The organism is Ferdinandcohnia sp. GQ5, assembly GCF_059759275.1.
This window is the reverse complement of record NZ_JCAXEW010000005.1, coordinates 57,672-115,342: the sequence shown is the minus strand read 5'-3', so window position 1 is coordinate 115,342 and position 57,671 is coordinate 57,672. Positions and strand designations below refer to the sequence as shown.

Annotated in this window: 51 protein-coding genes, 1 pseudogene and 1 riboswitch (1 of these 53 only partly in view); of the genes and pseudogenes, 21 read left to right on the top strand and 31 right to left on the bottom strand. The window is 33.6% G+C overall.

Translation table 11 applies throughout. From position 1 onward, the window contains the following. The first annotated feature begins 883 nt into the window (after positions 1-883). Entirely contained in the window at positions 884-2,161 is a 1,278-nt protein-coding gene (locus AC6CHV_RS08025; protein ID WP_498078625.1) for an ATP-binding protein, read from the top strand. 298 nt (positions 2,162-2,459) lie between these two features. Here AC6CHV_RS08025 and AC6CHV_RS08020 read toward each other — a convergent pair whose 3' ends face one another. The 8 genes from AC6CHV_RS08020 to AC6CHV_RS07985 form a co-directional block, all read right to left on the bottom strand. Then, positions 2,460-2,666 carry a hypothetical protein gene (locus tag AC6CHV_RS08020; protein ID WP_498078624.1) on the bottom strand — a complete coding sequence of 69 codons (207 nt, stop codon included), beginning with the start codon at positions 2,664-2,666 and terminating at the stop codon, positions 2,460-2,462. Then, entirely contained in the window at positions 2,663-3,625 is a 963-nt protein-coding gene (locus AC6CHV_RS08015; RefSeq protein ID WP_498078623.1) for a DUF3231 family protein, read from the bottom strand. The genes AC6CHV_RS08020 and AC6CHV_RS08015 overlap by 4 nt, the downstream gene beginning before the upstream one ends. 1,125 nt (positions 3,626-4,750) lie before the next feature. Beyond that, entirely contained in the window at positions 4,751-6,661 is a 1,911-nt protein-coding gene (locus AC6CHV_RS08010) for a PTS mannitol transporter subunit IICBA (protein ID WP_498078622.1), read from the bottom strand. A 1,263-nt stretch (positions 6,662-7,924) separates the two neighbouring features. Continuing rightward, a complete protein-coding gene (locus AC6CHV_RS08005) occupies positions 7,925-8,263 on the bottom strand; it encodes an NAD(P)H-binding protein (RefSeq protein WP_498078621.1) in 339 nt (112 codons plus the stop codon). Positions 8,264-8,792: 529 nt separating this feature from the next. Then, on the bottom strand, positions 8,793-9,053 hold the full coding sequence (locus AC6CHV_RS08000) for a hypothetical protein (RefSeq protein ID WP_498078620.1): 261 nt from the start codon (positions 9,051-9,053) through the stop codon (positions 8,793-8,795). A gap of 69 nt (positions 9,054-9,122) precedes the next feature. After that, positions 9,123-9,401 (bottom strand): hypothetical protein, encoded by a 279-nt coding sequence (locus AC6CHV_RS07995; protein ID WP_498078619.1) that lies wholly within the window; start codon positions 9,399-9,401, stop codon positions 9,123-9,125. 374 nt (positions 9,402-9,775) lie between these two features. Then, positions 9,776-10,366, bottom strand: a complete 591-nt coding sequence (locus AC6CHV_RS07990; protein WP_498078618.1) for a molybdopterin-dependent oxidoreductase — start codon at positions 10,364-10,366, stop codon at positions 9,776-9,778. 474 nt (positions 10,367-10,840) lie between these two features. Continuing rightward, complete coding sequence (locus AC6CHV_RS07985; protein WP_498078617.1) at positions 10,841-11,692, bottom strand: MmyB family transcriptional regulator; 852 nt, start codon at positions 11,690-11,692, stop codon at positions 10,841-10,843. A 119-nt stretch (positions 11,693-11,811) separates the two neighbouring features. Here AC6CHV_RS07985 and fabF point away from each other — a divergent pair, with 119 nt between their 5' ends. From fabF to ptsP, 3 genes and pseudogenes are all read left to right on the top strand, one after another. Beyond that, on the top strand, positions 11,812-13,047 hold the full coding sequence (gene fabF, locus AC6CHV_RS07980; RefSeq protein ID WP_498078616.1) for a beta-ketoacyl-ACP synthase II: 1,236 nt from the start codon (positions 11,812-11,814) through the stop codon (positions 13,045-13,047). Between the two features lie 598 nt (positions 13,048-13,645). Next, positions 13,646-13,912: pseudogene (locus tag AC6CHV_RS07975) on the top strand (phosphocarrier protein HPr). Further along, on the top strand, positions 13,913-15,631 hold the full coding sequence (gene ptsP, locus AC6CHV_RS07970; RefSeq protein ID WP_498078615.1) for a phosphoenolpyruvate--protein phosphotransferase: 1,719 nt from the start codon (positions 13,913-13,915) through the stop codon (positions 15,629-15,631). 285 nt (positions 15,632-15,916) lie between these two features. On the opposite strand, the gene AC6CHV_RS07965 is transcribed toward ptsP, so the two are convergent. The 9 genes from AC6CHV_RS07965 to AC6CHV_RS07925 all read right to left on the bottom strand — a co-directional run bounded on the left by AC6CHV_RS07965 (position 15,917) and on the right by AC6CHV_RS07925 (position 21,374). Beyond that, the gene (locus tag AC6CHV_RS07965; protein ID WP_498078614.1) at positions 15,917-16,108 is read right to left on the bottom strand and encodes a hypothetical protein; all 192 of its coding nucleotides are present in this window, start codon (positions 16,106-16,108) and stop codon (positions 15,917-15,919) included. 584 nt (positions 16,109-16,692) lie between these two features. Continuing rightward, positions 16,693-16,866: a hypothetical protein gene (locus AC6CHV_RS07960; RefSeq protein ID WP_498078613.1), complete on the bottom strand. Its 174-nt coding sequence runs from the start codon at positions 16,864-16,866 to the stop codon at positions 16,693-16,695. Continuing rightward, complete coding sequence (locus AC6CHV_RS07955; RefSeq protein WP_498078612.1) at positions 16,863-18,038, bottom strand: hypothetical protein; 1,176 nt, start codon at positions 18,036-18,038, stop codon at positions 16,863-16,865. Before AC6CHV_RS07955 ends, AC6CHV_RS07960 begins: the two co-directional genes overlap by 4 nt. A gap of 66 nt (positions 18,039-18,104) precedes the next feature. Next, positions 18,105-18,722 carry a hypothetical protein gene (locus tag AC6CHV_RS07950; RefSeq protein WP_498078611.1) on the bottom strand — a complete coding sequence of 206 codons (618 nt, stop codon included), beginning with the start codon at positions 18,720-18,722 and terminating at the stop codon, positions 18,105-18,107. Between the two features lie 529 nt (positions 18,723-19,251). Further along, positions 19,252-19,533, bottom strand: a complete 282-nt coding sequence (locus AC6CHV_RS07945) for a hypothetical protein (protein ID WP_498078610.1) — start codon at positions 19,531-19,533, stop codon at positions 19,252-19,254. Positions 19,534-19,605: 72 nt separating this feature from the next. After that, a complete protein-coding gene (locus tag AC6CHV_RS07940) occupies positions 19,606-19,890 on the bottom strand; it encodes a hypothetical protein (RefSeq protein WP_498078609.1) in 285 nt (94 codons plus the stop codon). A gap of 335 nt (positions 19,891-20,225) precedes the next feature. After that, positions 20,226-20,792, bottom strand: coding sequence for a hypothetical protein (locus AC6CHV_RS07935; protein WP_498078608.1), 567 nt, complete (start codon positions 20,790-20,792; stop codon positions 20,226-20,228). After that, positions 20,789-21,175 (bottom strand): hypothetical protein, encoded by a 387-nt coding sequence (locus AC6CHV_RS07930; RefSeq protein WP_498078607.1) that lies wholly within the window; start codon positions 21,173-21,175, stop codon positions 20,789-20,791. The genes AC6CHV_RS07935 and AC6CHV_RS07930 overlap by 4 nt, the downstream gene beginning before the upstream one ends. 13 nt (positions 21,176-21,188) lie before the next feature. After that, on the bottom strand, positions 21,189-21,374 hold the full coding sequence (locus AC6CHV_RS07925; protein WP_498078606.1) for a hypothetical protein: 186 nt from the start codon (positions 21,372-21,374) through the stop codon (positions 21,189-21,191). A gap of 302 nt (positions 21,375-21,676) precedes the next feature. Here AC6CHV_RS07925 and AC6CHV_RS07920 point away from each other — a divergent pair, with 302 nt between their 5' ends. Next, a complete protein-coding gene (locus AC6CHV_RS07920; protein WP_498078605.1) occupies positions 21,677-22,117 on the top strand; it encodes a helix-turn-helix domain-containing protein in 441 nt (146 codons plus the stop codon). Positions 22,118-22,302: 185 nt separating this feature from the next. Here the strand turns inward: AC6CHV_RS07920 and AC6CHV_RS07915 are convergent, their stop codons facing one another. From AC6CHV_RS07915 to AC6CHV_RS07870, 10 genes are all read right to left on the bottom strand, one after another. Further along, the gene (locus AC6CHV_RS07915; protein WP_498078604.1) at positions 22,303-23,154 is read right to left on the bottom strand and encodes a polysaccharide deacetylase family protein; all 852 of its coding nucleotides are present in this window, start codon (positions 23,152-23,154) and stop codon (positions 22,303-22,305) included. Next, positions 23,147-23,929 carry a glucose 1-dehydrogenase gene (locus AC6CHV_RS07910; RefSeq protein ID WP_498078603.1) on the bottom strand — a complete coding sequence of 261 codons (783 nt, stop codon included), beginning with the start codon at positions 23,927-23,929 and terminating at the stop codon, positions 23,147-23,149. The genes AC6CHV_RS07915 and AC6CHV_RS07910 overlap by 8 nt, the downstream gene beginning before the upstream one ends. A gap of 64 nt (positions 23,930-23,993) precedes the next feature. Continuing rightward, entirely contained in the window at positions 23,994-25,163 is a 1,170-nt protein-coding gene (locus AC6CHV_RS07905; RefSeq protein ID WP_498078602.1) for an amidohydrolase, read from the bottom strand. 38 nt (positions 25,164-25,201) lie between these two features. Continuing rightward, complete coding sequence (locus tag AC6CHV_RS07900) at positions 25,202-26,194, bottom strand: dipeptide ABC transporter ATP-binding protein (protein ID WP_498078601.1); 993 nt, start codon at positions 26,192-26,194, stop codon at positions 25,202-25,204. After that, on the bottom strand, positions 26,178-27,188 hold the full coding sequence (locus AC6CHV_RS07895) for an oligopeptide/dipeptide ABC transporter ATP-binding protein (protein ID WP_498078600.1): 1,011 nt from the start codon (positions 27,186-27,188) through the stop codon (positions 26,178-26,180). Before AC6CHV_RS07895 ends, AC6CHV_RS07900 begins: the two co-directional genes overlap by 17 nt. 29 nt (positions 27,189-27,217) lie before the next feature. Then, positions 27,218-28,114, bottom strand: coding sequence for an ABC transporter permease subunit (locus tag AC6CHV_RS07890; RefSeq protein WP_498078599.1), 897 nt, complete (start codon positions 28,112-28,114; stop codon positions 27,218-27,220). Positions 28,115-28,136: 22 nt separating this feature from the next. Then, positions 28,137-29,087, bottom strand: a complete 951-nt coding sequence (locus AC6CHV_RS07885) for an ABC transporter permease subunit (protein ID WP_498078598.1) — start codon at positions 29,085-29,087, stop codon at positions 28,137-28,139. Positions 29,088-29,189: 102 nt separating this feature from the next. Then, positions 29,190-30,767 (bottom strand): ABC transporter substrate-binding protein, encoded by a 1,578-nt coding sequence (locus AC6CHV_RS07880; RefSeq protein ID WP_498078597.1) that lies wholly within the window; start codon positions 30,765-30,767, stop codon positions 29,190-29,192. 45 nt (positions 30,768-30,812) lie between these two features. Then, entirely contained in the window at positions 30,813-31,196 is a 384-nt protein-coding gene (locus tag AC6CHV_RS07875; protein ID WP_498078738.1) for a Rid family detoxifying hydrolase, read from the bottom strand. A gap of 101 nt (positions 31,197-31,297) precedes the next feature. Continuing rightward, positions 31,298-32,140, bottom strand: a complete 843-nt coding sequence (locus tag AC6CHV_RS07870; protein ID WP_498078596.1) for an SIS domain-containing protein — start codon at positions 32,138-32,140, stop codon at positions 31,298-31,300. A 2,308-nt stretch (positions 32,141-34,448) separates the two neighbouring features. On the opposite strand from AC6CHV_RS07870, the gene AC6CHV_RS07865 reads away from it, so the two are divergent. The 12 genes from AC6CHV_RS07865 (at position 34,449) to AC6CHV_RS07810 (ending at position 49,603) form a co-directional block, all read left to right on the top strand. Next, positions 34,449-34,868, top strand: coding sequence for a hypothetical protein (locus AC6CHV_RS07865; protein ID WP_498078595.1), 420 nt, complete (start codon positions 34,449-34,451; stop codon positions 34,866-34,868). 13 nt (positions 34,869-34,881) lie between these two features. Next, positions 34,882-36,333, top strand: a complete 1,452-nt coding sequence (locus AC6CHV_RS07860; protein WP_498078594.1) for an SGNH/GDSL hydrolase family protein — start codon at positions 34,882-34,884, stop codon at positions 36,331-36,333. A 1,136-nt stretch (positions 36,334-37,469) separates the two neighbouring features. Beyond that, positions 37,470-38,657 (top strand): hypothetical protein, encoded by a 1,188-nt coding sequence (locus tag AC6CHV_RS07855; RefSeq protein ID WP_498078593.1) that lies wholly within the window; start codon positions 37,470-37,472, stop codon positions 38,655-38,657. 343 nt (positions 38,658-39,000) lie between these two features. Continuing rightward, positions 39,001-39,882: a site-specific integrase gene (locus AC6CHV_RS07850; protein ID WP_498078592.1), complete on the top strand. Its 882-nt coding sequence runs from the start codon at positions 39,001-39,003 to the stop codon at positions 39,880-39,882. Between the two features lie 1,066 nt (positions 39,883-40,948). Further along, positions 40,949-41,737: a UTRA domain-containing protein gene (locus tag AC6CHV_RS07845; protein WP_498078591.1), complete on the top strand. Its 789-nt coding sequence runs from the start codon at positions 40,949-40,951 to the stop codon at positions 41,735-41,737. Positions 41,738-41,741: 4 nt separating this feature from the next. After that, on the top strand, positions 41,742-42,173 hold the full coding sequence (locus AC6CHV_RS07840) for a PTS sugar transporter subunit IIA (protein WP_498078590.1): 432 nt from the start codon (positions 41,742-41,744) through the stop codon (positions 42,171-42,173). Between the two features lie 13 nt (positions 42,174-42,186). Continuing rightward, the gene (locus tag AC6CHV_RS07835; protein ID WP_498078589.1) at positions 42,187-42,471 is read left to right on the top strand and encodes a PTS sugar transporter subunit IIB; all 285 of its coding nucleotides are present in this window, start codon (positions 42,187-42,189) and stop codon (positions 42,469-42,471) included. A gap of 3 nt (positions 42,472-42,474) precedes the next feature. Continuing rightward, positions 42,475-43,743, top strand: a complete 1,269-nt coding sequence (ulaA, locus tag AC6CHV_RS07830; RefSeq protein ID WP_498078588.1) for a PTS ascorbate transporter subunit IIC — start codon at positions 42,475-42,477, stop codon at positions 43,741-43,743. Between the two features lie 68 nt (positions 43,744-43,811). After that, positions 43,812-44,729, top strand: coding sequence for a phosphotriesterase family protein (locus AC6CHV_RS07825; RefSeq protein WP_498078737.1), 918 nt, complete (start codon positions 43,812-43,814; stop codon positions 44,727-44,729). Between the two features lie 12 nt (positions 44,730-44,741). Further along, entirely contained in the window at positions 44,742-45,362 is a 621-nt protein-coding gene (locus AC6CHV_RS07820) for a bifunctional 4-hydroxy-2-oxoglutarate aldolase/2-dehydro-3-deoxy-phosphogluconate aldolase (protein ID WP_498078587.1), read from the top strand. A gap of 5 nt (positions 45,363-45,367) precedes the next feature. Beyond that, on the top strand, positions 45,368-46,111 hold the full coding sequence (locus AC6CHV_RS07815; RefSeq protein WP_498078586.1) for a creatininase family protein: 744 nt from the start codon (positions 45,368-45,370) through the stop codon (positions 46,109-46,111). 423 nt (positions 46,112-46,534) lie between these two features. Continuing rightward, on the top strand, positions 46,535-49,603 hold the full coding sequence (locus AC6CHV_RS07810; RefSeq protein ID WP_498078585.1) for a metallophosphoesterase: 3,069 nt from the start codon (positions 46,535-46,537) through the stop codon (positions 49,601-49,603). Positions 49,604-50,245: 642 nt separating this feature from the next. Here AC6CHV_RS07810 and AC6CHV_RS07805 read toward each other — a convergent pair. Further along, positions 50,246-50,677: a winged helix-turn-helix transcriptional regulator gene (locus AC6CHV_RS07805; RefSeq protein ID WP_498078584.1), complete on the bottom strand. Its 432-nt coding sequence runs from the start codon at positions 50,675-50,677 to the stop codon at positions 50,246-50,248. Positions 50,678-50,965: 288 nt separating this feature from the next. Between AC6CHV_RS07805 and AC6CHV_RS07800 the strand changes: the two genes are divergently transcribed. Both AC6CHV_RS07800 and speB read left to right on the top strand, forming a co-directional pair. Further along, on the top strand, positions 50,966-52,072 hold the full coding sequence (locus tag AC6CHV_RS07800; protein WP_498078583.1) for a YkvI family membrane protein: 1,107 nt from the start codon (positions 50,966-50,968) through the stop codon (positions 52,070-52,072). Positions 52,073-52,080: 8 nt separating this feature from the next. After that, positions 52,081-53,055 (top strand): agmatinase, encoded by a 975-nt coding sequence (speB, locus tag AC6CHV_RS07795; RefSeq protein ID WP_498078582.1) that lies wholly within the window; start codon positions 52,081-52,083, stop codon positions 53,053-53,055. Between the two features lie 519 nt (positions 53,056-53,574). On the opposite strand, the gene AC6CHV_RS07790 is transcribed toward speB, so the two are convergent. The 3 genes from AC6CHV_RS07790 to AC6CHV_RS07780 all read right to left on the bottom strand — a co-directional run bounded on the left by AC6CHV_RS07790 (position 53,575) and on the right by AC6CHV_RS07780 (position 55,985). Continuing rightward, on the bottom strand, positions 53,575-54,057 hold the full coding sequence (locus AC6CHV_RS07790; RefSeq protein ID WP_498078581.1) for a YkyB family protein: 483 nt from the start codon (positions 54,055-54,057) through the stop codon (positions 53,575-53,577). A 657-nt stretch (positions 54,058-54,714) separates the two neighbouring features. Continuing rightward, a complete protein-coding gene (locus AC6CHV_RS07785) occupies positions 54,715-55,260 on the bottom strand; it encodes a PilZ domain-containing protein (RefSeq protein ID WP_498078580.1) in 546 nt (181 codons plus the stop codon). Between the two features lie 14 nt (positions 55,261-55,274). Continuing rightward, positions 55,275-55,985 carry an EAL domain-containing protein gene (locus tag AC6CHV_RS07780; protein WP_498078579.1) on the bottom strand — a complete coding sequence of 237 codons (711 nt, stop codon included), beginning with the start codon at positions 55,983-55,985 and terminating at the stop codon, positions 55,275-55,277. 91 nt (positions 55,986-56,076) lie between these two features. Beyond that, positions 56,077-56,161: riboswitch (cyclic di-GMP riboswitch) on the bottom strand. Between the two features lie 249 nt (positions 56,162-56,410). Between AC6CHV_RS07780 and AC6CHV_RS07775 the strand changes: the two genes are divergently transcribed. Next, positions 56,411-57,325, top strand: a complete 915-nt coding sequence (locus tag AC6CHV_RS07775) for an ArsR family transcriptional regulator (RefSeq protein ID WP_498078578.1) — start codon at positions 56,411-56,413, stop codon at positions 57,323-57,325. 201 nt (positions 57,326-57,526) lie between these two features. Beyond that, positions 57,527-57,671, top strand: the beginning of a protein-coding gene (locus AC6CHV_RS07770; RefSeq protein WP_498078577.1) for an extracellular solute-binding protein. 1,124 nt of this gene lie beyond the right edge of the window; only the first 145 of its 1,269 coding nucleotides appear in the window; the start codon lies at positions 57,527-57,529; the stop codon falls past the right edge of the window.

The following is a 57,671-nucleotide window of genomic DNA, read 5'->3' as shown; positions in this document are numbered from 1 at the left end:
ATGGTATGGTGTGTTTTTTATGTATACGTTAACTTTTTACATCTTTTAGCCTATTTCTTAGAATAATACTCATAGATTGCTAACTATTATATATTATCAGATATTTTGACAAAATTCTAGAAACTTTGACATGGCCTTTTAAGAGAAAAAATCCCCTAAAATTGACACACTCACCTTTTGTGTAGTGTACTCATTTAGGGGATTTTCCTCTAGAATATTTAATTATCTATAAGAATAGCACTACTTTTATTGTAAATGAAAAAGATAGGAATTATTGAAATTCTTCTCGCCACGCCATAATTCACGGCCACCTATAAGAAACTTTATTCGCATGAGTCTTTTGATCTATTAATTACAAGACACCTGGGTCTTCACTATATTGCAAAGCACGTTCTAAAGTATCTCCATTATCTAATGTTAAAATGTCTTCTACTGTTAACTTTAATTCAGAACGCAAGTTGTGATTCAGCCTTTATACCTTCATATAGATTCACGTTTCCATTACTATATCAGCATAATTTGATTGAAGATATAGATTCTGGTATACCCAAAATTTATCTCAGCATACATGGGCTATACATCTGTTTCTGATTGACTCACTGATAAAAAAACTTTTTCAAAGGTTAAAATTGATGTCATATTATTATTCGGTTTACACCGAATTTTTTTTTTCACTTTTTTAAATATACTTGAGAATGAGTACTTGATAGTCTATTTGGAATATTTTATACTTGTGAATTGGGTTCGGATACAAATAAGCAAAAAAATAAGCAGTTTGAACTATGTATTTTGTTCCGACAATTTTTTATTCTTTTTCAAACTGATAATATACTAAACTTATGAACACAGTACTTTATACTTACTACTTTTGGAAGGTGCATCTATGCTAAGTTTGACAGATGTAATAAAACAGTTAGCCTTTAACGCTTTCTTTTTACTTTGCTTATCGCTTATCTTCCATCTATGGAATGAAAGAAAAAAGCGGAGTTCACTACCTATCAAATTCTTTATCCTGTTATGTTCAGTGATCTCAATCTTCTTTAGTATGATTTTTGAAGTAAATATCAGTGACTCATTGTCACTTAACATAAGTCATGTTCCTCTACTAGTCGTGGCTTTATATTGTCAACCAATTATGACGATAATACTTTCAATCTTTTTGTTTTGTATACAAGCTGTATTAAATAAAGAAATACTGGTTACGATTTCGATTCTTATAGTTGTTCTTCCTCCTTTGCTGTTTTTTGTAAAAAAGAAATTTTCAAATTGGTCAACAGCTAGCAAAGTAGGTTGGTCATTCGTTTTTGCATCAGTATTTTCTTTTCTTATTATTTTAATGAAAATGACCTATTCACATCTTAGTCTAATTCCTTCCTATGTTTGGTTTGTTTTTATTGTTTTTCCTTCCCTTGTTACTGCCATCATAGTCTATATCTCGGAAGTAATGTTAAATAACGTTTTACTAAAACAAGAAGCTGTTAAGAATGAAAAAATGGCCGTTATTGGCCATCTAAGTGCTTCAGTAGGGCATGAGCTTAGAAACCCCTTAACGGTGGTAAGAGGAGTTCTTCAACTATTAAATACTGATGAAGAAGAGAAAGAGGATTTTTATGACAAACGAAAAAACTTGTTTGACCTCGCCCTTTCAGAGCTCACTGCTGCAGATAAAATAATTGGGGAATATCTCACCCTTGCTTCGCCAGCTCCTGAAAAAATCGAGAAAATTAATGTAACAACTGAGATTGGGGCTACATTACAAATGCTTAAACCCTTATTAAATATGAACACTATAGAAATTGAAACTCAATATAAAGATAGATCTGCCAATATATTAGGGGAAAGCCCAAAATTTCGGAAAACTCTTTTGAATATATTAAAAAATGCCGTGGAAGCCATTCCTACTGAAGGAAAAATATGTATAAGTGAGTATACCAATAAAAATAAAGTTTATATTCAGATCTCTGATAATGGGGTGGGCATGAGTACTGAACAGCTTAACCGTTTAGGGGAGCCGTATTTTTCAATCAAAGGAAAAAACGGAACAGGTCTTGGTATGATGGTGGTGTACTCTATCGTAAAAAGTTTAAGGGGGTCCATTAAGGTTCAGAGTCAGAAAGGAAAAGGAACCCGTGTTTTACTATCTTTTCCGATTGAAAAGTAAAAATGGGCTTCTATTGCAATCATAACCATTCGAGAAAAGAAGTGAACCAAGACGGTAGACATATAAAAACTTAAGCAACTTGATGAGCCTGGGCGATATTCTACTGAACCCAGGTCTTTTAATTTTGATTTAATGCAATAAAAACTTTTGAATCTATGTACTCCTTCCAACTCACGCAACCAAAGGGCACAAAGTGTCTGCAATATATGTGATAAGCAAATTGGTGTTGTAGGGAATACATCTTTTAAAATCAATTTGTCAATTTTTTCGTTTTTCTTGGATAGTTTTGAACTACTTTCTAAAATAATGTTTCGAACATCATCAATTCATCAACGATATTCTCGTAGTACATAAAAATTAATTCTTTGCCCTTTTCTTTATAAGGATCCAAAACCCTAAATTCTACATCTTCACCATGGTTAAGCCTATGTTGAAAAAATTTATAGTTTTCTCCAAAGAGTTGGTGATTTTTTCCGTTTATTGCACCTTCTTCGATGTGATTCATTTCATATTAGTCCATTTTGCAACTGGGGGCTCATATAGCCAATCTTTTTTTACAAGTAGCTTAAAAACATCTTGAGAGAAGTCCTCAACATCTTTAATCAATTTTTTCAGACTTTTTATATGATCATTTTTATAACTCGAGGTCACAGCACTTTGTAAATTATTTATACCTACAGGATTTAAAAACATTATTAAATTTACAACTATTCGATCAGATAATGGTGCTGTATTTGAGGGAAAAACCAAAGACTCTAACCCCGTTGAAATTGATACGCCATTTTGTTTAAAAAGATCAGATATAACTGAAACCTGATTAAATGCAAGCTTTTTCCCTTTTATTATTAATTCCTTGGTGTTTATATCACTAACAGTTTCTACAAAACCAGTACATAACGCTAAACCAACATTATTACATTGCAAGGAACTAGATAAATGAGATAACTCAACTATGTTTAAAGGTCTTTTCTGTGTTGAAGCTACTTTTAATAAGTTGTCTTTTCTTACTTCTGGCTCTGTAAAAGCAAATGATTTATTCTGTAGAAGCTGCTTATTTTGTAATAATTCGAATAATAGTAAGTCAATTTTCGATAGCTTGTTTATTATGTCCATATAAAAAACTTTTACTTTATAATTTGTAAGTTCTGAGTACTGTATCACTAACTCTCGCAACCCATTTCCGGTAATGTGCTTTAATATTTCAATGATTAATTGATCTGAAAAAAGTCTAGAATTAATATGTAGTATATCTTCTTCAGTAAAGAAATGAATGCTGTTATATTGGTTTTCAGTAAGGAATCTCTCTGCCTCCTTTTCTTGATACGTAGACAATGATAATATTTCTTTTAAAATATTTTTCAATTCGTCGTCTTCAGCTGTTGCTTGAAAATATTTCAAAATAACATTTACCATATTTGAACTTGATTGTAGATACCATAGAAAACCTAGTTCGTTTACGTTCATTTTTCATTTCCCCTTAACGTTTAGTCTCATTAATAGGTTGTAATTAAATTTTGAATTTATTCTTTATTTTTTAATATTCTTTTCTGTATTTATGGCTGTGCTGTAAGTCAACCAGACCATTTCACACGGAACATATTAATAATTTATGAGAATAACAACTGTTTTAATGTGAGATAATATAATCACTATATAAGGTTTATGCAATATGCTTAAAAGAGGTGAATAAAATTCACAAGCTGATCCTGATAAACTAGCACTACTTACGGCACTTCAAGAGGGTCTTTTGTTAACTCAAGTACAACGAAATCCCAGACCAATTATCATTTGATTAGTACAATGATGAAACACATATACTCTTTCAAAAAAATATAAAAGCATTCGCATTAGGATTGATCTATACTTTATTAAATGCTTAATAGATTTCCATAATGATTTAATTAATCTTGCGAATAGCTTAAGGAAAGAATTATATAAGAGTGGGTATTTTGTTGGCATCCAGCGTGTTGGGAATCAATCTCTTTTCCTAGGGATACACTCCATAAGTGTTTCAGTAGAGACAGGAATTCGATGGAGTGTAATGTTCTCGAATACTTTCTTAATTTACTCCTCTTCAACACATGCCGAAGAGTAGACTGACACTTTGCTGCAAAATTGTGCTTGAATATAAAAAAGTCACCATCTTTGGAGTGAGGGTGACTTTTTTAAAAGACAACTTTATAGAATATGGAACTTGTCTAAATGGTGGATTTATAATCATTTCCGCTATTGCGCTTAATGGTCTTCATTAAACCTCTCCCGATATTTCCAGCTGAAAAAATGGACTACTTTTTTCACCAATACTCATTCCTTTCCAAATTTAAGCTGTAAGAAGTTTAAAGATGCTTTTTTTAGCTTTTTCCTATGCTTTTAAATTTTTTTAAATGGTTCTAGTACTGACTTCAAAAAATCAGCAAGGAAGAGTCGTATTATTTTCACTTTTTTAACCATTAGCTTAAACCATTGCCTTCTCTCTTGCTGTCATCATCATGTCCATCAACTCTTTTCAATCAAATTTATTCTATAAATGATTGAGATTCTTCTTAAAATGGAAGAAGAAAGATGCATGTTGCATCTTTCTTGCTTAACTTAATTTTCAAAGGAAGCTCCTATAAGATTTAGGATTTCATCCACTGTTTTTGCAGTGGCCATTTTTTCAACGTTTTCCATTTCAGAACAGGTAATAGCAATTGCAGACAGGATTTCTAAATGTCCGCCATCCTTCCCAGCAATACCGAAGATTAAACGAACTTTTTGTCCATCGTAATCAATGCCCTCTGGAATTTGAATGATGGTGACGCCTGATTTTCGAACACTTTTCTTTGCTTCATCTGTACCATGAGGTATTGCTACCCCGTTCCCCATATAGGTAGTTGTTATTTTGTCTCTTTCAATCATCGCCTCAATATAAGATTCATCTACATAACCACCATCTACTAAAACCCTTCCTGCAAATCGAATGGCTTCTTCTTTGGAAGAAAATTGTTGATTTAAGAAAATGTTTTCTTTCCTTAAAACATCTTGATTGGTTGATAGTGACTGATCTACCTTCTCTTTACTAGGTTTCTCAACAACAACATCCTCTGTTTTTAGACGTTCGATCAATTCATCATATTTTGGACTTGATAAAAAGTTATCAACTGAAATATGATATGCATTCGGTACTTTTTGTTTTGCACGTGGTGTTAGTTCCTCTTGTGTAATAACAAGTTTTGCATCACTAGGAAGGTTGCTTATAGCTGTGTTCGTAACCTTCATATTTAATCCAGCTTCTTTGACTTTTTTTCTTAAAAGTGAAGCACCCATTGCACTTGAGCCCATTCCAGCATCACATGCAAAGATGATATGGTTGTAATCCTTAGGGTTTAGTTCCTTGCTTGATTTATTAGAAGTTAGAGCACTTGCAACACTACTTTTCCTACCTTTCATGGTTTGCATTTTTTCAGATGCTTCTTCAATACTTCCATCTTTTGCTTTGCTTGTTTTTAAGATAAGTGAAGAAATAACCAGCGAAACTAACGCTGCCACTAATACGCCAGCGATATTTGCAAAGTAGTTTCCAGAAGGTGTTACAGCAAGAATTGCTAGGAAACTTCCTGGAGAAGCTGGAGCTACTAGACCTCCACCAAGAACGGATAAAGTAAATACTCCACTTATTCCACCTAGAATAACAGCAATGAATAACAGTGGATTCATTAACACATACGGGAAGTATATTTCATGGATTCCACCAAAGAAATGAATAATACTAGCACCAGGAGCTGTCTGTCTTCCTGTACCCTTCCCAAAGAAACAGTAGGCTAACAGAACCCCAATACCTGGTCCAGGGTTTGCTTCAAGCAGGAATAAGATGGATGCTCCAGTTTGTTTTACCTGTTCAATACCAATTGGTGATAATACACCATGGTTAATAGCATTATTTAAAAAAAGTACTTTTGCTGGTTCAATTAAAATACTTGTTAACGGTAGTACACCTACATCTAGCATCCATTCCACTCCAAGCACTAACCATCCAGTAAGCGTACTTACTCCTGGCCCAATTAACGAGTATGAAAGAATAGCAAGTATGCCACCTAGAATCCCGGAAGAAAAGTTATTTGTTAACATTTCAAAACCGGTTTTGATTTTTCCTACTAATAAAAAGTCAAACTTCTTGATGACCCATCCACCAATCGGACCCATGATCATAGCTCCTAGGAACATTGGTATTTCTGCTCCAACGATAACCCCCATTGTCGCAATAGCACCAACGACACCTCCACGAGTGTCATAAATAAGTTTACCTCCAGTGTACCCTATTAATAAAGGCAATAAATACTTTACCATTGGGTCCACTAATGATGCCAATTCCTTATTTGGAATCCACCCTGCATCAATAAATAGAGCAGTAATTAATCCCCACGCTATAAACGCTCCAATATTTGGCAATACCATCGAACTTAGAAAGTTCCCAAACTTCTGAACCCCTACTTTAATTCCACCTTGACCTTGTTTAACCATTTTGACCCACTTCCTTTTTACTTTCTAAAGGTAATTTAATCTTAAAAAATATACCGCTTTCAAACCATAAAAAGTACAACTGATTTTGTCTCACATTCCCTCGCTAAAACTTTTTAGTAGTTTATTCGCATATTTTATCCTTGATGTTATTAAATATGAGGCATGATCAACACCAGACATAACTTCATTCAACATTGTGAACAAATTCTAGGACTGGTTTAAGATATCGTCTAGGTCTTTGGCTCGCAATTTTTCTTTTCCAATCCTTAACATAAGGACCACTTCTTGCTCATCACTGATTATTAATATCTTCTTCACAGCATTTGAATCAAAATCCTAATAGCAGGGACAGGTTTCCCATCTTTTTTCTTCGCAACAAGCATAAATATCTTTTCAAAGGAAGATACATTCATGTATCTTCCTTTGAAACACTTCACACCTAGTTTAAATAATGGAATATATATTTAATCTCATGATCATCCCCTTGTTTGTTTAGGAATCCTACATCATGAGGCCTTGGTTAATTTTTGGAGCGTGCTTATAAGCACTATTTTTATTACGTACATTGGAATAATTCTTTTTGATGTGTTATAAAAATTAACATTTATTGCTAAAATTAATCAAACTACTCACCCCCTTTTAAAATTTTTATATACAAAAAAAAGCAACCTTTGGATAATGTTAAAGAAAGCATACATAAAATATGACTTACTATCGATCACAAAGATTGCTTGTTGTTTGCAGAGTGAGCGGCAAACCGAATATAAGGTTGGAAAATCAGGAAAAAAGTTGCCTTTTTATCCAAATAAATAAAAAAACTTGTCTCAAGAAGAACAAGCTTTCTTTATTAATAAAACCCTTTCATTTTGAGGAAGTTGGTATTGTCGTGATAAAGGATTCCTTTACCTCTTTATTATTAATACTTTTATATATTTTTGGAGTGTTTATTCCAATCCTTTAAATTAATCTTAACAATACTTTTCTGGATTGTCTAATCCAATTTTTGGACCACCTAAAAACTCCTCAAAGTAAAAGATTTTATATTACTAGTTTATAATTCATTATTGTAAAAACTATTATCCATCTTCACCATCTTTTCTTAATGGGCATTACCCCAGAAGTTCTTCATGTAATTAATGCCCAATAAAAGGTACAATCTTTTATTGAAAAATGTGGACAAACTATTAGCTGGTTTATTTTATATACAACATTCCACAAACATAAATTCAGCTTTTGACACAAGCAATAATGTAAGAGATGTTATTAGTAGGTGATACTTACCCGTGATTTTATATAATCACTTGCTTTTAACTGTTTAAATGTAAATTCTGCTGTATCCAATACATTTATTTTTATTCCATCCACTAGCAAAAAATCACGTTTCACTCGATATACACCTAATCTTTCTCTATAAGATAAATACGTTGGACATACAATGATCCATACGAGTGTTGATTGTTTAAACATTTCATACACCTTATTGTGCTCTTTCGCTGCAAGGGTTGACCTCTGCTTTGATTCACTTAATTGATAACGCAGAAAATTGGGCTTGTCTCTACTTTGCAGAATACTTGCAGTTCCTATTGTTATTATTCGTTTCATACCTTCGTTTTCCATCGCTTCGTAATAAGTGGCATACTATGTGATAGAGTGATTGTGCCAGCAGTATTTAGTGCACTAATAACTATAATCAATTCCATGCATTGCACGTACTATTTAAAACATTCCTTTGAATAATGGTTAAATTTTCACTATTTATTTGAATCTTTTCTGGAGTGCGGATTAATACAGTAACATGATGTCTTTTCATGAGGGCATATGTTACTATTTGACTTCAAACTCGTCCAGGCACCTAAAATCAGAATATTCAAAAGTAAAATCCTGTTATTTCGTCTATCTTATTGTTAGATTTGGAATTGTTTGTACAGTTTTGCTTTTTTTTCAAATAGTTTCTTTATTGCTTGAAATGAAGGGCTCAGACTCATTGTCAGACTTCTTTGAAGAATAGGAAGCAGAAAAGTACCTGTCCAGAAATTTATCTAAAATAATGTGCAAGGCATTAGGAAAAAAAGGTAGAGAATATCATACTTCCCTACTTTAAAAGAGTAATTGTATAAAAAATTTATAATTCCTATCCATCATAAACTTCTCTTTTTTTCTCATCTTCCTCGAATATGTCGTCGGTAACTTTTTCAATTTGAATATTTGTAGTGCGGATAAAATTTATGGTTTCGTGCTCTACATCCAACTGCTGGACAATACCTACCATGGTTGGATATTTTTGAATATGCTCTTCAAAGCATGTTTGAAAGTCTTCGCCCGCAACATGGATCTCCCTCGTAGGAGCACCCATTTGATTTTCGTCTATATATGTAATAATAAATTCTTTCATAATAACCTCCAAGAAAACAAATTTTTTAATTAGGTAAAGCTCGGAAAATACAGATGCACGTAGGAGATCTTATTGTTCATTTATATCCAATCCAGATAACTTTAAAGAAAGTTCATCTAACACTAAAAATACACAACCAAAAACAGTTCTGTAATCGATATAGTCTCCCATAACTTCAACATTAATCTCAATAATATTCCTTTTATTATGTATATATTTTTCTTCAATTTGATTAAAATTAATACTTATAACTGATACACTAATTTCCTCTAAGGATTTTTTTAGCTCTCTTTCAAATATTGAATTAATAAAGTTTTCCCTGAAGAAAATACGAATAGTAAAGTTCATTTTAGATCCTCTTTCTACAAATGGTTTGTCAAATTTGCCTTACTTAACCTTTTTAATACTTCTGTATCTTTTATCTCATTTAACTTATTCAACTGAACTTTATTGTAGCGAATAAAAAAAGCGATCCTTTAAGTATCGCTTTTTACATTATTGCCACGTTTGTGAACTAAATGTGGGGTTTTTTTCATCTTCTGTATTAGCCTTTTCTAACAATGAAAAGAGAACCTCAATAAAAGATAGATACTCGGTCTTTTCTTTGTGTTCTCGTTTTTATCGTTCATTCCATTAATTTGAATTGTTAAAAAAAATGGCCATAATTTTTTATTCGAAGCAAAAATTTCAGGTGCTTTCTACCATCTCTTAGTTGGCCAGTATTAACGGTACCGTTCCTCTTTAAATGGATTGGCTGTCATGGAATAGCCACGCTCTTCCCAAAAGCCAGCCTCGTCTTCTATCATAAACTCAATCCCAGAAACCCACTTTGTGCCTTTCCATAGATAAAATACTTCTGGTGGAATAAACCTTAGTGGATATCCGTGTTTTGGATCTATATCATGCCAATCATGATTTTTATCCTTCCAACGGTATACAAACAAAGAATCGTCCTCTAATAAAAGTTCTAGCGGCAGGTTTGCAGAATAACCAAATCTGTCCCCATTGTAGTAACCGTAAATTTTAACGTACTCTACGCCTTCATTAATTTCAACAAACTTCAATAACTCTCTAAGTGCAATTCCTTCAAAAGTTGTATCAAATTTAGACCATGCGGTAACACAATGCATATTAACGCTTGATATGGTCTTTGGAAGTTCCATGATTTCCTTATAGGATAAGGACTTTTCATTCTTCACCTCACCAAAAAGTTTGAAATACCATGTGGTTTCATTGAACTCAGGAACATCCCCTGTGTGCAAAATTGGCCATTTTTCTGTTTCGAATTGGCCAGGTGGAAGCATATTTTCCATTTTACATCATCCCTTTTTCATCTTTACTGTAAATTAAACCAAAATTCTTTGTATAGTATGCTTTTAGAATAATGAAATCATACAGCAATGAAATCCATTATAGGTTTACCTAAAACTGGAACCAATATATTCCCATAAAATCATAATCCACTATCCTACATCATTATTTAGTTTAATTATTTCCATAAAAAAACGTTTATCCTCTTGGATCAACGCTCCTTGACAGTATAAGTTCCAATATTCATAATCCTATGTTTAGGATCAAGTAAAAAGGTCGCCTCCTACTATAAAAGGCGCCATATTGGAAAAACGTAATAGAAACCCGATTGCAAATTAGCTAATTTTTTAATTTACGCCATCTGCAAAATGAAAAAGTGGTCAAAAGGAATGTAAACTTAGCTCTTTTTTCCTATAAGGAATAGTTACTTCGTTAAATAATTTAGTTCATTATTCTAGTGTAAGGAAATTACTTAATTAGTTCTTCATTGAAACCCTATTCATTAATCGCTTTAGCTTATTTTCTGTATCTGTTTCCTCTACTGGTGTATAGACACTGCACCGTAAATCCATATCACCTTGAACCTGAAGAGAGGTTAAATTAAACAACATTTTACCTGCTTTTGCATGTCTGAATTCTATGATTAGTTCTGGAGCTTTACTTACTTGACTCTGTTGCCAGAAATTCTGAAATTCAGGATGGGCATCACTCATTTCCTCTATAAATTGGTTGTACCACTCATCTCCTAAATAGTGCCCATAATAGGTACGAAAAATCGCTAGAAATCCTTTCGCAAAATGTTCCCAATTAACGGCCAATGCTTTAAACTCTTTCCTCGCGAACACTAAACGAATTAAATTTCTTTCATCTTCTGGGATTTGTTTAAAATCTAAAAAAACAAGAGCCGCAGCAAGGTTCCAGCCTACAATATGACAATGCCGATCGGTAATAATCGTCGGACAATAGGTTAACTCAGCAAGGATTCTTTTTAAAGAAGGACTCAGTGCTGTTTGCAGATTCCCTGGATTGGTCATCTCTGATTTAGTCCCTAATGCGAGGTTATATAAATAATCGCGTTCATCATTATTTAATTGCAAAGCTGTAGCAATACAATCAAGGACGCTTGAAGATACTTTTATATCTCTCCCTTGTTCTAGCCATGTATACCAAGTCGTACTTACACCTGCTATTTGTGCAACCTCTTCCCGCCGTAATCCTGGTGTCCTTCGCCGGGTACCTGCAGACAAACCAATTGATTCTGGTTTAATTTGAGAACGCTTTGTTTTTAAAAATGTGGACAAAGATTCAAGTCTGGTTTTTTCATTCATTGTGCAAGCTCCTCATCATGACAATAATCTAGTAGTAATTATACTAGGATAAACTATCACTTGTAATAGGATAAATATATTGTAAAGTAATAATAAAATCTAAATGTGGAGGGATGAATATGGAAAGAGTTGTGATTACGGGAATGGGGATCATTTCTCCCATAGGGAACGACATCGAAACCTTTTGGAACAGTTTGATAAATGGTGTATCTGGAATCTCAGCTATCAGCACCTTTGATGTGACTGAACATAAAACGAAAATTGCAGGGATTGTAAAAGAATTTGATGCAGACAAGGCTGTAGGAAGGAAGCAAGCAAGGAGTTTGGATCGTTTTGCGCAATTTGCTTTGGATGCGGCAGAGCAAGCTTGGGTAGATTCTGGACTTGGCCAGAATTGTGTTGATAAAGAACGGCTAGGTGTCTATGTTGGTTCAGGTATAGGGGGGATTGAAACCTTAATACAAAATGTTGATGTCCTTAGAAAGAAGGGTCCAAGAAGAGTTAGCCCAATTTTAGTACCTGCCATAATGGCTAATGCTGCCGCAGCGCAAATTAGTATCAAGTGGAACGCAATGGGACCATCACTATCGCCTGTTTCTGCATGTGCCATTGGAAATACAGTGATTGGCGAAGCTTTTAGACTCATTCATAATGGAGAAGTCGACGTTATGTTTGCAGGTGGATCAGAGGCAGCGATAACAGACTTATCAATCGCAAGCTTTAGTAACGCAACGGCTTTATCAACTAGAAACGATGAGCCTACAAAAGCAAGTCGTCCGTTTGATGAAAAAAGAGATGGATTTGTGATGTCAGAGGGAGCTGGAATTCTAATCTTAGAATCTTTAACTCATGCTTTACGTAGAGAGGCAAAGATTTATGCAGAAGTTATTGGTTATGGGGCAAGTTCAGATGCACATCATATCGTTGCTACACATCCGGAAGGTAAAGGGGCCTATCTAGCAATGAGATCAGCTTTAAAAAATGCCAACATATCGCCTGAAGAAATTAATGTTATTAGTGCCCATGCAACAAGTACAAAAGTGGGAGACATCTCCGAAAGTATGGCAATTAAGCAATTGTTTGGCCAACAAGCCTATCAGATTCCAGTAACAGCTAACAAATCAATGCTTGGGCATATGCTTGGAGCAGCAGGCGGGGCAGAAGCAATTGCATTAGCGATGAGCCTAAAGGAGGACATCATTCCTCCAACCATTAACTTAGAAAATCCTGACCCATTATGTGATCTTGATTATGTACCCTCTACTGCTCGCCAAGTGAAATTAAATACGGGTTTATCTAACTCATTTGGTTTCGGAGGTCATAATGCAGCTATTGTTTTAAAGAAATACGAGTAAAATTAAACTTCCTCTTGTGAATCTAACCGTTTCTAGGTAACGGTTAGATTTTTTACGTTAAAAGGCCGATTGTTAAAAAGAAAGGGATGACAAACCATTCTCGGATCGTTAAATACTATAACCATCAAATTTTGATTTCCCCCAAAGATTGCTCTCTTCTCCATTACTACTAGAACGTAGTTAAATTAAAGCTGAAATAAATACTTTCATTATCCACTGCCAACTAATTATATCGGATGAAATATGGCCACTCTATCTTTTGTGTTATTTGTTTGTAAAAAATCACACATTCAAATAATAAAGATTGTAAGCGAAAGTCATTCTCTACAGGTTAGGCTGTAAATTCACGAGCTTATGAAGCAATTTTAAAAAAATATTTCTACATAAAGGGCATGAGTCAAGAGAGAGTAAAAGCTATGAAATAGGATTCCATCCTGGTTTTTATTGTTTTACTGGCTTATTCATGTCTTTATTTCTTGTGACTTTATATTAGAGCGTGCTGCTCTTCCCTTACATATCTACCGAAAATGAATAAATACTCAAGTAAACCATCTTACCTAGTACAGTTAATTCAAATAAATAATAAGGGGAAATGAACATGGCAGAAAAAACTTTTAAAATTTCAAGTGAGTCAGGTATTCATGAAAGACAAGCGATATTATTTGTACAGGCTGCTAGTAAACATAATTCAGATATGCAAATTGAACACAACGGGAAATCAGTAAACTTATAATCAATCATGGGTGTCATGTCTCTTGGCTTTGGACAAGGTGCTAGTATAAAAATAATTGTTCAAGGTTATGATGAGGCAGAAGCTATCGCAAACATTACAGAAATTATGACAAAAGAAGGACTTGGTGAATAAATGTCAAATATCATTAAAGGAATAGCTGCTTCTGCGGGAATTGCAATCGCAAAAAGTTTTCGTTTGGAGCATCCTGATTTAACTGTTGAAAAACAAACAATCAGTGATAAAGATGCTGAAATCAAACGCTTTGAGGAAGCGGTTCATCAATCAAAAGAAGAATTAGAAGTGATCAAGAATCGTGCAAATGAAGAACTGGGAGAAGACAAGGCAGCAATCTTTTCTGCCCATCTTCTAGTTTTAAGTGACCCAGAGCTTCTTAATCCAATAAAAGATAAAATTAAAGCTGAAAATGTAAATGCTGAATTTGCGTTGCAGGAGGTTGCAACCATGTTCATTAAAGTGTTTGAAGGAATGGAAAACGAATATATAGCAGAGCGCGCATCCGATATTCGAGATGTAACAAAACGTGTTTTAACACATTTATTAGGGGTTACCGTTTCAAATCCAAGCATGATTTCAGAAGAAGTGATTATTATTGCCGAGGATTTAACTCCTTCAGACACAGCTCAATTGAATAGAAAGTATGTAAAGGGCTTTACCACAGATATTGGCGGCCGTACTTCACACTCCGCTATTATGGCTAGATCCTTGGAAATTCCAGCTGTTGTTGGTACAAAAGCAGTTACTTCTGAAATTGAAAATGGTGTGATGGTCATTGTTGATGGACTTGATGGTGGTGTAATTATAAATCCTTCAGAAGAAGTTTTAGCTAAGTACCGTCAAAAGAAAGAGCAATATGAAGTGCAAAAAACTGAATGGGCTAAATTGAAAAATGAAGAAACCGTTACAAGTGATGATCAGCATGTAGAGCTTGCTGCTAATATCGGAACACCAGAGGATGTAAAAGGTGTACTAGATAATGGCGGAGAGGCGATTGGGCTCTATCGCACAGAATTCCTATATATGGGGCGTGACCAGCTTCCTTCAGAGGAAGAACAATTTAAATCCTATAAAACGGTTCTTGAAAAAATGGAAAGCAAGCCTGTTGTCGTTCGTACATTAGATATTGGTGGGGATAAAGAGCTTCCATATTTAAATCTTCCGAAAGAACTTAATCCGTTTTTAGGCTTTAGAGCGATTCGTCTTTGCTTAGAGGAACAGGATATTTTCCGTACTCAATTACGTGCTTTACTTCGTGCAAGCACATATGGAAATCTAAAGATAATGTTTCCAATGATTGCAACGCTTGATGAGTTTAGACAAGCAAAAGCCATATTATTTGATGAAAAAGAAAAACTTGTTGCAAACGGCACTACTGTATCGGATTCAATTGAAATAGGAATCATGGTTGAAATTCCGTCCACTGCCGTACTAGCTGACCAATTTGCTAAAGAAGTGGACTTCTTTAGCATAGGAACAAATGATTTGATTCAATATACCATGGCTGCTGACCGTTTAAATGAACGTGTGTCGTATCTTTATCAACCATATTCTCCTTCTATACTACGCCTCGTATCAATGGTTATTGAAGCAGCTCATAAAGAAGGTAAATGGGCAAGTATGTGTGGAGAAATGGCCGGCGACACGATTGCAATACCAATTCTTCTTGGTCTAGGATTAGATGAATTTAGTATGAGCGCAACTTCCATTTTACCTGCACGTACTCAAATAAAAAATCTTTCTAAGGCAGAAATCGCAAACTATAAAGAAAAGATTCTTTCAATGAGCACAACAGAAGAAGTCGTTGAGTTTGTAAAAGCAAACTTTTTGACATAAAAAAACGAGTCTAACTTTTTAGGGTTAGACTCGTTTTATATAATTTTTAAAAGGTTTATACAACTGTTTAGGGGTAGGGTCCTTTACGATGAAAAACTTCTGCTCTTACTTAATATGGCTTGAATCCTATTTTGAAATGCTAGTTTTTGACTTAAGGTGTTCTGGTACTACTCCCTAGTGATTATTTTCAATAAACCTGTCCCCGCTCAGCCTTTAAAACGTATCATTTCTTTTTCAGACTTAATCCAAGATTTTGTAGGCTCTATAGGTAACTGAAACGCTTGTTTAGTAATAGTTGATGTTTTTATATACCAGGCTTATAGTAAAAGTTATTACCTTCCTTATTGATACAAGGGATTGATCAATAGATGGTAGGAATGAAGAAACAATCTTTCTAATCACTTCCTTCATACGACTGTGTTCTTTTTCAGTTAAAACTCTTGTATAAACCAATGTCATTACTCTAACTTCGCCCATTTAGAAACATTCCTTTCTGATTGTAATAAAAAAAGAATGAACCTATCCTTTATATAAAGGACAAACTCATCCTTTACTACCAATGCTTAATTTCCATTCACCAATAATTTGTATATTTGCTTTAACACTACCTTCAAAGATTTTGAGCAAACAAAAAAAGCAACCTTTGGATAATAGTAAATAGGCATACATAAAGTATGTCTTACTATCAATCACAAAGATTGCTTGTTGTTTGCTGAGTAACCGCTAACCTAATCTTAGGTTGCAATAAAAAGATAAAAAAACTAATTTAAAACAATTATATCCTACTTCTATTCACTAGAAAAGTAGATAGAGTAATAAATCTTCCTTTTCATTAATAGATATGAATATATCCTTTTTTACTGGGAATAAAGAAAGTAGGAGCTGATATAAAACATGGGAAATATAATTAGATTGAGTTCAAAAACAAAGCCTATTAAATTTGAAGATAGGAAAAAGAAGATCCAAAAAGAAACAAAACAGATAAAGGATAAATTCGAGAAGTTAAAGAACAAACGAAAGGATCTTTTTGAATAAAAAAAGCCTAATACAGTCCGTTAGGACTATACTAAGGCTTTTTGTTTTTCTATTTCATTACTTTGTTTTCTTAATTTATTTAATCGTTCTTGAAGTTGTTTATATTCCTCTAGGGTCTCTTTTTTGTGGTCGGCTCTAATCTCATTTTGGGATTTAAATTGGACTATTCCTTCTCTTCTCCCCTTTGTATAAATGTTCATAAGTTTGCCGCCCCCTTTTGTTTATTTTGAATTTCCTGTGAGAGTAAAGATAACGCATGAATTAGTCTAAATACTTCTCTTGACTCTATTATACTATTTTCTAGTAATAACTTCCATGCTTTCTCGTCGGAAATATCAAAATGAAAGTTATAAACCCAAGTTTTGTTATGTCCCATTCTCATTTTATAGGATACTATTGCATGATTCTGGTAAGGTTCATTTACTACAGGGTCGCTCAAATCTTCATTGATAACCTTAACGCATCCCCAATCCTTATATACACTAGATTTTATAGGAATCTGTTTCGGTGTAGCCCCAGTAGTACCTACATCTTCTATACAATGTAGTACATCACCACGTTTTTCATACAAAGTAAAACCTGAAACTAAATTTAAATCTTTCGTTGTAAAGAGTTCGTTCTTCATTCGGAAGAGTATTGTATTTATATCTTTAATAAGATCAATTACATAGTCAACTCCGATTAACAGCTCGTCTCTTTTTTGAATTAAGCTTTTAATGAAGTCTTCATACTCTATCGTCATTTTCTTAAAAATTTCTTCTTTTTGTTTAATTTTTTCTTCCAATAGCAAATTCTTATCTTCTAGTTGTTTTTTTTCTAGTCGCATATATGAATCTAACTTACTATCGATCATCGTATATACCTTTTCAAATTCACTGCTGTTACTCAAGATAATGCCTACATAATCGTATAAACCTTTGAAATAAAAATCAGTTTTTTCATCTAAAAAGGCAGCTTTGAATAAGTCATACTCTTGTCTTCTAAATTTCATATATGCCCCAGTATGAAAATGACCGCTTTTAAATTGGAGTAACATAGGGAAATAGAAAATTAATGAAAAGGTATAACCAAGTAAATATCCAATTACAACAGATAGAGATAAGTTTATTCCTGTTGGTAGTAATAGACTAGGGCCTAGTGAAGCACTTAAAAAAGGAATAAATGCTAATACAAGGGTTGAACTAAATACACCTTGCAAACCAACTGTAATGGATTTAATTTTACCTAAATCTCTAAACGGGCTATTTAACAACCAAAAAAACCAGTTAATATATTTCTCATCAACGTAACTGCTCTTTAATACCTCTATTGCACCATCAAATACTTTTGATAAATCTAAAAGTCTACTATGGTAAAATTTTTGTTCACTCATTTACATCCCTCCTAATCTCATACATTATTTAGGCTGTTAAAACTTTTGTCTTAACAGCCTTAAATGTTATTTATTCTCTCTAATTGACTCTTCTATTGCTATCTCTTGTAAAATTCCTACGTATCTTTCGATTCTATCATTTTTATCATTAATTAGCGCTAATATAATTGACTTTACTAAAAACACTAAAGCACTAACCATCACGGTTATCACTAGTGCATATGTCAAAAATAAATTAATTGTAGTAAAATCCTCTCTAAGACCCATAACCACTATTGAACTCCAAATGGGAATAAAAAGACTAAAATTCAAACTAAGATTCATCTCTTTTTTCATCCCATATTCTTTTACCATACTAGCAAATTCTTTATACTGGCTTGAGTGATTAAATCCCTTTTTCCCTAGCCAATGTCGTACATCCTCTTTCAATTTTACTTCAGATAGTTTACTATTCAATTTGATTTTCTCGTCTCCAACTAAATAGAAAACACCAAATAGTATTAAAGTTGAAATAAACATAAAGATTGCTGTGGTATCATTTTTAGTAAAAATCCATGTTGCACACAATGAGACTACTATTACAGTCATGATTGTATGAAAGATCACAAATGGTTTTCCTAAAATTTGATATAACTTTTTCGTCTTCCTCTTCTTTAATAAATAATCTAAAAACTCTTGAATCATATTATCCCCCCGAATGATAAGTTTTTTAATTCTCAAAGTAATGTAGAATTAATAAAAGCATCTTCCATAGAAACAATGCTAGTCTTTACTCCTAATTACTCATACGAAATTAACAATATAAACATCCCCTTTCGCTTTTACAAAAAAAAACGAACTCTGGGACGATTGATAGCACAAAAGGTGTCTAAAAAAGACATACTTAATGTGTGCTTCACATCAAACCAAAGTTCGCTATTGTTTATTAAGTCACCGCTAACCTACATCAAAGGTTGCCAAAACAACAAAAATAAAATCATTATAACTTAATTATAACGTGTATTACTATTGAAATAAACCATTAATTACTCAAAGTCACGCTGTATTATATTAATAGGATCAATGTTTGGCTTAGAACAAGCTTCAAATATTTTCCATTTAATAGTACTTGTTTCCTTTTTTTAAGTAAAATTATTCAAAAACAAGAAGAAATCTATAATTAATTGGTAAAAATAACAAACACTCTACTCTCAGAGTGTTTGTTACATGATATTTATTTTTGTTCTAATTTATCTAATAAATCATGTATTTTATTATCATAATATAGCACTTCTTTACTACTAGTTGCATTCTGTAGATGCACGATTAATTCTTGATATTCATTCTTAATCTCTTTAGACATAGCCATTTTGGGGATGGGACTTTCTTTTTCTATCTGATCAAGTAGTTCATGCATTTGATTGGAGTAATATCTCACTTCATCAGGAGAAGTAGCTGCGAGCATATTTTCTTTAAGTTCTGTAAAAACTTTTCTCTGGTCCTCAGTGAATAGCATAAAATCGAGCACCTCCAGTCTTTTATTAAATTTTATCACTTATTTGAGTGATTTAGAAGGAGATTTGCCTCTTTAAGCTCCTAAATCCAAAGAGATTGCTTCGAAAACTTCGTTCATGATTTTATCTAATAATAGGTAGCTATAAAGAGAATGGATAGACTCATACTGATTTCGTTTTATATTTAATATGCATATATCCTCCATTTCCCATTTGCTACTAGAAAATTTCTTTTTCAAGGTTATTTTACAATCAAAAGATTCAAAAGATGATGGGGTAAACATACCTGAGATTATCATTACAGTCGTTTTTTTCAATTCATCAGTGTAATAAGATTGGAGCTGTGGGTTCATGATCATGACAGGATACCTCATTCCATAGTAAGAGTATTACTACGTTATATGATGGTTAACCGTGTTGTATGACTATAACCTAGATATATATTTTTTTACCTGCTTAAAGAAGAAACGGTAAATTTTAATGCTTTATTCTGAGAGGTTTATTTTATGCGGGTAATATTTCGGAAAATACCTCGTAATACTAACAGCATTTGATATAAAAACTTGTATATTTTAGAGTAATACCGTCGGAATTTTTGGTACATAATTTAAAAATTTCCCGCATATCCGTGGTAATGGAAAACGATATACATCAGTTTACTGGTTTTCCATTGCAAAACTCTTTCCTTACAATTTTAAATTTTATCTAAAATATTCTTTACCGCGTTTTTAGTTGTTCCTCGTTGATATTCAATTAAGAAATCTACAAGGATTAGCTCTAATAATGATTCCAATTGAAAGGTGTGGGTAGGATACAAATTGGCCAGGTCGGAAAGAACAACTTCCCCTCTCAATGCATCTCTTCTCTCCAATCTAATTCTCACATTGGATAAATCATCGGATTCTTCATAAAAAGTATCTTCTTTTTGGTGGATCTCCACTTTATTTTGATTCCTTACTTGTAATCTTTTATACAAAGCATCGAAATTATCCTCTTTTCTTACCACATTTAGAAAGTCGGAAAACAACACACTCCCTAAATCGGAAAGATGAAACTTTTTCTCTAGTTCACCAATTATCGTAATATCCTCACACAATACATTTGCTCTTACAATGAGTTGAGTAGGTAATTGTATTGTTAGGTACACATGCTTGGTACTCAATAGAATTTGTAGCGCTCTATCTAAGAAACTCTTATTCTGTAGTTTAGCCAATTCCTCTTGAATTAAATCGAGCCTGCTATATGTTCTTGGTAAACTCATACTTGAATCCCCCTTTGTTCTTTTAGGATATTAATAAGAACTCTGTGTGCAGCCTTACGAACACTACAATTCCAGTCAACAGATAAATGAACAAGTTTCTCATAAGTTGGCTGTTCCAACTTCACATGAACAAATTCAAAGTCCTTTGAATAATGAGTCCTTGGCGCAAATTGAATGTAATCCTTTGATACACCTTCGGTTACTAATCTACTTGCATATTGAGTAATACTGAGTCTTTCACAAAATCCCAATATCCTCAGTGCCTTTTTTTGTTCTGATGAAACTGAGACCTTTATATCTGTCTTAGCATCATTTCTTTTCTTTCTCTTCCTCTCAGACTGTAAAATAACAGATTTTGAGAACATAGGATTCAAATTACCCATTCCTAACTCCCCCCTACAATCGAATTTGAATAACTCCTTCTTTGTTGCTTCGATAAACGGGCAAACTCTCACGTCTACTTTCCTTTTCAATAAGTCCTTTTATAAATTTTGAAAAATTTTCTTTGCTCGAAGCATATTCAAACAACTTCTGTTCATCAGGATTTGCAAGATTAAATTTTATGCTTTTGATTTTATTCATTTAAATTTACCCCTTTGTTTTCCCTTTACGATACATTCATATGAGCGCCAATCTGCTAATATTCCATAATTCAGCCCTAAATTTCGGGCCTGTTTTCCGAACAAAAAAATAGACTTCCCTCAAAAAGAAGGAAGTCTATTTCGTTTCAAAGAATATATATATTAATTAACCGAGTTTTCGGCCATCACGTATATCATCACGGATCTTATCTGAATTAGATTTTTTAAAACACATCACAGTAAAAACCCCTTTCTATCGCTGCTTGTTAATCATTCTGTACGGATTTAGGAGGTTTTAAACGTATGACTATTGAGGAAAAAGTAACATATACCATAACTGTCAATAAGGAAGCTTCACAAGAAATCGAGCAATTGGTGAATTATCTCAACGTAGAATCTAAATATGAATATAATGAGGGAAACCTTACAACTGCAGAAGACATAATTAAAGCGGGATTATATAAGTATTTGACTATCTATAACGCAACAAAAAATGTGAAATCAATAGCGGGTTATCTGGCCAATCCAGGAAGAGATTTTACGTTAAAAAATAGATTTAATGAGGTAAGAAAACAGAAGAAAATGTCTCAAGCTAACATTCAAAGAGAGACTGGTATTTCGAAATCAAATTTATCGGAGATTCTAAAAAATAATCACCAACCAAGCTTGGAGAACTTCCTAAAAATATGGTTTGTTTTAGGCTGTCCCCCATTAGAAGAAGTACTTTATTTAGAAAAAAATTAAAAAGCTAATATTGAAGAATTAAAACCTTATCACCAACCCTATATTCAGAGCAAAGATAGGTAGTATAGCCAGCGTATAATATGAATGTTAATTTGAAAAGGGATAGTTAGCATTTACTAACTATCCCTTATGTATTATGGTATTGCAAATATATGATGGTTTGTGAGGGATAAAGTATTGCACTACTATTCGGGTCTGTAATTTCCGTATTGGGTACCGTTCAGAAATGATTCAGCGATGGTGTCCATTCTTGAAAACTCTAACCCCATATTCATTAGACTATCTATCCATTGTTCAAGTCCTAATAGTCTATGTCCTCTTCCTATTACCTGTGGATGACAAGTAACAACTAGGACCCCATTATTAAAATCCCGCAACATGTATTCGACATCACCTGTCCAATTTGTAAACATCTCAGCAGGTGTTTTCAGCCCTGGAAATAGGGCGTTTTCGGTTTTTAGATATTCAAAATAAATATAGTCATCTAGTGACCAAGAAACTGGAATTTCAACTACCCTAGATTCTCTGCCAAACCTTGAAGCTTTCTGTTTAAAATGTTCATCTCCAATTCTACTAAAATAGACAGAGTAGTCATTTCCCATTTGGCTACTATCGTAAAAAATACCAAGTTTTTCTAAATTGGCGATTGTACGTGAGGAAACATCCCAAGCAGGAGAACGAAATCCCTTTGGCTTGACCCCAGTTAGTGATTTAACTGATTCTATGGACTTTTCGAAAATTCCCCACTCTTCTTCGTCACTTAAAACGTTAAAATTTTCATGGGCATACCCATGTAAAGCTATCTCATGTCCATTCTTCAAAATCATATTGCATATTTCTGGATAATTATCGATTGTGTGTCCTGGTATAAACCAGGTACATTTTATATTTCTTTTAGCTAACATATGAAGGATTCTCGGAACAGCAACAGCACCAAACTCCCCACGTGAAATGGAAGTCATTGTATTCATATTACGTTGAAGCCACAATGAAATAGCATCAAAGTCAAATGTTAGACAAATTGTTCCTTTATTCATAGCGTCCACCTTTATTTTGAGTTCTACCTACTGACCGCCCACCATCTATTACAAACTCGGCCCCTGTGGTATAACTAGACGAATCAGATGCCAGAAATAATACAGTTTCTGCAACCTCCTCTGGTGTCCCAATTCTTCCTAATGGAACCCCTAATGACTGCTGCTGTTCATCGGTTTTATCAACTTCTCCTCTATATTTCATCATATCTGTATCAATAAACCCAGGGTAAATGGAGTTAGCCCTGATATTGTACGCTGCATATTCAATTGAAGCATGTTTTGTTAAACTCCTAATTGCACCTTTACTAGTTCCATATAATGATACTCCCATAGACCCTGCCAAACCAGCTGTCGAGGAATTATTTATAATCGAACCACTCTTTTGTTTCATCATGATAGGTATTACATGTTTCAACCCAAGAAATGTTCCAGCAACATTAATGCTCATCAGTCGATCCCACTCTTCAAGTGTTGTATCAACTAAGGGTTTGATTAGAAACATACCAGCATTATTAAAAAGAATATCAATTTGCCCAAAGGTGTTTACTGTTGTTTCAACAACATTTACCCATTCACTTTCTAAACCAATGTTATGCTTAATATATCGTGCATTACCCCCGAGTTCTTCTATCTCCTTAAGAGTGTTTAGCCCCGTTTCTTCATTAATATCGGTAATTACAACATTTGCGCCCTCCTTTGCAAATAAAAGCGCTGTTGCTCTCCCAATTCCATTACCTGCACCTGTAATAATAGCTGTTTTATTAGGTAACCGCATAAGTCCTCCTTAGTCTTCATATCTCTAAATTTTTCACCTAAAGTGTAATTCATTAGAAACTTGTTTACTTATTTTCCATTAGAATGGATAAGAAGAATTTAGCGCTCGTTAAAATTGAACGCTCATCTACATCAAACTTTGGATGATGTTGAGGATAATCAGCTCCAATATCACTATTTCCACCGCCAATAAAGACAAATGCACCTGGGACTACTTTAAGGTAATATGCGAAGTCTTCCATACCCATAGATCGTGGGGGATATTTAACATTTTCATTACCAACTAGATTGATTGCTATATTTTTAGCTTTTTCAAGATGTTCCGGGTGATTGTATAATGAAGGGTATCCACGTTCATAATTGACAATCGCATCTGCTCCTGCTCCTGCAGATGTCGTTTTTGCTATTTGAGTGATATATTTTTCAATGTCATTTCTAACATCTTCATCAAAGGTTCTAACTGTTCCGGATAGATTTGCCCTATTTGCTATTACATTGAACGCATCGCCAGAACGGAAAGTTCCGACTGTGACAACGGCAGATTTATTTGGGTCAATCCTTCTACTAACGATATTTTGAAGATTGCTGACTACTTGCGCGCCCACAACTAAAGCATCAATAGTAGCCTGTGGCTTCGCACCATGTCCACCCTTACCTCTGATCTCGATTTCAAATTTATCCCCAGCTGCCATGGCATTTCCTTCAATAATTCCAATAGTTCCAACAGGTAGGGATGACCAAACATGTACACCATAGATAGCATCAACACCATCCAAGCAGCCATCCTCAATCATCGATTTTGCCCCTCCAGGAATTTGTTCTTCTGCAAACTGATGAATAAATATAACAGTTCCATTAATGGAATCTCTTACTTCACTTAAAATTTTCGCAACACCTAGTAAGCTAGCTGTATGTATATCATGACCACATGCATGCATAACTCCTGGAATTTGGGACTTGTATTCTACTTCTTTCTCATCTTGTATTGGGAGCGCGTCGAAGTCAGCACGGAAAGCAATTGTTTTACCAGGCTTTCCACCTACTAGTTTCCCTACAACTCCTCTTCCACCTACTTGAGTACGAACTTCAATTCCAAGACTAATTAAAAAATCTGCTATCTTTTGAGGAGTTTTAACCTCTTCAAATGAGAGCTCTGGGTTCATATGTAAATCCCTTCGAAATTCTACCAATTCAGGATAGATTTCTTCTAGTCTTGAAAATAATCTATTTAACATCTAGACACTCCCTCTAATTTGATTAAATACATTTTGTCTTATTCATACAAATGGCAAGCAACAGAATGGTTATTATCAACCTTTTTCAATATTGGCATTTCACTTTTACATCTATCCATCGCATAGGGACACCGAGTGTGAAATTTACAGCCTGAAGGCGGGTTGATAGGCGATGGGATATCTCCTTTTAAAATAATTCGTTCACGCTTAAACTCTGGATTAGGAACAGGGATAGAAGATAATAAGGCCTTCGTATATGGGTGGAGAGGGCTAGAGAATAATTCATCAGTTGAGGACAACTCTACCAACTCTCCCAAATACATAACTCCAATTTGGTCAGATATGTGCCTGACTACACTTAAATCATGCGCAATAAAAATATAGGATAGATTATATTGCTCTTGTAATTCTTCCAATAAATTAATAACTTGAGACTGAATGGATACATCTAATGCAGAAACAGGCTCATCACAAATTAGGATTTCAGGGTTTAATGCCAAAGCTCTTGCGATACCAATTCTTTGACGCTGTCCCCCCGAGAATTCATGAGGATATTTATAATACTGGTCTTCTCTTAATCCGACTTTATATAACAACTCCATTGCTCTTTCGGTTCGTTCCTTTTGGTTATATAATTTGTGGATTTTCATAGGTTCCTCAATCGCGCGTCCTATCCTTTGTTTGGGATTTATAGAACTATGCGGATCCTGAAAGACCATTTGCATTTTACTGCGCATTAAATGAAATTCTTTTGGTTTCAGTTGAAAGATGTCTCTGCCCTTATATATGGCCTGACCCGCTGTTGGCTCCGTCAGACGTAAAATAGTACGCCCTGTTGTACTTTTGCCACAGCCTGACTCCCCAACTAAACCTAATGTTTCATTTTGGTGTAATGTAAATTCAACATTGTTAACAGCTTGCACATATCCCTGAACTTTCCCTAGATTTGAGGTAATGGGAAAATACTTTTTTAAGCCCTTTACTTCTAAAAGAGGATTGTTATCAATTGTTTCGCTATACGTAGATTGCATTATCTCCATCCTCCTTCAATATTGTTTCGTAATTCCAGCATCTGACCTTTTGTCCATTACCTACTTCTGTTAAATCTGGGAATTTGCTATAACATATCTCAGTTGCAAATTCACATCTTGGGGCAAAACGACATCCTTTGGGGACATCCTGTAGAGAAGGAACAACTCCTTTTATTACATTTAGTTTCTTTGAACGATCTCCATCCAATTTTGGCACAGACTTTATTAATCCCTTCGTATAAGGATGAAGAGGTTGTTTAAATATTGTTTTCACCTCAGCCTCTTCAATGATTTGACCTAAATACATTACAATGACACGGGTGCAAACCTCAGCAACTACTCCCAAATCATGCGTGATTAATATGACACCCATATTCAATTCTTTTCTGAGATTCTGAATTAGGTCTAAAATTTGAGCTTGGATGGTTACGTCAAGGGCTGTTGTTGGCTCATCAGCTATGAGAAGCTGTGGTTTACAAGATAACGCTAATGCAATCATAGCGCGTTGCCTCATACCACCTGATAGTTCATGTGGGTACTCATGGACTCGTTTTTCTGGAGATGGGATACCTGTTAAACTTAATATCTCAACAGCCCTGTTATACGCTTCTTTTTTCCCTACTTTCTGGTGAATCATTATTGCTTCTGCAATTTGATTTCCTATTGTAAAAACGGGATTTAAAGAACTCATAGGATCTTGAAATATCATCGATATTTCATTTCCACGGATTTTTCTCATTTTGTCATCTGAATACTTTAATAAATTTTCCCCTTTATAAAGTATTTCCCCTTCATACGTGGTGGTCCTTTCGTTCAAAAGCTTCAATATAGATTCAGATGTAACACTTTTTCCACATCCTGATTCACCAACAAGCCCAACCATTTCTCCGGAATTAACATGAAAAGTTACATCGTCGACAGCAGTGACTGTACCCTTTTCAGTAGAAAACTGTGTTCTAAGTTTATTTAAAAGTAATAATGGTTCCTTGCTCAAATGTAATCCTCCTCTCCTCTTGATTATGGTTATTTTTTTGCATGAGGATCTAATAAGTCTCTCAGACCATCCCCGAATAAATTCAAAGCTAGTACTGCTAAAATAATGAAAACTCCTGGAAAAACAGTCATCCACCACGCATTATAGATTACAGATTTTCCTTCATAAATAATATTTCCCCAACTCGGGTCTGGTGCGGGAATTCCAACACCTAAAAAACTCAAACTCGCCTCAATAATAATAGAGATGGCAAACACGTATGTAAGTTGAATAATCAATTGTGATAGGGTGTTTGGCGCAATATGAAACCAGATGATTCTAAATGAACTGGCTCCTTGTGACTTTAGGGCCTCAATGTAGGTTTGCTCTTTTATGACAAGGGCCGTTGAACGAATCACACGTGCAACTGTTGGAATCATAACAAAGCTTAACGCGGCAATAACATTTATGGTTTTGGGTCCTAATGCAGCCATGATTGCAATGGCTAGGAGAATAGCTGGGAAGGCCATCAGTCCATCACAAATCCGCATTAATACATGGTCTAAAACACGATTATAAGCAGAATAAAGCCCAATGATCATGCCGAAAATTCCAGATATAAAAGCGACCGATAATCCTACTGTCATAGAAGCCTGTGTACCATAAATTACCCTGCTAAATAAATCTCTCCCTAAATTATCTGTTCCAAAGAAGTGTTCTGATGTAGGGGCTTGTAGCCGAGCAGAAGCACTTATTTCCAATGGATCTTTAATTGCAATCAACGGAGCAAATATAGCAACAATAGTCAGGAATATTAGAATAATACTACCAAACATCATTAATCGATTTGATAGAATCCGTTTGAATAATAGACTTCGTTGTTCTTTATTATATTTTTGTTGTTTAGATATTAACGTGCCATTTTCAAAAGCGGGTTTTGCCTCCATAAACATCCTCCCTTCTAATTCATTATTTTCTGTTCAGACGAACTCTCGGATCGAATACACCGTACAAAAGATCCACAATTAGATTAATTAGGACATAGGATAGTGCTATAAGTAAAATAGCCCCTTGTATTACCTCAAAATCCCTTCTCATAATTGCATTGATAATTAATTGTCCAATCCCAGGAATATTAAATACCGTTTCAATTACAACGGCACCAGCAATTAATTGGCCGAAGGTTTGACCAATTACCGTTAAAATTGGAATAAATGCATTTTTCAAAGCATGTTTATAAATTACAATCTTCTTTTTTACTCCCTTGGAATGTGCCGTCTTTATATAATTGGCATTTAATACATCCAACATGGAAGAACGTGTAACCCTTGCAATAAGTGCAGCTTGAATAGCTCCAAGAGAGAACGCCGGTAAAATCAAGTATTTAATATGTAACCATAATCCTTCACTAAAAGGTTGAAAGCCTGCGACAGGCAGAAGGGCAAGATTAACCGAAAACAACAATACTAATAAAAGAGCTAAAAGAAAGTTTGGAATAGATATTCCTAATAGTGATATCATCATAAAACTTTGGTCCACGAACGTACCCCGTTTAGTGGCAGAGATAATACCTGCAGGAATCGATATTAAGATTGCGATTACTTGTGCTAAAATTGCTAGAGAAAGAGTCGGTACTAAATTTTCAAGAAAAGCATGTAACACCGGCTTATCCATATAAATCGACCATCCCAAATCACCTTGGACAATCTTTGAAATCCAGATAATAAATTGTTCATAGATTGGTAGATTTAATCCCATCTCTTCTCTCAAGTTATTTACTTCCTCAACTGAAGCGTCAGGTCCAAGTATAACGGCAGCTGGATCGCCAGGGGTTAAATGAATTATAAAAAACACAACGACAGCAACAACAAAAAGGACTGGAATTAGAGATAAAATTCTTTGAAGTATATAAGCCTTCAATGGTTCTCCACCTTTCACTACTTGTTTAGTACTCCCCTAGAATATGACTCTATAAAGAGGAGTACTAAACTTAGTTTTTTTACCATTTAGTTATTTCTTCAATCACTCCTCAATGCTTGTATTCCAGAAAATTGGACCCATAAATTCAGAATACCCCTTGACCTTATTGGAATAGCTTGAGATAAAGTTTGTCATCCCAATGTTAATTACTGGGAGTTCTTGCCAAATAATTTCTTGTAATTCCTCAAATTTTGCTGTAGCTTCTTCTTGTGTTGGTGCGTTTCTTATTTCATTAAGTAGACCGTCAATTTCAGGGCTATTTGTCCAACCTGGATATCCTACTTTTGAATCTAAGAATGGATATGCTAAAGGTGTTGCTACTGTAGTAAACTGTGTAAAGAAAATATCCCATTGCTCAGGTTGCTGTCTGCGATCTAGTAGTGTCGCCCAATCTGTAACATCAAGCTTAACCTTCATACCGATTTTTTCTAAGGATTGTTGTGCAATCACAGCAGCATCATAATGGTATTTATAATCACTGCTAGTCAATATGGTAACTTCCTCACCGTTATAGCCAGCTTCTTTTAACAACTCTTTCGCTTTCTCTATATCCTCTACGTTGTAATTTCCCTCTCCTGCTTTTGTATACCAATGCTTTTGTTCAGGACGCATAAAAGCTGGCTCAAGACTATAGAACTCTTGATCTGTAAATGCTAATGATAATAACTCATCATTATTAATTGCATGATTTACTGCTTGTCTTAACTTGATATCTTCAAAAATTCCCTTTTTATTGAAAACGAGTGTTTCAAATCCATACGGCCAAACATCAATTTCAACATTCGGTGAATTTCGAAGTTGTTCAATGCTGTCAAATGGTAACTCGAAAGCATAGTCATATTCACCACTAATTACCCCATTTACGCGTGTAGAATTGTCAGGCACAAAATAGATTATTAACTCATCTACTAATGCCTCTTTTTTACCACCTAAACCACTAGTTGCTTTATCTAATGGTTTGTAATCTTCAAACTTAGCTAATTTTAGATAGGAATCATGTTTCCACTCGTCAACTTTAAAAGGACCCGTTCCAATAAATTCTTTTACCCCTGTTGCATCAGCCCCATCGATTACTTCTTTAGGCATAATTGAGGCTGTTTGTGTAACATCTGCTAGTCTGTACATCACAGATAATGAAGGATTTTCAACATTTAAGACAACTGTATAATCGTCTATGGCTTCCCATGTGGAATTTCCTAACTCAGCTTTTGCAGTACCGTTTTGCTGCCACTTAGTCATTGATGCTACGACATCCTCTGCTTTCATTTCCTTTCCATTATGGAAAAGAACTCCCTGTCTTAATTTAAATGTAATCTTTTTTCTGTCTTCACTTTCTTCAAATGACTCTGCTAGCATTGGTACAATTTCATAATTTTCGTTAAAAGTAACTAGGTTTTCAAAAATTTGCCTTGCGATATCTCGGACTACATTCGTGTTGGTTGTGTGGGTATCGAGAGTAGGTGGTTGTGAGTTCCAAGCTAATTTTATTGTCCCTCCAGTGGCGGTTGAATCAGTGGTCCCTTTTTCAGAAGTAGAGGTATTATTTTGACTACAACCTATTAATAAAGATATTGACAATAACAAAATAAACCCTACTTTTAAAAGTCCCTTTTTTCTCATAAGTATTGCCCCCTTTTTAAAATAGTAATTTGTGAAACTAGTAAACTATTCAATACTGTAGGATGCGATTGACTCAATTTCGATTAATACATCCTTTGGAAGCCGACTAACTTCGATAGTAGATCTGGCAGGATGGTGTTCCTTAAAAAAGGAAGCGTATTCTTCATTGATTGCAGAAAATTCACCTAAATCCTTCACGAAAATAGTTGTTTTACAAATATTATCGAAACCAAGACCTTCGCTTTCTAAAATTGCTCCAATATTCTTCATTACCTGCCTTGTTTGTTCTTTGATATCTACTGTTTCGATAAGATTATTATCAGGGTTAATTGGGATTTGACCTGACAAAAACAAAAAATCTCCTACTTTAACTGCTTGAGAATAAGGTCCAATTGCCTTTGGTGCACTATTAGTTGTAATTGCTTGCATATATTCAATCCCTCTTTCTTTGTTGAATCTTTTATGTTCTTTGCGATTTCGATTGTTAGATGAAATGTATTTATCTGATTTTGGTAAACTCACTCCTTTCATTATTCAAGAAAGAATTCCTTTTCGTTATACATATTTTCAATGACTGTAACCCGCTTCATCACATCCTTTTCATATTTTAATTCGATACCGGTTGTAATAATATTTAGTAAACTCAAGACAGAACTAATGGGGATGAAGTTTTCCGAATTAGCATTTATCTGAGTTGTGAAACTTATATCGGAGATACGAGAAACAGGTGATAATAAGTGATCCGTAATTGTTATTATTTTTGCGCCCTGTTTCTTCACGGTTTCAGCTATGTCCAAACTTTTAGCAACGTATCTTGGAAAAGAAATAAATATGTATACCACTTTTTGATTTTGTTCAATTAATAGATCCTCAGGATAGCTATTTTCAGATGATAATATGTTTACATTTTTCCTCAGCATGTTTAATTTTAAATATAACCAATGTGCCGCAGCATAAGATGCTCGATAACCTACAATAACAATAGAATCTGCACTCATTATTTCATCGATTGCTATCCAATATTGGTCCATGTCTAATTTGTTTTTTAATGATCTAAGTATTTCAATTTCTTCTTCAATCAAATTATCAATGAACCCTTGCTCTTTACCAATTTCCTCATTGACATTCTCCGAATAATCTTTCTTTGATAAAAACTCCTTTTGGATTGACTTTTGCATTTGCGAAAAACTGTCAAAGTCTAATGCATATGACAATCGAATAACAGTTGTTTCACTAACCTCTGTTTGTTTTGCAATCTGCGAAGCAGTTGACATACTAAAACTAACCACATCTTTAAGTAAGTAATCCGCAACTTTTTTCTGTCCTTTTGATAGTGCTCCATATTTTTCTCTAAGTAGTTCCTCTATACTCATGCCAATTCTCCCTCAAAAAGGATTTAATCATTCAAAAAAAATAAATAAAGAATTAAATAATTCTTTATTAGACAATAGCAAATTATCAGTTAATTGTAAATATTCATATTAGAAATTTTTTAAATGTTAAAACTCCTTTTCAAATAATATGTTTCATAGTTAAGGTGCTAAAGCTATACCACTATAAATGTCCAGTAATCATAACTACATCTACTAATGTAGCTGGAAACACCATATGAAATTCCTATAGGAGTTGCATTAATATTGGGATATTAATCGCCTGATAATAGAAATTAAAAACCTGTTATACGTTGGTCACTTCCTTACCCTGCTGTCCCCCCTTTAAAAGAAGAATTATATCTAAAAATAATGGTGAAAAAATTAAGGGGATGTTATCTTTCGCTAACCATTCCCTTTTATTTTCAAATATTTAACTGTTTAAAGCTTAATCTTTTGAACCTTTTCTTCGTGCAGAGGTTGTCATTCCACCATCGACTCCAGCATTTTACAATAAACCCAAAACAGTTGATCAGATTATCAACAATACAGTTTCCCGAGTTTTAGACCAGTCTCGAATAGAAAATACATTAACTGAAAGATGGTTGCAATCTAAGAAAATATTAATAATAATTTTTTCAACTGAAAATGTAATAATATCGAAAGTCACCGCACGGTAATATAACCGGCGTTTGGTACCCCCGACATTCTTTCTTGAAATCATGTAATGGTCATTTTTGTTATAAATCGTGTTAAAGAGTATTCGACCCTCTTAGGCTGTTTTAAGTAAGTGAAAGAGAGCCGACTGAAATGTTTGGTTCATTATGTAAAAGTTGTTCTGGCGCCTCGGCAAAAGAAAAGGCAAAGAGATTAGGAAATGCAGCCCTTCGTAACGTTTAGAACAACTTATGTCAGGTTCAGATCTTTAATCTTGAGCTAATAGTTGATTTGGTTACTTTCCCATATTAGCCACATTCAATTAGTTTTCTTTCAATACCTGCGATTAACATTTTTAACCTCCTTGTAAAAATAAAAACCTTGGATAAAGTAATACTCTGTTAAGGTAGAGTATTACTTTATCCAAGGGTAAACCTCTTGATAATAAATTTAGTTTGATTATAGAATAATTTTTAAAAAATCATATCTGTTTTCTGGTAATCATGAGCAGTAAGTTTTATTAACAAGAATGTATAAATATTAATAAATATTGATTAAAATTAATGTTCAATTATTAAAAACTAAGTTATTTTTATGAGTAAAATAAAGTTTGTTGAATTTCTAATTGGTTAAACTTTATACCCAAAAAATATATATTGGTATTACACAATAGTCAAGATTACAAATCGGCTCTAAACCATTGGTGTATAAACAAATAGGTCTTCCTTATCACGGAAGAGGCAAAAAGGAAGACCCCCTCTTCCGCTTTGTCTCTTCCTCTTTCTAATTCATTTTAACAAAAAAACTTAACAAGCAGACAGTTCCAAAGTTGTATAATTCACTCTTATTTTATTCATATTTCAAAACTATACTTTTGTATATTAAAAGGTGAACTCCCTCCCTTCTCCCCATATTTTAAATAAAAAGTAGACCTAGGGACCACACGACCCTGGGATAAATCTTTTTTCACGTCGGATTATAATCTCCCTCTGGAGTAGTAAGAATGATTAATAATCCTCTTTAGTTTTTGATCATGATGAATCAAGATAAATCATTATGAGAATTTATAGCATCCCAACAATATAACGGTTAATGAATTTCCGTTATCATACTGCAGGATTAGGAGTTTCTCTTTTTATCATAGGAGTAAAAGTTCGATTATTAGTTTGTCGTGTGATTATAGGATTGTTTAATATGTTTTTTGGAGGACAAGCTGCATCTGTAGCAAGTTTTATAGTCTCTTATATAAGACTCTAATTACAGACTCTATCTACAGAGTCTGTAAAATGTGTATTTTGAGAAATAAGTGTTAAATGTATATATAACACGGTTTTAGGTATAGACTCTAAAAACAGAGTCTATATTAATGTTCTCCCTAAAAATTACTTTTAAATTCACTGGATTTTACATTGTATTTCCCATTTTTTAGCTTAAACTTGCTAAAATACTTAGTATTTGTTTTTGATTGGAATGCAAAGTACGTTGTATTTACGAATGAGACTCTATGTATAGACTCTAAATGTAAACCCTTAAAAATAAAAGGTTTCTTATTAAATATAATTGTTTAAAAAATATTAGACTCTTAAGTTAGACTCTTGTATAAGAGTCTAGTTTGAGGTAATATATAGAAAATGAAGAAATTGGAGGTAATCTTTTGAATAATGAACTTCATCAAAAGTATAAAGACGTTACCTTGCCTCAAGAATTAGTTTCATTATTTTCAGACATTGTTTCGTCGGATGAAACAGCTAGGAAAGTTTGTGCATACATAGGTAAGACCGAACAACAACAACGAAAAGATGAAGGTATTACCAGAGGAGTCACAATTAATGATATTGTAAAAAATGTAAGAGTTGAACGTAGAACAAGGGTCAATGAAAGAGGTCGTACATATTCCTATGATCAAACTAAAACGAATATTCATAGGAAAACGGCTGAGCGACAAGTTGATAAGTTATTAGATATGTCGCTTCTATACTATCAATCTGTTAAACCATTAAAATTCCTATATCTCACAAAACGTGGATGGCAAGTTGTTGAAGAAATTATTAAAAGAAGTGTGAATAAAAATTAAGGAGCGAAAAATTATGTTATTTACTAATAATCCCCCTGCAATAAATATGACAATGGTTGGTTTTGGCCAAGCTGGAACAAGAATGGCTGACTTATTCGCAGCAATCAAAGATAAAAACGGAGCACCAGTATATAATTGCTTAGCTTTAAATAGTAATGATGGTGACTTAAAAGGATTAGTACACATTCCAGAAAGTAACCAAGTTTCTTTAGAATTAGGTGGATTGGGTAAGAATCCAGAAAAGGCAATGCGGGTTATTGATGAAAATGCGGATGCAAAAGAAAAGCTAAATCAATTCATTACACAAAGAGTAAGACCGCAAGACGATTTAGTTCTTTTCTTCGCTGGATTAGGTGGGGGAACTGGAACTTCTACAATCGTGAAGAGTATTGAGGAATTCAATGATTTTCATAATAAGCCGATCATCAAGCAAGAATTGGTTAAGCTTCAACAAGCAACTCCTCCTGCTGAATTTAAAGCAAACATAAAAAGATACATGGCGCAAGCTGTTAAGAATGCTGAAGAGAAAACAGTTAAAATTGGTATCGTTGTTACTCTTCCAGTTAGATCAGATGGTCCAGATGTATTAAGGCAAGTGAATGAATTTACACAACGTATTTGGAAGTTGGCAAAAGATAAATCAAAAGGAATAGCCTTTGTTATATTTGCTGATAACCAACAGTTCTCGGATGAATTTGAAAACCTCGCTGAAAATGAACGTAAAGGATTAAATGTAGATAACTATAGAGACTACGCTAACCTAATGATCAGAGATGTAATTCATGAAATCAATACAGCGACTAACGGCGGAGGAACTTCCGTTGTCTTTGATAAACAGGACTTTAAACGCCTTATTCTTGAACATCAAGGTTGCTTAGTTATCAATAAAGTAGAAGCTGATATTAATACCGTTAAAAATGAGCACGATATCAAGGATATGTTTATTAAATCTATCCAAGGAAGCCTTTTACATCAACCAGTAGAACTATTGGAGAAACAGGAAGATGGACAAGTTTTAGCTCAAAAGGTTCATCATGTTGGATTGCTAGCTGTACTTGCTCCAGATAAACAAATTTCAAGTTCATTTATGGATACAGCAAAAGCGGCAGTAATTAATGAAGTACCAATTAACGGTACTGTATTCAATGGTTATATCGTTGATAAAAACAATAGAAAAGCTAGTATTTACACATTCTTTAAGACTGATGCTCTCCCACTTCGCTTATCAAAGGGCTTGGTAAATGAGTACCAGGAATATATTGAGAGACAACGAAAATTTGTCTATAAAGATTCAGCGATTGAAGCCATTGCTGCAACAACTGAGGAAGAAGATTTTGATATGGATCTTGACTTAGCTGAGTTAGGAATTGATTTAGGTGAAGAAACAGTTGAAACAGCAAAAACTACCGATGATGAATTTGAAATCGATATTGATGCGTTAGATTTTGATAATTTAGAGGACTAATTACATGATTCTTAGCAATATCAATAAAAAGGCTTATAGAACACAATAAAATGGCAAAACGCTTGGATTTCCAAGCGTTTTTTTAATCTTTCTATGCTAATAAGATTTGTATATTATAAGCGTTTTTGTGCCCAAGTTGTACGAAACTTGAACATAGAAATAACCATTATTATTGATAGAATAATTGCTCCACCATCCGTAAGCGCGCTTGGTAATACACCCTTAACTGATATTTTGTATTATTCATCTTGTAAACCTCTTTCTATTACGCAATACTCTCAACTCTTATTGAAATACTCTTTTTATACTCATAGTAATAATCAGTACTGTAAATTTATCACTTTAACTAACTATAATCGTGAGCTTCAGGTTTAATTTTTATATAAGTCTTGAGGCTTAAAATCCAAATGAAAATTCGCATGTGCAATCTGAGAGCTCATTATCTATGTTCCCTTTTTGTCAATCTAGCTGTGTAAATAAACTTAAATACAAAAAAACATAGCTCCTTGATAAGGAACGATGTTTTTTTGTATTAGTTTAAGAGTGTTGTTATGACCGCACATGACAATGTAACAATAGCAACGGCCACTACAATATTATCAAGTACTCTTTTTGTGCTTTCTTTCATGAACATTAACATATGAGATCACCTCTAAAAATCATATTGCATTTGAATTAATTAAGTATATAATAACATATTTTCTGAATAATACAAATATAATCAGTGATTTCCAATCATCCGATTGATTCAAACTGATTGAAAAATATATTACCAATCAGTTTGAATAGTTATAGATAAATATTTAAATTACCAATCATTATAAATGGATATTTTATAATATATAATCGTTACCAATCGTTATAATTTATTATAAACTACAATAACTATAAATCACTTGATTATAAATCAGTAAAAATCATTTTCGGTAAATATTAATAAATATTATTGTCAATCACTATAAATCAATGGTCATATTACTATTAATTTATAATATTTGATAATTATTGATAGTTAAAATCCCCAATCATTATCAATAATGTTGTTGATTGGAAACAATAAAACTCTTGAATTCGTGGGTTTTCTGGCCAATAATAAGATATAATGAGTTTTTATGGAGGGTTGAGGTGAGTGATTGATGGAACGGGATAATTTGATTGATGGTGAGTTTCATGTGATTGATGAAGAAAAGGTTATTAATCTAGAGGAATTGACCATACAAGAAGAGATAATGACTGTATTTAAGGATGATCCATTATATCAACTAATAGAAGAAGAAGGACTGACTGAAGAACTTATACCCAATAGCTTATTGGACGGGTTAAATAGAAAGAATCAGTATACTATTTCAGAGGCGGCTGAAAAACTTGAAAAAAAGGATTACCAGCTGCGTAACATACTTCAACGGAACGGATTAGAAGAATATATTCAAGTTACTCAGGCTGGAAAGCTTTATAGGTTGGATTATAGAGGGATATACCGATTATACTTAATATTTCTTCTTCAGGATCAACTTGGAAAAAGGCCGGTTGATATTGCAAGTTTAGTAGGGGTCATGCCCGAGACCATTAAAGAGGAAACTCCAAGAAATAAGCCAGTTATTCGTAAAGGGACAACTAGCACGGCGATTCCACCTGACATTACTGAACAATTAAACGGAATGGAAAATCAAATGGTTAGTATGTTTTTATACATGCAGATGGTGCGAGAACATGATCTGAAAAAGCAAAATTATATAAAAGCACTTGAGGACGTTTCAAATTGGGAAAAAGATATGGAACAAATCAATAATCTAATTGAGTTACATGAATCGTTAGTCCAATTAGTGAAAGAGGAAGAAAAAGAACTACAATCTATACGGAAAAATGTAAATGATGTAGTTAAAGGGGTTAATCAAAACTTAGAAGATGCAGCAAAGTCTCAGGTTGAAATGTATGAACGAGTGAATAGCGAATTAAGCGAGAATGTTGGTTTCTTCGGAAGATTATTTGGTAAAAAGAAAACCGCACAAGAGACCCCAAAAATCCAGTTAAGACAAATTCCAATAAATGATGAAGAAATTAAAGCTGTTACTCCAACTAAAATAGAAGAACTTGAGAAATTGAAAACCAGCAGAAGCGAACTTGAAAAACGCAAAAAAATGGTTCACGAAAACAAAGAAAAAGCCCAATTAGAATATAAAGATATAAGGGATAAAATAACTAACGAGAAGCGAAGATTATTAAATGAAATTGATAATCCATCTATAAAACTTTTCCTAGAACAAGATACTATCACCAGGAATGGTGATCCATTATTACTGGAAGATAGAGAAGTGGAAAAGTAGGGGATTTCAAGCCAGAACGAGAGTTCTTGGCTTTTTTTATTGTTTCTGATTTATACTTATTGCCGCTTTATAATCATTTATCATTTCCAATCAAAAAATAGTTGATAAAAGGAGAGGGGGAGAGGATAATTTCACCTTATAGACTATTGTTTTTTTGCCCTCTACTTTAGGGTAAAAAATTACCCTAAAACAATAGAGAGAAGACCGGTATTTATAGCTAGTAAGCTTAGAATATTTTAGCTGAAATTACAAGCATTTCTTGTTAAGAAGTGGAAAAAAAATATATGGCAATGATACACTAGTTATAGATAATGATAAATTTATAGGGGAAAGGGAGGTAAAAATGGATTCTAGTTATTATGGGTATGGAGAATATTTAAAAAAAAGCGGATACAGCGAAGAAACCATTGAAAGTTATAGGAAAACTATTGACCTCTTCTATACATTTATTGATAAAAAGTTCGGAAAGGAAAAACAAGTTTTCGAAATAAATCCATCAGATATCAAGGGATTTTTGCAAAATAAGATTGAAAAGGGAAATAGTTTGAAAACCGCAAATAAACATTTAGCAATATTAAAAGGTTTCTTCGACTACTTGTGGAATGAAAACAAAGTAATGGTTGATCCTGCTGTTAAAATTAGCAGGTATAAAGTTGTTGAAACAAAAATGAATATAATTGATTATTCAACTTTGTTGTCTTTGTTACCAAATGTACTGTCTAATCCGGATTACAACGCGCTTCGCAAATCTATTTTTATCTTGGCATTAAAGGGATTGAGAGTATCAGATTTCCAAATTCGGAAGGATAATATAATAGAGAAAGGTAACGCTGTGCAAATAAATTTAAAAAAACGCAAGGTATTGTTAGTTGATGATGAAAAAAGTTACTTTATGGAATACTTTTATGGATCAATATTTAACGGTACAGATTATGTTTTTATTACGAAAAAGACTAAAAACCATAAAGAACCGGTTGTTCCTATAGAGATAATGTCAATCTACACTCATTTAAATGTTATTTCTAATGATTATCAACTCTCTCAGAAGCTATCTCTAAATGACATTAGAATAGCATATGCTTATTATCTTCATGCAGATAAAAAATACTCGGTTCAAAAAATTAGTGAAACATTAGGAATTGAGTTGGATAGTGCAGCTCAGTTAGTAAAAAACAGTATGGACCGACATAAAAATATAAAGGAAAAAGTTGAATTAGCCGATTAATCCATAGTTTTATAATTATTAATAATGATAAATAAATAATTTAAGGGAAAAAGCCCAAACGGCTATAGCACGAACTATGTCTATTTGGGCTTTTTTTGATTGGAAAGGGGGGATATTATGCTACTCAAGCTACGAATAATAAAGCAGCACTAAAAACTTATTATTAGCTTAGTTTAATGAGGGAAGGCGAAGTTTGTCTTCCTTATAACAAAAATCAATCATATTTAGTTGTTCCATTCTCTAAAGTAAAGTCATTTTACCTATCAAATCACATTAAACATACTAATTTAATAAAATCTGTAATAGTTGAACCAAATAGCCGAACAATGAAAGTTGTATTTTATTTTTCATGTAAAGAATTATTAGAGCGGAGGTATGAGAATTGTCTCAAAATATTTAGCAAAAGATTAGATCCTTCGCTTATTACTTATCAGTACATTATTTCTTTGTATCAATCTCTTCGGAATTCGAAATCTGAAAGGCATCTTATACCAACATCAGTTAAAACGATTGGGGAGGAAATGAAAAATTTAATTTAATGGGAAATTACTATATATGATAATGTATATGCAACTTTATATCAGATTTCAATCGATTTAAATTATTTTAGAGCAAAACAAGCTATTATTGATGGAAGTGAAAAGGTGTGTGTTAACTTTTAGGTGTTGTAAACGATTTAAATTCACTAGTGCTTGTTCATACCTTAATTGCAAGTGCAAAGTGACAGGATCAGAAATCTTACTACTTTTAGGGTGTTCCTCAATCCAATTCTCCGATAACTAAGAGCGCGGTTACAGTATATACTTTCTCGATTGAAAATACTACGCAATGTTCGCTTATTATCTACTTGAGCAAAAGCCTGCTAAAAAATTGAAGAAGTTCCTTTGTTTAAAAAACCCACTAAATTCCTTAAATAGTGAATTTAGTGGGTTTTTTAGCTTCGGGGTTTTGGTCAATAAAACTTACTTCACTAAACATCATGATGTATTTGATTGTTTTATAGTTATTGACATAATACATTATGATGTTATTATATAAGTAAGCGTTATCAAGTAGAAACATTATAATGATTATAAAAGAGGTGATGATCATTTTTCCATTGGATAAAAATTCCAAGGTGCCGCTTTATAAGCAATTAAAAGTAGCTCTACTAGAGTATATAGAGGAAAACTTAGCAGAAGGTGATGCCCTACCAACTGAATCAGAGATTGAAAGTCAGTATGGGGTAAGTCGAATTACTGTTAGAAAAACAATCGAGGAATTAGTAAAAGATGGAGTAGTTACAAAAACTCAAGGTCGTGGAACATTTGTTCAATCAAGAAAGATCGTTCAGCAGGCTGGAACAATAACGAGTTGGACTGAGGAAATGCATGCGAGAGGTAAGACGACCGAAACAAGAAATCTATTGATAAATGAAATTAATCCTTCAAGGAAATTAGTAGAAGAATTGAAGTTATCAAAAGGTGAAAAGGTAATCTGTCTTAAAAGACTTAGGTGTGCTGATGGGGAACCCATTGCAATTCTTATTAACTATTTTCGTTCAAAATTTGTACGTGGTTTTATTGAAAAAGGGCTTAGCAAAGAATCGTTATATGAGGTTCTTGAAGAAGAGTATGGCATTCAGCTTGAAAGAGCTCATGAAAGAATCACAGCAAGAATTGCAAGTGATTTGGAGGCCCTAGAGCTAGGTGTATCACCTGATTCGGCTATCCTTCATATTACAAGGGTTTCTTATTTACCTGATGGTACCCCATTCGAGTTGGTAGAAATGGCCAATCGTTCAGATCGTTATCAGTATGAAATTGACTTATTTGGTAGAAATAAAATGAAAGTATTTAATACAGAAGGAGACTGATAAGGTGCTAGAACTTAATAACGATTTAATTTACTTAGATTTTGAAGCAAAGTCACCTGAAGAAGCGATCAGAAAAGCAGGTTCATTATTATTTGAGGCGAATAAAGTCGAGGAACGATATATTGAGGCAATGGTTAAGGGGTTTCAGGATGTCGGACCTTACATCGTACTCGCCCCTTCCATCGCTATTCCTCATGCGAGGCCAGAACATGGAGTTCTAAAACAGGGTGTATCAATTATTCGTCTAAAAAAACCTATTGGGTTTGGTCATCCAACAAATGACCCAGTGCAACTCGTATGTGCGATATGTGGTACAGATGCCACTAATCATATTGGAATGTTACAAGCATTGGCAGGTATATTAGGGGATAAAACTAAACTGGAAGTATTATTAAATGCTGAGGATAAAGATGAAATTTTAAAAATCTTTCTTTGAGGAGTGAAGAAATATGAAAATCGTGACAGTATGTGGAATGGGATTTGGAACTTCGTTGATGCTATTGATGGAGGTTCAAGCAATCGGTAAAAAACACGGGTATACAATTGAAGGGGAAGCTGTTGATTTAGGTTCTGCAAAAGGCAAAGCATGTGATTTCATGGTTGCATCAAGTGAAATTGCATCTGAATTAAGTGATGAATCAGTTGAAGTAATTTCTATCAATAATTTGTTAGATAAGGATGAAATAGAACAAAAAGTTATGCCAGTAATTGAAAAAATTGCTAAAGGAGTGTAATCGATGTTAGATTTTATTGTATCGATTTTAAGTAATCCCTCTATTATTCTAGCAATTATAGCTGCAGTCGGCTTAATAGCCCTTAGAAAGTCAACTTCCGATGTTATTAAAGGCACGTTAAAAACAATATTTGGTTTCTTAATGCTTCAACAAGGTTCTAACATAATTGTAAACGCTTTAATACCTTTTAGCACAATGTTTACCGAGGCCTTTGGCCTAACGGGAATTGTAGCAGAGGACAACGCTTTAGTAGCAGCTGTCCAAACGGTCTTAGGAACGGAAACAGCCTTAATACTAGTATTCTCGTTCTTAATTAATCTTATTATCGCAAGGTTTACAAAATGGAAATATATCTTTTTAACTGGACATATGATGTTCTCATTCGCTGGAACAATGGCAATTGTTTTTAATCAAATGGGACTATCATCTACGATGACAATTGTTTTAGGTTCGATTATCCAAGGTATTTCAATGGTGTTATTCCCAGCAATCTCACAGCCGTTTGTTCGCAAGGTTACTGGAAATGATAATGTTGCCTTCGGTTTCTGGGGTAGTTCTTGGATTAGTTTATCCGGCTGGATTGGTGGAAAGCTCGGAAATAAAGAAAAGTCCTCAGAGGATGTAAAGGTTCCAAAGTCTCTCGACTTCTTAAAAGATATGAGTGTCTTAATGGGGATCGTAATGATTGTTATTTATGTGATTACCTCCTTCTTTGTCGATTCTGCTACAATGGCTGATATTTCAGGAGGTCAAAATGCAATTCAATTCTCTATTATGACAGCTTTAACCTTTGTTGTGGGTATTTTGGTTTTACTTGCTGGGGTTCGAATGTTTTTGGGTGAAATTGTTCCGGCATTTAAAGGGGTTGGAGAGAAAATCGTACCAGGTGCAAAACCTGCGTTGGACGTCCCGATTTTTTATTCATTTGCTCCAATTGCCGTAACAATTGGGTTTTTAGCAGCATTAGTTGGTAGTTTATTAGTTACTGCGGTCTCAACTATTTTGCCAGTTGTGGTACTCCCATCCGTTATTGGTTTGTTCTTTATGGGTGGAGCTGCAGGGGTTTTCGGAAATGCAACAGGTGGTAGACGTGGAGCAATTATTAGTGGGTTCTTCTTAGGAGTTTCCTGGACATTACTTGTTGCTCTAGCCTATCCTCTTGTTGATATGAGAGCATTTGGTGTTGAAGGATTATGGTTTGCTTCACCAGACGCTATCATTGTTGTAATCATTATTCGCTTAATCGGTATGTTATTTGGAATTGATATTTAAAATTTAATGGTTTGAGGAGAGAGTTAATACTCTTTCCTCTAACTAATTTTTTACTAATAGGAGTGATCATAATGGGAAAAGTTCGTACAGTTTTAGGAGATATAGATACTTCAGATTTAGGTTTTACGTATAGTCATGAGCATTTGTGGACGAATCCTCCAGTAAGTCAAAAAGACCGTGATTTAGAGTTAACAGATTATGAAGCGAGTGTAAGTGAATTATGGCGTTTTAAACGAGCTGGTGGTAATGCATTAGTCGATGCAACGACACTTGATTATGGACGGGATGCCAAGCAGTTAATACGAATGGCTGAAGAAACAGGTATACATGTTGTAATGACGAGTGGATTCAACAAGCATATATATTTTCCACGATGGGTAGAAGCATTATCAATTAATGAAATCACGCAAAAGTTAGTTCGAGATGTAACGATTGGAATGGACGGAACTTCAGCGAAAGCTGGATTTTTAAAATCGGGTTCATGGGATCAACTCATCCATCCATTAGAAGAGAAAGTGACACGAGCTATGGCAAAGGCACAACTAGAAACTGGAGCACCCGTTTGGCTTCATACAGAAGCTGGAACAATGGGGCAAGAAATGTTAGATATTCTTGAAGAAGAAGGTGTCGATCTTACGAAAGTGGCAGTAGGTCATAGTGACCGAAATGCAGATCCTTACTACCATTTAGAGCTTGCAAAAAGGGGTGCTTACGTTCAGTTTGATGGTGCGAGTAAGATTAAATATTACCCTGATAGTGTAAGGGTAGAATTGATAAAAAATATGATTGAGAATGGCTTTGTAGAGCAATTATTAGTATCTGCCGATATGGGAAGAAAGAGTTATCTTCATGCTTATGGCGGTGGTCCTGGATTTGAATATATTCTTAAAAATTTCATTCCAAGATTATTGGATGAAGGCATCAGCCAAAAAGACATCGATACCATTTTCGTAAAAAATCCTGCTCGTTGGCTTGGACAGTTTTAGGAGGCTGAAATTATGAACATAAAAAATGGAACGATTGTAGCTATTATTCGTGGCGTAGATCCTTCAGAAATAATTGATATCCAAGAAGGATTACTTGATGGAGGAGTCGACTGGGTAGAGGTTTCATTGAGTGAGGAAGAAAAGGGCCTTGAATGTATCAAGCTCCTAAATGAGAGATTTGGAAATGAGATTCATTTAGGTGTAGGCACCATAACCACCATTGAACAAGCAAAAAAAGCAATCGAAGTTGGAGCGAAGTACATTATTACTCCTGGTTGGGATAAAGAACTAGTTAGAGATGTGAAAGAACTAAATGTGGATGTCTTACCAGGTGTTTTTACTCCTGGAGAAATCATGCAAGCCTTAAGCCTCGGGATAAAAGTGGTTAAGTTATTCCCAGCAAGCAATCTTGGTACGAGTTACATTAAAAATTTGAAAGGACCATACCCGCACCTTGAAATTATGGGTGTTGGCGGAATTTCATTAGATAATATTCAGGAGTATTCTCAAGCTGGATGTACATCGTTTGGAATTGGGAGTGACCTAGTGCCACGGGGAGCGACAAAAGCAGATAAGGAAACAATCATAAGGAATGCAAAAAAGTACGTCTCGATAATGAACAATAAGGGATGATTAAGATGCAAAAGGCCAAAGAAATTATCAATATGACGAGAGACGAAGTAAAAACAGCAATTGAAGAATTTCCTGTAGCTATCCTACCAATGGGAGCTACGGAACAACATGGGCACCATTTACCTCTAGGTGTAGATATTTTTTTGGCAGAAGGGCTCTCAAGAAAACTATCTGAGAAAACGGGTGCTTTACTTCTACCTTCACAACCTTTTGGGTATTCATGGGTTTGGAGGGATATCCCTGGTACAGTATCGCTACAGCAGCATCATGTAGAAGCAATCATTAAAGATGTTGCACATAGTGTTGCGAGATATGGAATTAAAATGTTAGTCCTCGTTAATGGGCATGATGCTAATAATGCTAGCATGAAATATGCTACAAGAGAGTTAGCTGATGAATTAGATATCCCAGTGATTTATCTTTTCTATCCTAACTTAGAAAATATTATAAAGGAGCATTGCGAATCCTCAACATGGCACGGAATGATTCACGCATGTGAATTTGAAACGTCATTAATGATGGCTCTGAAACCAGAAATGGTTGACATGGCAAAAGCGGTAAGTGAGTATCCAGAGAAGCCAAAACTATATGGAAAATCCTCAATTTCATTAGGTGATCTAAGCCTAAGTGGAGTTTACGGAGATGCAACAAGAGCAACAAAAGAAAAGGGAGAAAAAATGTTAAAACAGTTTGTTTCTGAAATGGAACAAATTATTATAGAAGCATATGAAGAAATCAATAAGTATTAATATAAGGTGCCTAGTGAAGTTGAACTGTACCCCTTTACGGATAGTTAAAAAAGTGCCTAAGCTGCCAATAAGTGACCCCGGTATTGAACCGGGGTCATTTTCAATAAGCCCCATTGATAACGACGATGATTATACTCCTCAATTACTCGATCTACTTCCTTCCTAACGTACAAAAACATTGGTAAAATGCGGTGTTTTTCAAAGTATTTCTCCATATTTTTTAACCAAATGAATGGTTGGTATGGATGAAATACGTAATAATAGTGAGTTGGTAAAAAGATAAGTCCATCAAATTTGGAGTATTTTTTTGGCAAATCTTAACTAAAAATGTCGTTTTATTCAAAGTATTGTAAGATAATGTCTGTAAATGTGATGTGATGTGTTAAAATTAGGAAAATGGATAAATGTGAGGTGGGGAGCGAAATGCGAAATATTAATATATTGCATTTGTCAGACTTGCATATAAATAGAGAAAACTTAAAGGATATTGAAATTGTTTTAGATGCTTTGATAGAAGACATATGTAAATTTAATAAAGAAGGGAAGCGCCTTGATTTTGTTTGCTTTACCGGAGATTTAATAAATCGAGGTGATAAAGCAGATGATGAATTGGAATTAGCACTAGATCATTTTATTAGCCCATTGTTAGATGCAACAAAATTATCTGCTGATCGATTTTTATTGATACCGGGAAATCATGATATAGATAGGAGAGAAATTGATACTTTTCAAGAAAAAGGTATTCGAGAGACGTTGAAAGACCGGACTTCTATAAATAATTTTCTTGACAACATAGAATTGAATAAAGCTTATTTTAAAAGAACTGCACATATTAAAGAATTTATTAATTTGTTCACAGATAAAACTGAGTGGTCTGATCCATTAAATCATACAAAAAAAATCTTAATTGATGATATAGTCATTGGAATAGCTTGTTTTGATAGTGCGTGGAGATGTTCTGGAGAAAGTGATTTACGCAACTTAATCATTGGTGAAAGAGAAGTTGATAAAGCCCTTAGAAGTATTGAAGATGCTGATTTGAAAATTGCTTTAGTTCACCACCCTTTAGATTGGTTGGTTGAAGAAGATGAAAGAGCAGTTTCTCCTTTGTTTAGTAAGTTTCAGTTAGTATTAAATGGACATGTTCACAATTTGGGAGAACGTAAACTAATAACTTATGGTCAATCAACTGTTTATAGTAGTTGCGGTGCACTATTTTCAGGAGATCGGGCATATTATAATGGTTATAATTTTATTGAAGTCGATCCTATTGTTGGGAAGGTTAAAATAAATTTACGTGAATTTTATGATACCCCTAGACGAAGTTTTGATGCTGCAATCTCTAGATATGAAAATGGTGTGGTAGAACATACATATGATACAGCAGACTCTACTGTTGGACAGGCAATAGAAATATTATCGAGCATAAAAACTGCATTTAATGAAAACACAAATAATCTCTTAGTTTCAAATTTAGTAGATATGGAAGCGCCTAAAAAATTAGAAAGCTTATTTATTGTACCTAATTTAAATAAAGAATCGAACTACATTAGAGCAAGCAATGATAAAAATGAGGAAGATACATCGGTTGATTTTAAGGAAATCTTAGGTACAGAGGATAATATTATATTTATCGGACCAGGTGAAGTTGGAAAAACAACCTTGTTACATTATATAGCATCCCATTATTTAGAACATCATTCAAAAAACTTTAATGTTCCGTTTTATATTGACTTTGATGAATTCCCATCAGGTAAGAAGCCTGTGGAAAAACAAATGGTGAAATTTGCTACTGATTACTCTGATGGGGAAAATACTCCAAACATGAATGCAATAATCAATCTATTGGATAAAGGTAGGTGTGTACTACTTATTGATAACCTGAACTTATCCAATCGGAAACACATTGATCGATTAAATGGTTTTGTTAGCAGTTACCCAAAAAACAGGTTTATTTTTACAGCACAAGAAGATGTTTTCCAAACTATCTCTGAGGATTTACCCCATTTTGAATGTGATTTTAAGCAAGTGTACATACGGACATTATCGAAATCTGGTGTTAGGGAACTAATAAATAATTGGTTTTTTGACAGAGATGTTGATGTTGACAAAATGCTTGAACGTATAATGTATTATTTAAACAATGTTGGTATGCCTCGAACTCCATTAGTCGTTTCATTGATTTTAGCTACTTGTAGACAATATGAGGATTTTATACCAATTAATGAGGCAAATGTAATGGAGAATTTTATGCAAATTGTTTTTGAGAAGATGTCATTAGAAAACGCTAAGTCAAGTACATTTGATTTTTATGCAAAAGAAAGGTTTTTATGGCATTTGTCTTGGGAAATCGCAAAAGGGAAAAAGAAGTGGATTTCACTTACAGATTTTCATCGCTATACTTCGGATTATCATGAGTCTAAAGGGTTAAATTTACATAAATCAAATTTTGATCAAGTTTTTTTTGAGAAAGGTGTGCTAATTAAGAAGGATAATAAAGTATTTTTTAGATATAAAAGCATTCAAGAATATTATTTAGCTAAAGCAGCCCTTAATAATTCAACTGTTTTAGAGTTTATTCTTTTGGATGACAAATTTTATAATTATATAAACGAAATTAGTTTTTTTACAGGGATGAAAAGGGATGAATTATCTATAATCAATTTCCTACAAGAAAAACTTTTAGAACAACTTAATCCCTTCATGGAAAAAATCCATTTATTAGATAATTATGGATTAGATGGAACTATACTACCGGAAGCAAGTAATCTGAGAGGCAAAGAACCTTTAGAGCAAAATGAAAGAGACAAACTAACAAATTTGCCTGATAATCCAAAAGAAAATAGCCTTATTGAAGAGGAAAACGAACAACAAGAAAAAAATAACTTATTCGATATTTTGACCCTTTATGGGCGCTCAATAAGAAACAGTGAAGATTTGACTATCATAGATAAAAAAGAACATCTAAAATTTTGTTTCAAAGGTTATATTGTATTATTAGCAACTTTCAAAGAGGGACTTGAAGTAGCTATTAGGGATATCAAAGATGATAATACTGAATTAAGTGGAGAAGAAATTTCAAAAATGGAAAATTTCATAAAGCTTACTATCCCTTTTGTTCTACAAAACGTAACATATGAGTCAATCGGAACAGGAAAACTTGAAGAAACCTTAAGTCAACTAATTAGAGAAGAAGAAAATGAATTTATTAGATTTATGATGGTATTTTTATATGCTGATTTAAAACTTGACAACTATTTAATTGCAATAAAAAACTTGATTAGTTCCACTGAAAACAAGGATATACTATATCTTATTAAAGCGAAGTTACAATTTTATTTTATGCTAAATCATTCAAATAATAAGAATGAATTAATTAGTATGATGTCCGATATTGAATTAAAGGCCCAGAATGTAAGTCGTCTGTATAAGTCAACCTTAATGCAAAAGATAAATAAACAATTACAACAAAAGAAAATAGAAAATGTGTAATGTAAAACTAAGTAAGATGTTCCTTTTTAGTTTCAAATTTTAAAAAAGTTGTACACAAAATTGATTTTGAAAAGTAGTAATTGTTAAGAGTAGCAGAGAAGATGACTAAGTAGGTAACCATAGGTAACCTACTTAGTCATCTTTGATATTTGAAAAGGTTTTTTCTTCAAATGCTGCAATATTTAACATCAAATTGGGAGGGAGCATCTCCGGATGAAAGTTTGTAAAAGGTGGAAGCAGATTTTCCATCTTTCACCATCCCTTTTTCATCTTAACTGTTATTTTAGATTTACCTAAACATGAGGCCGGGTCAAAATAACTTAATAGAAATTGAGTTTATAGGGTTTTGTCGGGATAATGTGTAAAATTTGTGTATAACTATATACATTTGTGAATCTTGAAAACAGGTTAAAGGGCTCTTAATATGGTATCGCTTTTTCATTAACTTGTAATTTACCACATCAGTCTTTTGGTGAACGCTCTTTAATTTATATTTTTCCATCTTTCCCACAGTTCGCGAAACAATATATTATTTTTTATCTTAACAGCATAACCAAATACCGACACGACTATTGATATTGGTTGAATTGTAATTCCAATTATAGCTTTTTTGGATTTTTATATATTTTCTTATTCATCTTTTTAAGGTAACATCACTCTTCTTCCAACAGTAGAGGATAATAAGATAGATGTTCTGGTCCTCCCAAAAGGTACGAATTTTTCAATCAATCGTGTCAGCTCATCCGTTCCCTTTAGAGCAGCCTTTATATAGTAATGTACATGTCCTGTAGCACAATGACATTCAATGACATCAGGTTCTTTGGTAATCATTTGTTCAAATTCATCCTTAGGTACCTTTAGTTCACTTAATTCAATCATAACCAATAATTTTTTTCCTACCGCCACTGGTGGAACTAAAGCATAGAAGCCGTCAATTATACCTTTTTCCTGAAGGCGTTTTAATCTTTCAGTAACACTAGGACGACTTAGGGCTAATTTATTCGATAATTCGCTTATAGAGATTCGTCCATCCTCCTGTAGTATTTTGATCATATTAATATCAATTTGATCCATCTTTCTCACTTCCTTCAAATTGCATTTAAAGCACACCATTTATCTTCATAATACTATATAAATACTGAAAATTCCTTCACTTTGATATGTAATTGTTAATTAAATTGTACTATTATAATAAATACACATGAATTATTTGAAAAATTAAAAAGTTGGAGGGTGTTTATATTGATATTTGATTAATAGATAAAAAGATATAGATGCATGAAAGTTTCGAAAGGTTATGAAAAAAACCTTCCTTATTTATCTAATAAGGTTTAAATACTTAAAATAAGAAACGAGGTTAACATGAATAACTCAATAAAAATTATCGTCTTAGCTGGTGCGTTTGTATCATTTATATTGGGGGCAGGAACTGCAACAGGGCAAGAAATTTTGCAATTTTTCGTATCCTTTGGTTATCTCGGTATTGGTGCAATTATTATTGCAGCTATTTTGCATATGTGGTTCGGTGCATATGCCATGGACGTAGGACTCAGATTAAAGGCTAAGGATTCAAAAGATGTTTTTATCTATTTTTGTGGAAAATATCTAGGATTATTCTTTTATTGGTTTGCACAATTATTTATATTAATCGTTTTTGCCGTAATGATTTCCGGAGCTGGAGCAACTGTTTCAGAATATTTTGGTGTGGGAGTTATTCCGGGCAGAGCTATCATGGCGACTTTAGTTTTAATTACGGCTTTATTACGTTTAGAAACTATTATTAAAATATTGGGAATTGCTGGGCCGATAATTATTATTTTTGCTGTCGTAGTAGGGTTCGGAAATTTTGACCCAACAGGTTATTCACAATCAGGGGAAATCATCAAGAATTTAGACCTAATTAAAGCAACTAATCAATGGTGGCAAGCAGGTTTTATTTATTCTTCGTTTGTTTTACTTGTAGCTCTGCCATTCTTAGCAAATTTGGGGAAGGAGGAAGAAATTAGAAAAAATGTAATCCTTGCTGGTTGCTTAGGCGGCCTAATTATGTTGATAGGTGTCTTTGCAATTTATATAGGTATCCTTTCGAACATTGAACAGCTTCACACAACAGATATTCCTACATTATTTTTAGCTGATCAAATTAGTCCAATATTAGCATTTATCTTTTCAATTATCTTGCTCCTTGCCATCTATACAACGGCAGTTGGCATGTTATGGACTGTTTCAACACAATTCTCAAAAGGGAACAACCCAAAATATAGAATAATAACTATAGCTATAACAATCCTCGGTTTTTTCGGCGGATTATTACCCTTCTCAAAAATTATAAATTTTGTATATCCTATAGTGGGATATATTGGCTTAATATTAATGGTTGGTATGCTATACCGCCAGTTTATTAATAAGGGGAAATTAAAAAACGCAGCTAATAATACAATAAACAATACTGAAAATTATAGTAAATGAGGGATAAAATGAGTAAATATAGTAAAAAAGCAGACTATACTAGGGTTAAATTAGACATGCCTTTTACAGGTATAACATCATTCAGAAAGTATCCAATCTGTACTAATCTAGATGAGTTAGATGCTGATTTTGCAATTATTGGTGTTCCAAATGATATGACAACTGCATGGCGTTCTGGAGCTAGAATGGGACCAAGATCTATTCGTGAACAGTCTTCATTATATGCATTTGGCTCTGGTTATGATCATGAGAAAGATATTGTCTATAATAATGAGGGTTGGAGAATTGTTGACTGCGGTGACGTTTCTATCATTAATGGAGACGTTGAACAAAGCCACGAAAATACTGAAGAGGCAATTAGAAAAATTATATCAAAAGGTGCTATTCCTATTGTTTTAGGCGGAGATCACTCGATCACAAGCCCTGTTGCTTTTGCATTAGATAGTGTAAAAAAAGTGAACGTTGTCCAAATTGATGCACATTTAGACTGGTTAAAAGAGGCTTCTGGCCAACGCTTTACATTAAGTAATCCTATGCGAAGAATGTCTGAAATGGAACACATCAATAAAATGGCCCAACTTGGAATTAGAGGAGTTGGAAGCAGTCAGAAAGAAGATTTTGATGATGCCCGTGCTTATGGAAGTACTATTTTATCACCAAAACAAATAAGAAAAATAGGGATCGAAAAAGCATTAAAAGACATGCCAAACGGTGAAAAATATTATGTAACAATTGATATTGATGGTTTAGATGCTTCAGTTGCCCCTGGAGCAGGTTCACCTTCCCCAGGCGGGTTTTACTATGATGAGGTAAGTGAAATTTTAGAGGCTGTGGCAAAGAAAGGTGAAGTAATAGGCTTTGATTTAGTTGAGGTAAATCCTTTATACGACCCAACTGGTGTAACCTCTCAAATTGCGGCAAGATTAATAGTTGATTTTATTAACTTCATTATTAGAGAAAAACAGATAAATCTAACCAAATAATTTGTACTCACATAAATTAATAGTTTCTAATATTAATTTTGTGCAAAAGACCACAGTTTATGATGATTTTTTTGCGATTACGTCTTTATAAGAGAAAATAAATTTTAAATTAATTGGTAAATCAGTATATATTACTGTAATCCTTGCTAGTAGAACATGCAACTAATAAAGTTGCATGTTCTTTGTGATTATATAATGTTACATAACAGAGGTTATATGAACTTGTGTTTCCAGCGTTAATCCTGAAGAAGGATTAACGCTATAATTTTTTATTACAGTCAAATTTAGCCTAATAATTATATATTAATCGTTAATCGAACGTACTTTCGCATGCGGATTCGTTAGAAGGAGGGGCTAATATGCAAAAAGTCCGTGGGAAAATAAGATGGGTGCTGCATTTATGTTACCTCTCATGACAAGGTTGATTGGATTTTATATAAGGTTGATATACCATCTTAGATGAACATCTATTAGAAGAAATAAACCAAACGATTTGTAGTGCTAGGGTTATAACCATACTTATTGAAACCATTGGGATGTTGCTCGCATTTCATTGGAAATTCTACTTTTGATGACAGGTGCAGTTTTAGTCTGATAAGTTTGAGTAGTATTTGTTTGCTTATGTCTCTTATTATACTCATTTTTAGAATGATTGTTTTTAAGACAAGTGAGGATTATATATCGTGCAACGGTAATATCCATATGTACTTTGGGGTTCTGAAGCCTTTTTCTAAATTTTAATATTTTTAGTTTTTTTAAATCTTCATCAGTTGGGGTCGTGTGAAAGTAAAAAGTTCCGACCTGAACAGAAGTAAGGACTTGACTTTCGCCATTTCGAAGATTGTAATTATCCAAACCTATTTTTCTTGCATGACCTGTTCTAATTAATTTTTTAAGAATTTTTTCTTTCATATGATAAAAATCGTAAAATTCATATTCTGTTTTTGCATATTTGTTGATTACGTTGATTGCTGCTGCGATTTGTTCTATTGAGAATAACATGGACAATGCTCCCCCTTGAGGTATTTAATGAGGTTAAAAATAGAAGTAATCTAAAGATATGGACTCAATGCAGGCTTTATATTTAACAATATACATCAAATAAGATTTAACTTTCTGTTAAGTTTGTCACACTGATTAAGTAATTGTCGGACTAAGTGGTTAGAATCTCCCGCTCCTAGAAACATCCTTCATATTAAGGTTACTCGTAAGAACTTAAAACACAGAAAATGGAAACTTGAACTACAAAATATTAAAAACAATTTCAAGTGATTCCCAAAACATGAAATATAATAAAACAAGTATATTCAATGCAATGATGATGAAAGTTGAAAAGGTTAATCGAACTAGTCTATCAAAGTGAATTAAGGGAATCAAAGGCCATATAAAAACAGGCTGAAATTGATGAACTACAAGAAAAACAAACGGGGCATTTTTTTAAAGATGGAAATTATGATATCAACTACTTATGGAATAACTTGCACATTACTTTAGATGGATTTTTGGGGATATACTTCTCTGCGTCCTATTCTTCAAAGAAGTCTGATAAGGAGTTTGAGCCCTTCATTACAAGCATTAACGAAGCTATTTGAAAAATAAAGCAACAGCGGTACAATCAATATTCTAAAATTGATGTTGTAGAGGGCTCACACTATTAAATTAACTTATTTTATTTCTTTGTGTTTCTTGAAAATTGTGAAGGGTTACATTTAATCTTTTAATGTCACTAATAGATAAATCAAGGAACTGTACTCCATACGAAACTGATTTACCCTTAATATGATCTTCTCTTCTGATAATTTTACCTTTTAAATCGAATTCTTCACCTTGTAATGTAAAGTTTATTTTCATGATAATATTGTATTTAACCGGAAATTCATAAGAGGAATGAAATTTCAATCCACCAATACTAATATCATCAACAATTCCATTAAACGACTTATTTTTTAATGATTCTAAAGAATTGTTCCCAAAATCTAGAAGAGTAAATGTACTCTCTATTCCAGGCAGTTCAAGTCTACAAGAATCTCTCTTTTCGACCAGTTTGAATTTTTCTACTTTCCCTAGTTGACTTTTCAATGAATTATTATTTTTATGTAAGTTCTCAATTTGTTGGGTTTGCTTTAATAGTCTACGCTCAACTTTAATAAATAAGATTAACAATAAAAACAAAATTATAGTGTGTGATAAAACTATGTAACTCAAGCATATCACCTCATTTATACAATTTTAAGGGCTTTAGGTCTTCCTAAAATAAAGCCCTGACCGTATTTTACACCAATGGATTTTGCAATTGCTAAATCCATTTCAGTTTCAAGTCCTTCAAGTACTAAGTTAATATTATGATTATTAGTGTAATAGAGAATTGTTTTAATTAACTCTTGTTTTTTAGGTTCCCTATACAAGTTCTCAGAAAAATATTTATCTAACTTAATAAAATTAGGATCTAATTCAATAATTGATTTTAGATTAGAGTTTCCCTTTCCCACATCATCAATAGCAAATTTAATACCCTCTGTTTTTAGTATGGCAATATTCTCTCTTAAACTTAAATAATCGGTAATTGTTTCCATTTCACTAATTTCAAAGATGACTTGTTGACTAAAGTAGTTATATTCTGTAATAATTTTCTTAATAAAGGGCAGAAAATTTGGGTTTGTAAGGGTAGATGGAAATACATTCAAAAACAAATATCCGTCCTTTTTTGAAAATCCGGCCGAATGGTAGGTAAATGCAGCTTTATGAATAGACCGCGAATCTAGTTCATAGAGCTGTTTTTCTGTTTTCGCAAGTTTAAAAGTTTCTTCGGGATTTACATAATACGAGGTTCTAAGAAGTCCTTCAAACCCAATCCTTGTCCATGTCTGAATATCAATAATGGGCTGGAAAAAGTGTGAGAATAATTCATTTTTAATCATATTTTTAATCATATTTAGTAATCACTCCTTTCATCTTTTTTATTTTCCTAATAAAAAAGATGACTACACCGAAATAAAACGGGAGTCATCTATTCTCCGCTAATTCGGCAACCCGACTACCCTTGCAAAATCGCTTTAGGCTCGTAGCTTTGCGTCCTTACCTTTCGATAAGTTTGCCTTTATCATTATAGCTTTTAATTAAATAATATTTTTATCCTTTTCATTATAGTTTAAAAAAATATCCCTCACAACGTTTTTTGACAAAATACGACAAAAAACTCACTTGTAACCAACTAAACTAGTTACTAATTTAGTATTAATACAAAATATTGTAAAATTAAAATTAGATAATCTTATTTCTTTACAAGAAAAGTTGCAGTTAAATCCCTTTTCATGTATTTTTATTATAATAAAATATGTAATAAAGGAAGATTATTTTGAGAACATTACAATTAACATTACATGAAGCGATTGAAATATGTAAAGCGCTCGCAAATGAACAACGAATGGAGATGATGCGTTCTCTGACTGGCGGCCCTAAAAATGTAAATGAGCTTTCCGATTTGTTACACATTCCGTTTTCATCTACAGCGGTGAATGTTAGAAAGCTGGAGGAGGCAGGATTAATCACGACTGAGATCGTTCCCGGTCGCGGGAGCCGGAAGGTAAGTTCAAAGCGCTATGACCGTATTATTATTGATCTTGAGGAGAAGGAACCACCAAAGGATGATATTTTAACCTTTGAGCTTGAGATTGGCGAATATGTGCAATGCGATATTGAACCAACCTGTGGCCTGCTCAGCGATAAGGGAATCATCCATATCCTTGATGATCCCCGTTCCTTTTACGAGCCGGAACGGAAAAATGCCCAACTTATATGGTTTCGTTCCGGGTATATTGAGTATCACTTCCCAAATAGGATTCCTTACGGAGCATGGGTCGAAGAGCTGAATTTCTCGGTTGAATTATGTTCGGAGGCTCCTTATCATAATCTAGACTGGCCTTCTGATATCACCTGTTGGATTAACGGAAAGGAAATCGGATGCTGGACAAGCCCTGGAGACTTTGGGGGCGAGAGGGGATTCTTAACTCCGGGGTGGTGGGAAACCCACAACACTCAGTATGGTGTGTTGAAATATTGGAAAATAAACCACGAAGGCAGTTATATAGATGGGGTAAAAATCTCCACCGTGACGATTGATGACCTGAAACTGCAAGAGAAGCCGTACATTTCGCTGCAAATTGGTGTTAAAAAAGATGCCAAAAATTTAGGTGGACTGAATTTGTTTGGCTCCAAGTTTGGAAACTATGAACAAGGATTAATCATGAAAATTCAATATGTTGCGGACTGATTTGCAATAGGAAGAGACTGAAAGGATATTATTCCAATCAGGCTTTTTTTATTTCATAAATTATTATTACAAAAATACTTGATTTATAACAATAAAACATGTAATAATATTTTCAGAAAGTTGAAAGCGTTTTATGTGAAGGTGTTTGCATAGTATAAAGCCTTTCTAAAACGATAGTCTATTTCCAAGGAGGAAATCAGAATGAAATCTTTTAAATGGTTAGTTTTATTAATCGTTAGTGTCCTTATTTTAGGAGCTTGCTCAGGCGGCAATGAATCTGCGTCTAAGTCAAAAGATGGAAAGATTCAAATTACTTTCATCAACGGTTTCACCGGTGGTGACGGAA

What these genes read in the sequence shown, in the direction of transcription:
- AC6CHV_RS07815 (WP_498078586.1), top strand. Translation starts at nt 45,368, where the DNA reads ATGCAAAAGGCCAAAGAAATTATCAATATGACGAGAGACGAAGTAAAA.
- AC6CHV_RS07935 (WP_498078608.1), bottom strand. Translation starts at nt 20,792, where the DNA reads ATGAGTTTACCAAGAACATATAGCAGGCTCGATTTAATTCAAGAGGAA.
- AC6CHV_RS07820 (WP_498078587.1), top strand. Translation starts at nt 44,742, where the DNA reads ATGAACATAAAAAATGGAACGATTGTAGCTATTATTCGTGGCGTAGAT.
- AC6CHV_RS07870 (WP_498078596.1), bottom strand. Translation starts at nt 32,140, where the DNA reads ATGAGTATAGAGGAACTACTTAGAGAAAAATATGGAGCACTATCAAAA.
- AC6CHV_RS07835 (WP_498078589.1), top strand. Translation starts at nt 42,187, where the DNA reads ATGAAAATCGTGACAGTATGTGGAATGGGATTTGGAACTTCGTTGATG.
- AC6CHV_RS08025 (WP_498078625.1), top strand. Translation starts at nt 884, where the DNA reads ATGCTAAGTTTGACAGATGTAATAAAACAGTTAGCCTTTAACGCTTTC.
- AC6CHV_RS08015 (WP_498078623.1), bottom strand. Translation starts at nt 3,625, where the DNA reads ATGAACGTAAACGAACTAGGTTTTCTATGGTATCTACAATCAAGTTCA.
- AC6CHV_RS07860 (WP_498078594.1), top strand. Translation starts at nt 34,882, where the DNA reads ATGTTATTTACTAATAATCCCCCTGCAATAAATATGACAATGGTTGGT.
- AC6CHV_RS07855 (WP_498078593.1), top strand. Translation starts at nt 37,470, where the DNA reads ATGGAACGGGATAATTTGATTGATGGTGAGTTTCATGTGATTGATGAA.
- ptsP (WP_498078615.1), top strand. Translation starts at nt 13,913, where the DNA reads ATGTCAAATATCATTAAAGGAATAGCTGCTTCTGCGGGAATTGCAATC.
- AC6CHV_RS07930 (WP_498078607.1), bottom strand. Translation starts at nt 21,175, where the DNA reads ATGGGTAATTTGAATCCTATGTTCTCAAAATCTGTTATTTTACAGTCT.
- AC6CHV_RS07940 (WP_498078609.1), bottom strand. Translation starts at nt 19,890, where the DNA reads ATGATCATGAACCCACAGCTCCAATCTTATTACACTGATGAATTGAAA.
- AC6CHV_RS07905 (WP_498078602.1), bottom strand. Translation starts at nt 25,163, where the DNA reads ATGTTAAATAGATTATTTTCAAGACTAGAAGAAATCTATCCTGAATTG.
- AC6CHV_RS07900 (WP_498078601.1), bottom strand. Translation starts at nt 26,194, where the DNA reads ATGCAATCTACGTATAGCGAAACAATTGATAACAATCCTCTTTTAGAA.
- AC6CHV_RS07805 (WP_498078584.1), bottom strand. Translation starts at nt 50,677, where the DNA reads ATGGATCAAATTGATATTAATATGATCAAAATACTACAGGAGGATGGA.
- AC6CHV_RS07990 (WP_498078618.1), bottom strand. Translation starts at nt 10,366, where the DNA reads ATGGAAAATATGCTTCCACCTGGCCAATTCGAAACAGAAAAATGGCCA.
- ulaA (WP_498078588.1), top strand. Translation starts at nt 42,475, where the DNA reads ATGTTAGATTTTATTGTATCGATTTTAAGTAATCCCTCTATTATTCTA.
- AC6CHV_RS07790 (WP_498078581.1), bottom strand. Translation starts at nt 54,057, where the DNA reads ATGTTATTCTCAATAGAACAAATCGCAGCAGCAATCAACGTAATCAAC.
- AC6CHV_RS07780 (WP_498078579.1), bottom strand. Translation starts at nt 55,985, where the DNA reads ATGATTAAAAATATGATTAAAAATGAATTATTCTCACACTTTTTCCAG.
- AC6CHV_RS07985 (WP_498078617.1), bottom strand. Translation starts at nt 11,692, where the DNA reads ATGAATGAAAAAACCAGACTTGAATCTTTGTCCACATTTTTAAAAACA.
- AC6CHV_RS07850 (WP_498078592.1), top strand. Translation starts at nt 39,001, where the DNA reads ATGGATTCTAGTTATTATGGGTATGGAGAATATTTAAAAAAAAGCGGA.
- AC6CHV_RS07810 (WP_498078585.1), top strand. Translation starts at nt 46,535, where the DNA reads ATGCGAAATATTAATATATTGCATTTGTCAGACTTGCATATAAATAGA.
- AC6CHV_RS08005 (WP_498078621.1), bottom strand. Translation starts at nt 8,263, where the DNA reads ATGAAACGAATAATAACAATAGGAACTGCAAGTATTCTGCAAAGTAGA.
- AC6CHV_RS07910 (WP_498078603.1), bottom strand. Translation starts at nt 23,929, where the DNA reads ATGCGGTTACCTAATAAAACAGCTATTATTACAGGTGCAGGTAATGGA.
- AC6CHV_RS07960 (WP_498078613.1), bottom strand. Translation starts at nt 16,866, where the DNA reads ATGAACATTTATACAAAGGGGAGAAGAGAAGGAATAGTCCAATTTAAA.
- AC6CHV_RS07875 (WP_498078738.1), bottom strand. Translation starts at nt 31,196, where the DNA reads ATGCAAGCAATTACAACTAATAGTGCACCAAAGGCAATTGGACCTTAT.
- AC6CHV_RS08010 (WP_498078622.1), bottom strand. Translation starts at nt 6,661, where the DNA reads ATGGTTAAACAAGGTCAAGGTGGAATTAAAGTAGGGGTTCAGAAGTTT.
- AC6CHV_RS07995 (WP_498078619.1), bottom strand. Translation starts at nt 9,401, where the DNA reads ATGAACTTTACTATTCGTATTTTCTTCAGGGAAAACTTTATTAATTCA.
- AC6CHV_RS07845 (WP_498078591.1), top strand. Translation starts at nt 40,949, where the DNA reads ATGATTATAAAAGAGGTGATGATCATTTTTCCATTGGATAAAAATTCC.
- AC6CHV_RS07955 (WP_498078612.1), bottom strand. Translation starts at nt 18,038, where the DNA reads ATGAGTGAACAAAAATTTTACCATAGTAGACTTTTAGATTTATCAAAA.
- AC6CHV_RS07965 (WP_498078614.1), bottom strand. Translation starts at nt 16,108, where the DNA reads ATGGGCGAAGTTAGAGTAATGACATTGGTTTATACAAGAGTTTTAACT.
- AC6CHV_RS07880 (WP_498078597.1), bottom strand. Translation starts at nt 30,767, where the DNA reads ATGAGAAAAAAGGGACTTTTAAAAGTAGGGTTTATTTTGTTATTGTCA.
- fabF (WP_498078616.1), top strand. Translation starts at nt 11,812, where the DNA reads ATGGAAAGAGTTGTGATTACGGGAATGGGGATCATTTCTCCCATAGGG.
- AC6CHV_RS07890 (WP_498078599.1), bottom strand. Translation starts at nt 28,114, where the DNA reads ATGGAGGCAAAACCCGCTTTTGAAAATGGCACGTTAATATCTAAACAA.
- AC6CHV_RS07925 (WP_498078606.1), bottom strand. Translation starts at nt 21,374, where the DNA reads ATGAATAAAATCAAAAGCATAAAATTTAATCTTGCAAATCCTGATGAA.
- AC6CHV_RS08000 (WP_498078620.1), bottom strand. Translation starts at nt 9,053, where the DNA reads ATGAAAGAATTTATTATTACATATATAGACGAAAATCAAATGGGTGCT.
- speB (WP_498078582.1), top strand. Translation starts at nt 52,081, where the DNA reads ATGAGTAAATATAGTAAAAAAGCAGACTATACTAGGGTTAAATTAGAC.
- AC6CHV_RS07920 (WP_498078605.1), top strand. Translation starts at nt 21,677, where the DNA reads ATGACTATTGAGGAAAAAGTAACATATACCATAACTGTCAATAAGGAA.
- AC6CHV_RS07800 (WP_498078583.1), top strand. Translation starts at nt 50,966, where the DNA reads ATGAATAACTCAATAAAAATTATCGTCTTAGCTGGTGCGTTTGTATCA.
- AC6CHV_RS07945 (WP_498078610.1), bottom strand. Translation starts at nt 19,533, where the DNA reads ATGCTATTCACTGAGGACCAGAGAAAAGTTTTTACAGAACTTAAAGAA.
- AC6CHV_RS07915 (WP_498078604.1), bottom strand. Translation starts at nt 23,154, where the DNA reads ATGAATAAAGGAACAATTTGTCTAACATTTGACTTTGATGCTATTTCA.
- AC6CHV_RS07950 (WP_498078611.1), bottom strand. Translation starts at nt 18,722, where the DNA reads ATGATTCAAGAGTTTTTAGATTATTTATTAAAGAAGAGGAAGACGAAA.
- AC6CHV_RS08020 (WP_498078624.1), bottom strand. Translation starts at nt 2,666, where the DNA reads ATGAATCACATCGAAGAAGGTGCAATAAACGGAAAAAATCACCAACTC.